57 protein-coding genes, 2 pseudogenes and 1 riboswitch (1 of these 60 running past the window's edge) are annotated in these 57,671 nt (G+C 36.1%); of the genes and pseudogenes, 16 read left to right on the top strand and 43 right to left on the bottom strand.

The features are described from left to right. The 4 genes and pseudogenes from AC2YHV_RS22470 to AC2YHV_RS22455 form a co-directional block, all read right to left on the bottom strand. Positions 1–714, bottom strand: the beginning of a protein-coding gene (locus AC2YHV_RS22470; protein WP_057277232.1) for a sugar ABC transporter ATP-binding protein. It extends 852 nt beyond the left edge of the window; only the first 714 of its 1,566 coding nucleotides appear in the window; the start codon lies at positions 712–714; the stop codon falls past the left edge of the window. A gap of 80 nt (positions 715–794) precedes the next feature. Continuing rightward, positions 795–1,775 (bottom strand): substrate-binding domain-containing protein, encoded by a 981-nt coding sequence (locus tag AC2YHV_RS22465; protein ID WP_230134628.1) that lies wholly within the window; start codon positions 1,773–1,775, stop codon positions 795–797. Between the two features lie 549 nt (positions 1,776–2,324). Then, a complete protein-coding gene (locus tag AC2YHV_RS22460; RefSeq protein WP_487374206.1) occupies positions 2,325–3,077 on the bottom strand; it encodes a DeoR/GlpR family DNA-binding transcription regulator in 753 nt (250 codons plus the stop codon). Between the two features lie 499 nt (positions 3,078–3,576). After that, positions 3,577–3,811, bottom strand: a pseudogene (locus tag AC2YHV_RS22455) (VOC family protein); the annotation flags it as partial. Between the two features lie 355 nt (positions 3,812–4,166). Here AC2YHV_RS22455 and AC2YHV_RS22450 point away from each other — a divergent pair. Beyond that, the gene (locus AC2YHV_RS22450; protein ID WP_487374205.1) at positions 4,167–4,583 is read left to right on the top strand and encodes a helix-turn-helix domain-containing protein; all 417 of its coding nucleotides are present in this window, start codon (positions 4,167–4,169) and stop codon (positions 4,581–4,583) included. Beyond that, positions 4,580–4,732 carry a hypothetical protein gene (locus AC2YHV_RS22445; protein WP_487374204.1) on the top strand — a complete coding sequence of 51 codons (153 nt, stop codon included), beginning with the start codon at positions 4,580–4,582 and terminating at the stop codon, positions 4,730–4,732. The genes AC2YHV_RS22450 and AC2YHV_RS22445 overlap by 4 nt, the downstream gene beginning before the upstream one ends. A gap of 245 nt (positions 4,733–4,977) precedes the next feature. Here the strand turns inward: AC2YHV_RS22445 and AC2YHV_RS22440 are convergent, their stop codons facing one another. Continuing rightward, the gene (locus tag AC2YHV_RS22440) at positions 4,978–6,513 is read right to left on the bottom strand and encodes an APC family permease (RefSeq protein ID WP_187050093.1); all 1,536 of its coding nucleotides are present in this window, start codon (positions 6,511–6,513) and stop codon (positions 4,978–4,980) included. An 883-nt stretch (positions 6,514–7,396) separates the two neighbouring features. On the opposite strand from AC2YHV_RS22440, the gene AC2YHV_RS22435 reads away from it, so the two are divergent. Then, positions 7,397–7,888 (top strand): hypothetical protein, encoded by a 492-nt coding sequence (locus tag AC2YHV_RS22435; protein ID WP_057277227.1) that lies wholly within the window; start codon positions 7,397–7,399, stop codon positions 7,886–7,888. Between the two features lie 223 nt (positions 7,889–8,111). Here AC2YHV_RS22435 and AC2YHV_RS22430 read toward each other — a convergent pair whose 3' ends face one another. From AC2YHV_RS22430 to AC2YHV_RS22420, 3 genes are all read right to left on the bottom strand, one after another. Then, a complete protein-coding gene (locus tag AC2YHV_RS22430) occupies positions 8,112–8,786 on the bottom strand; it encodes a hypothetical protein (RefSeq protein WP_487374203.1) in 675 nt (224 codons plus the stop codon). A gap of 187 nt (positions 8,787–8,973) precedes the next feature. Further along, positions 8,974–9,516, bottom strand: a complete 543-nt coding sequence (locus AC2YHV_RS22425) for a GNAT family N-acetyltransferase (protein ID WP_487374202.1) — start codon at positions 9,514–9,516, stop codon at positions 8,974–8,976. Between the two features lie 286 nt (positions 9,517–9,802). Then, positions 9,803–10,336 carry a DinB family protein gene (locus tag AC2YHV_RS22420; RefSeq protein WP_258249371.1) on the bottom strand — a complete coding sequence of 178 codons (534 nt, stop codon included), beginning with the start codon at positions 10,334–10,336 and terminating at the stop codon, positions 9,803–9,805. Between the two features lie 279 nt (positions 10,337–10,615). Here AC2YHV_RS22420 and AC2YHV_RS22415 point away from each other — a divergent pair, with 279 nt between their 5' ends. Together AC2YHV_RS22415 and AC2YHV_RS22410 are read left to right on the top strand one after the other, a co-directional pair. Next, positions 10,616–11,029, top strand: a complete 414-nt coding sequence (locus AC2YHV_RS22415; protein WP_487374201.1) for a thiol-disulfide oxidoreductase DCC family protein — start codon at positions 10,616–10,618, stop codon at positions 11,027–11,029. 28 nt (positions 11,030–11,057) lie between these two features. Then, positions 11,058–11,546 (top strand): hypothetical protein, encoded by a 489-nt coding sequence (locus tag AC2YHV_RS22410; protein ID WP_487374200.1) that lies wholly within the window; start codon positions 11,058–11,060, stop codon positions 11,544–11,546. Between the two features lie 192 nt (positions 11,547–11,738). Here AC2YHV_RS22410 and AC2YHV_RS22405 read toward each other — a convergent pair whose 3' ends face one another. Beyond that, positions 11,739–12,530: a phosphotransferase gene (locus tag AC2YHV_RS22405; protein ID WP_487374199.1), complete on the bottom strand. Its 792-nt coding sequence runs from the start codon at positions 12,528–12,530 to the stop codon at positions 11,739–11,741. Between the two features lie 200 nt (positions 12,531–12,730). Here AC2YHV_RS22405 and AC2YHV_RS22400 point away from each other — a divergent pair, with 200 nt between their 5' ends. Then, on the top strand, positions 12,731–13,132 hold the full coding sequence (locus AC2YHV_RS22400) for a hypothetical protein (protein WP_487374198.1): 402 nt from the start codon (positions 12,731–12,733) through the stop codon (positions 13,130–13,132). 617 nt (positions 13,133–13,749) lie between these two features. Here the strand turns inward: AC2YHV_RS22400 and AC2YHV_RS22395 are convergent. The 3 genes from AC2YHV_RS22395 to AC2YHV_RS22385 are packed head-to-tail and all read right to left on the bottom strand — an operon-like array spanning position 13,750 to position 17,414. After that, complete coding sequence (locus tag AC2YHV_RS22395; protein WP_239859411.1) at positions 13,750–14,838, bottom strand: Ger(x)C family spore germination protein; 1,089 nt, start codon at positions 14,836–14,838, stop codon at positions 13,750–13,752. Further along, positions 14,835–15,920 (bottom strand): GerAB/ArcD/ProY family transporter, encoded by a 1,086-nt coding sequence (locus tag AC2YHV_RS22390; RefSeq protein ID WP_487374197.1) that lies wholly within the window; start codon positions 15,918–15,920, stop codon positions 14,835–14,837. Before AC2YHV_RS22390 ends, AC2YHV_RS22395 begins: the two co-directional genes overlap by 4 nt. A 21-nt stretch (positions 15,921–15,941) precedes the next feature. After that, positions 15,942–17,414 (bottom strand): spore germination protein, encoded by a 1,473-nt coding sequence (locus AC2YHV_RS22385; RefSeq protein ID WP_487374196.1) that lies wholly within the window; start codon positions 17,412–17,414, stop codon positions 15,942–15,944. A gap of 369 nt (positions 17,415–17,783) precedes the next feature. Beyond that, positions 17,784–17,962: riboswitch (Lysine riboswitch) on the top strand. A gap of 133 nt (positions 17,963–18,095) precedes the next feature. Between AC2YHV_RS22385 and dapA the strand changes: the two genes are divergently transcribed. Together dapA and AC2YHV_RS22375 are read left to right on the top strand one after the other, a co-directional pair. After that, positions 18,096–18,992: a 4-hydroxy-tetrahydrodipicolinate synthase gene (gene dapA, locus AC2YHV_RS22380; RefSeq protein WP_487374195.1), complete on the top strand. Its 897-nt coding sequence runs from the start codon at positions 18,096–18,098 to the stop codon at positions 18,990–18,992. A 128-nt stretch (positions 18,993–19,120) separates the two neighbouring features. Continuing rightward, on the top strand, positions 19,121–20,083 hold the full coding sequence (locus tag AC2YHV_RS22375; protein ID WP_487374194.1) for a D-2-hydroxyacid dehydrogenase: 963 nt from the start codon (positions 19,121–19,123) through the stop codon (positions 20,081–20,083). A 293-nt stretch (positions 20,084–20,376) separates the two neighbouring features. Here the strand turns inward: AC2YHV_RS22375 and AC2YHV_RS22370 are convergent, their stop codons facing one another. From AC2YHV_RS22370 to uraD, 8 genes are all read right to left on the bottom strand, one after another. Next, positions 20,377–21,135, bottom strand: coding sequence for a carbon-nitrogen hydrolase family protein (locus tag AC2YHV_RS22370; protein WP_487374193.1), 759 nt, complete (start codon positions 21,133–21,135; stop codon positions 20,377–20,379). Positions 21,136–21,359: 224 nt separating this feature from the next. Further along, on the bottom strand, positions 21,360–22,271 hold the full coding sequence (locus AC2YHV_RS22365) for a VanW family protein (RefSeq protein ID WP_487374192.1): 912 nt from the start codon (positions 22,269–22,271) through the stop codon (positions 21,360–21,362). A gap of 43 nt (positions 22,272–22,314) precedes the next feature. Next, the gene (locus tag AC2YHV_RS22360; protein WP_330501704.1) at positions 22,315–23,169 is read right to left on the bottom strand and encodes a hypothetical protein; all 855 of its coding nucleotides are present in this window, start codon (positions 23,167–23,169) and stop codon (positions 22,315–22,317) included. Between the two features lie 277 nt (positions 23,170–23,446). Beyond that, complete coding sequence (locus AC2YHV_RS22355) at positions 23,447–23,854, bottom strand: DUF1259 domain-containing protein (protein ID WP_487374191.1); 408 nt, start codon at positions 23,852–23,854, stop codon at positions 23,447–23,449. Between the two features lie 618 nt (positions 23,855–24,472). Next, positions 24,473–25,012: a thiol peroxidase gene (tpx, locus tag AC2YHV_RS22350; RefSeq protein ID WP_063575047.1), complete on the bottom strand. Its 540-nt coding sequence runs from the start codon at positions 25,010–25,012 to the stop codon at positions 24,473–24,475. Positions 25,013–25,042: 30 nt separating this feature from the next. After that, positions 25,043–25,402, bottom strand: coding sequence for a hydroxyisourate hydrolase (gene uraH / locus AC2YHV_RS22345; protein ID WP_057277121.1), 360 nt, complete (start codon positions 25,400–25,402; stop codon positions 25,043–25,045). After that, positions 25,402–26,385 carry a factor-independent urate hydroxylase gene (pucL, locus tag AC2YHV_RS22340; RefSeq protein ID WP_053536436.1) on the bottom strand — a complete coding sequence of 328 codons (984 nt, stop codon included), beginning with the start codon at positions 26,383–26,385 and terminating at the stop codon, positions 25,402–25,404. Before pucL ends, uraH begins: the two co-directional genes overlap by 1 nt. 13 nt (positions 26,386–26,398) lie before the next feature. Continuing rightward, on the bottom strand, positions 26,399–26,896 hold the full coding sequence (uraD, locus tag AC2YHV_RS22335; protein ID WP_487374190.1) for a 2-oxo-4-hydroxy-4-carboxy-5-ureidoimidazoline decarboxylase: 498 nt from the start codon (positions 26,894–26,896) through the stop codon (positions 26,399–26,401). Between the two features lie 241 nt (positions 26,897–27,137). Between uraD and AC2YHV_RS22330 the strand changes: the two genes are divergently transcribed. Then, positions 27,138–28,328, top strand: a complete 1,191-nt coding sequence (locus AC2YHV_RS22330) for a PucR family transcriptional regulator (protein ID WP_487374189.1) — start codon at positions 27,138–27,140, stop codon at positions 28,326–28,328. Between the two features lie 96 nt (positions 28,329–28,424). On the opposite strand, the gene AC2YHV_RS22325 is transcribed toward AC2YHV_RS22330, so the two are convergent. Further along, complete coding sequence (locus AC2YHV_RS22325) at positions 28,425–29,612, bottom strand: PucR family transcriptional regulator (protein ID WP_411739067.1); 1,188 nt, start codon at positions 29,610–29,612, stop codon at positions 28,425–28,427. A gap of 247 nt (positions 29,613–29,859) precedes the next feature. Here AC2YHV_RS22325 and AC2YHV_RS22320 point away from each other — a divergent pair, with 247 nt between their 5' ends. Both AC2YHV_RS22320 and AC2YHV_RS22315 read left to right on the top strand, forming a co-directional pair. Beyond that, complete coding sequence (locus tag AC2YHV_RS22320) at positions 29,860–31,200, top strand: nucleobase:cation symporter-2 family protein (RefSeq protein WP_487374188.1); 1,341 nt, start codon at positions 29,860–29,862, stop codon at positions 31,198–31,200. A gap of 412 nt (positions 31,201–31,612) precedes the next feature. Further along, a pseudogene (locus AC2YHV_RS22315) lies at positions 31,613–31,978 on the top strand (CatB-related O-acetyltransferase); the annotation flags it as partial. Between the two features lie 757 nt (positions 31,979–32,735). Here AC2YHV_RS22315 and AC2YHV_RS22310 read toward each other — a convergent pair. Then, positions 32,736–33,119: a YkvA family protein gene (locus tag AC2YHV_RS22310; protein ID WP_063575042.1), complete on the bottom strand. Its 384-nt coding sequence runs from the start codon at positions 33,117–33,119 to the stop codon at positions 32,736–32,738. A gap of 174 nt (positions 33,120–33,293) precedes the next feature. Further along, positions 33,294–34,112, bottom strand: coding sequence for an alpha/beta fold hydrolase (locus AC2YHV_RS22305; RefSeq protein WP_487374187.1), 819 nt, complete (start codon positions 34,110–34,112; stop codon positions 33,294–33,296). Positions 34,113–34,387: 275 nt separating this feature from the next. Between AC2YHV_RS22305 and AC2YHV_RS22300 the strand changes: the two genes are divergently transcribed. Together AC2YHV_RS22300 and AC2YHV_RS22295 are read left to right on the top strand one after the other, a co-directional pair. Beyond that, positions 34,388–34,897 (top strand): DoxX family protein, encoded by a 510-nt coding sequence (locus AC2YHV_RS22300; protein WP_487374186.1) that lies wholly within the window; start codon positions 34,388–34,390, stop codon positions 34,895–34,897. Between the two features lie 765 nt (positions 34,898–35,662). Further along, complete coding sequence (locus tag AC2YHV_RS22295) at positions 35,663–36,670, top strand: SMI1/KNR4 family protein (protein WP_487374185.1); 1,008 nt, start codon at positions 35,663–35,665, stop codon at positions 36,668–36,670. Between the two features lie 324 nt (positions 36,671–36,994). On the opposite strand, the gene AC2YHV_RS22290 is transcribed toward AC2YHV_RS22295, so the two are convergent. The 6 genes from AC2YHV_RS22290 to AC2YHV_RS22265 all read right to left on the bottom strand — a co-directional run bounded on the left by AC2YHV_RS22290 (position 36,995) and on the right by AC2YHV_RS22265 (position 41,665). Further along, on the bottom strand, positions 36,995–37,903 hold the full coding sequence (locus AC2YHV_RS22290; protein WP_487374184.1) for an anti sigma factor C-terminal domain-containing protein: 909 nt from the start codon (positions 37,901–37,903) through the stop codon (positions 36,995–36,997). Between the two features lies 1 nt (position 37,904). Further along, on the bottom strand, positions 37,905–38,402 hold the full coding sequence (locus AC2YHV_RS22285) for an RNA polymerase sigma factor (protein ID WP_098177314.1): 498 nt from the start codon (positions 38,400–38,402) through the stop codon (positions 37,905–37,907). A 322-nt stretch (positions 38,403–38,724) separates the two neighbouring features. Beyond that, on the bottom strand, positions 38,725–39,408 hold the full coding sequence (locus AC2YHV_RS22280) for a hypothetical protein (RefSeq protein WP_264896878.1): 684 nt from the start codon (positions 39,406–39,408) through the stop codon (positions 38,725–38,727). 134 nt (positions 39,409–39,542) lie between these two features. Continuing rightward, positions 39,543–40,097, bottom strand: coding sequence for a GNAT family N-acetyltransferase (locus tag AC2YHV_RS22275; protein WP_283906174.1), 555 nt, complete (start codon positions 40,095–40,097; stop codon positions 39,543–39,545). Between the two features lie 1,013 nt (positions 40,098–41,110). Then, positions 41,111–41,407 (bottom strand): DUF4181 domain-containing protein, encoded by a 297-nt coding sequence (locus tag AC2YHV_RS22270; protein ID WP_487374232.1) that lies wholly within the window; start codon positions 41,405–41,407, stop codon positions 41,111–41,113. A 75-nt stretch (positions 41,408–41,482) separates the two neighbouring features. Further along, positions 41,483–41,665, bottom strand: coding sequence for a hypothetical protein (locus AC2YHV_RS22265; protein WP_487374183.1), 183 nt, complete (start codon positions 41,663–41,665; stop codon positions 41,483–41,485). A 180-nt stretch (positions 41,666–41,845) separates the two neighbouring features. On the opposite strand from AC2YHV_RS22265, the gene AC2YHV_RS22260 reads away from it, so the two are divergent. Beyond that, positions 41,846–42,049: an alpha/beta-type small acid-soluble spore protein gene (locus tag AC2YHV_RS22260; protein WP_034315006.1), complete on the top strand. Its 204-nt coding sequence runs from the start codon at positions 41,846–41,848 to the stop codon at positions 42,047–42,049. Positions 42,050–42,314: 265 nt separating this feature from the next. Here the strand turns inward: AC2YHV_RS22260 and AC2YHV_RS22255 are convergent, their stop codons facing one another. The 13 genes from AC2YHV_RS22255 to AC2YHV_RS22195 form a co-directional block, all read right to left on the bottom strand. Further along, positions 42,315–42,794 (bottom strand): VOC family protein, encoded by a 480-nt coding sequence (locus AC2YHV_RS22255; RefSeq protein WP_487374182.1) that lies wholly within the window; start codon positions 42,792–42,794, stop codon positions 42,315–42,317. A gap of 142 nt (positions 42,795–42,936) precedes the next feature. Then, positions 42,937–43,845, bottom strand: a complete 909-nt coding sequence (locus AC2YHV_RS22250) for a PhzF family isomerase (RefSeq protein WP_275729321.1) — start codon at positions 43,843–43,845, stop codon at positions 42,937–42,939. Positions 43,846–44,068: 223 nt separating this feature from the next. Beyond that, entirely contained in the window at positions 44,069–44,482 is a 414-nt protein-coding gene (locus AC2YHV_RS22245; RefSeq protein ID WP_487374181.1) for a hypothetical protein, read from the bottom strand. 156 nt (positions 44,483–44,638) lie between these two features. Beyond that, entirely contained in the window at positions 44,639–45,058 is a 420-nt protein-coding gene (locus tag AC2YHV_RS22240) for a UPF0715 family protein (protein ID WP_487374180.1), read from the bottom strand. A gap of 174 nt (positions 45,059–45,232) precedes the next feature. Further along, the gene (locus AC2YHV_RS22235) at positions 45,233–45,883 is read right to left on the bottom strand and encodes a class I SAM-dependent methyltransferase (RefSeq protein ID WP_487374179.1); all 651 of its coding nucleotides are present in this window, start codon (positions 45,881–45,883) and stop codon (positions 45,233–45,235) included. 348 nt (positions 45,884–46,231) lie between these two features. After that, positions 46,232–46,630 (bottom strand): hypothetical protein, encoded by a 399-nt coding sequence (locus tag AC2YHV_RS22230; RefSeq protein WP_487374178.1) that lies wholly within the window; start codon positions 46,628–46,630, stop codon positions 46,232–46,234. 376 nt (positions 46,631–47,006) lie between these two features. After that, positions 47,007–47,639: a type 1 glutamine amidotransferase family protein gene (locus AC2YHV_RS22225; protein WP_487374177.1), complete on the bottom strand. Its 633-nt coding sequence runs from the start codon at positions 47,637–47,639 to the stop codon at positions 47,007–47,009. Between the two features lie 209 nt (positions 47,640–47,848). After that, complete coding sequence (locus AC2YHV_RS22220; RefSeq protein ID WP_487374176.1) at positions 47,849–48,259, bottom strand: hypothetical protein; 411 nt, start codon at positions 48,257–48,259, stop codon at positions 47,849–47,851. Between the two features lie 233 nt (positions 48,260–48,492). Beyond that, entirely contained in the window at positions 48,493–49,173 is a 681-nt protein-coding gene (locus AC2YHV_RS22215) for a hypothetical protein (RefSeq protein WP_487374175.1), read from the bottom strand. Positions 49,174–49,879: 706 nt separating this feature from the next. After that, on the bottom strand, positions 49,880–50,239 hold the full coding sequence (locus AC2YHV_RS22210; protein ID WP_487374174.1) for a hypothetical protein: 360 nt from the start codon (positions 50,237–50,239) through the stop codon (positions 49,880–49,882). A gap of 847 nt (positions 50,240–51,086) precedes the next feature. Continuing rightward, entirely contained in the window at positions 51,087–51,653 is a 567-nt protein-coding gene (locus AC2YHV_RS22205; protein WP_239859428.1) for a hypothetical protein, read from the bottom strand. A 293-nt stretch (positions 51,654–51,946) separates the two neighbouring features. Beyond that, positions 51,947–53,218, bottom strand: a complete 1,272-nt coding sequence (locus tag AC2YHV_RS22200; RefSeq protein ID WP_057277108.1) for an MFS transporter — start codon at positions 53,216–53,218, stop codon at positions 51,947–51,949. An 85-nt stretch (positions 53,219–53,303) separates the two neighbouring features. Next, on the bottom strand, positions 53,304–54,059 hold the full coding sequence (locus tag AC2YHV_RS22195) for a class I SAM-dependent methyltransferase (protein ID WP_487374173.1): 756 nt from the start codon (positions 54,057–54,059) through the stop codon (positions 53,304–53,306). Positions 54,060–54,930: 871 nt separating this feature from the next. On the opposite strand from AC2YHV_RS22195, the gene proC reads away from it, so the two are divergent. Both proC and AC2YHV_RS22185 read left to right on the top strand, forming a co-directional pair. Next, entirely contained in the window at positions 54,931–55,830 is a 900-nt protein-coding gene (gene proC / locus AC2YHV_RS22190) for a pyrroline-5-carboxylate reductase (protein ID WP_487374172.1), read from the top strand. 73 nt (positions 55,831–55,903) lie between these two features. Further along, positions 55,904–56,962: a YkvI family membrane protein gene (locus tag AC2YHV_RS22185; protein ID WP_487374171.1), complete on the top strand. Its 1,059-nt coding sequence runs from the start codon at positions 55,904–55,906 to the stop codon at positions 56,960–56,962. A 364-nt stretch (positions 56,963–57,326) separates the two neighbouring features. Here AC2YHV_RS22185 and AC2YHV_RS22180 read toward each other — a convergent pair whose 3' ends face one another. Then, on the bottom strand, positions 57,327–57,575 hold the full coding sequence (locus AC2YHV_RS22180; RefSeq protein WP_187050130.1) for a hypothetical protein: 249 nt from the start codon (positions 57,573–57,575) through the stop codon (positions 57,327–57,329). Between the last annotated feature and the right edge of the window lie 96 nt (positions 57,576–57,671).

Raw genomic sequence — 57,671 nt, 5'->3', positions numbered from 1 at the left:
TGCAATCCATTCGCCGTCACGTAATACAGTGAACCTATTAGAAATTTTAAAGATTTCTTCCATTCTGTGAGAGATATATACAATGGCAACTCCCTGCTTTTTCAAATCATCAATAATTTCAAACAGCTTTTTTATTTCTTTATCTGTTAAAGAGGCGGTTGGTTCATCCATTATGAGTACCTCTGCATTAAAGGATAATGCTCGGGCGATCTCGACCATTTGTTGTTGAGCAACACTTAAGGTTGAAACCAATTGGCGTGGATTTAGATTCGACCCCATTGAATCTAACACCTCTTGGGCACGTTCATGGACCTTATCCCATTTCACCATTCCTAAACCATTTCTAGGAAAGGTGGAGCCCATTAAGATATTTTCACTTATTGTTAAATTAGGAGAAAGGTTTAACTCCTGATGAATAACACTAATTCCTTTGTTCCTTGCATCAGTAGGGTCCTTCCATAAAATTGGTTGACCTTTCAAGTAGATTTTCCCACCATTGTCATCAGGTGTATGAATGCCTGCGAGGATTTTCATGAAAGTTGACTTTCCAGCGCCATTCTCTCCCATTAATGCATGTACTTCACCTGGATAAAGTTCAATTCTCACATTGTTCAATACGGTTACACTCGAGAACGTCTTACCAATCCCTTCCATATTCAACACTGGCTTTTTTAGACTTTGTAGGCCTTTAAGGGACATTTCATTCACAGCCATACCTTTATCTCACCCCTTATATTGATTTGAATAGGCTGATTAAAGGAGGAATCCTTATCAGCCTATTTATTGAAAGATTCTTACCAACCTTGGTAAGAATCTAATGTATCTTGAGTTACAATCTCAACTGGAACTTTAATAAGCTCCTCAACTTTTTCATCATTTTTCACTTTCATTCCGATTTCAACAGCTTTTTTGATCATGTTACTAGGTGACTGAGCTGAAGTAGCAGCAATTGTACTTCCTTCCTTTGCCATTGCTTCTGTAGCTTCAGGAGCACCGTCCACTCCGACAATGAAAAATTCATCTTTACGATTCGCTTGCTCTTGAGCAATTTCAACACCAATTGCTTCTGGATCATTAATCGCAAATACAGCGTCAATAGAGCCTGATGAATTAGCTTGTAAAATACTTTCCATCACCGTTAATGCCTTTTCGCGATTCCCTTCTCCATTTTGCTTCGCGATAACTTTAATTTTGGAATCCTTTATTGCATCTTCAAATCCTTGAATACGATCAGATACAGCCGAAACAGGAGGTCCATCAATAATGACTATTTTTCCTTTTCCATCTAATTTTTCAATCACATATTCTCCGGCCAGTTTACCAGCTTGATAGTTGTCTGAAGTAACAGTGGCATCGACACCACCTTCAGCATTGGTATCTACAGCAACTACTGGAATATCAGCCGCTTTGGCCTGTTGAACAGCTGCCGCAATTCCTTTTGTATCAACAGCATTTAAAAGAATGATATCTACTTTTTTCGTAATAAAGTTTTCAATTTGAGCTGCTTGTTTGGCTAAATCATATTCAGCGCTTTCAACTAGAACTTCAGCACCTAATTCTTTTCCTGCTTCTTCAGCACCTTTAGCCATGGAGACGAAGAAAGGGTTTGCTAAACTACCCACCGCTACACCGATCGTTAATTGTTTGTTGCCTTTTTGTCCTTCGTTACCATCTGTTGATCCATTTGATGATTCACTAGCCCCACTACATGCCGTCATCGCGGCAATTACAAACGCCAAAACTAGCATTCCTATTACTTTTAAATATTTCACCATATTAGTCCCCCCTAGTTTTTGAAGATGAAAATAATTAGCTACTGAACGAGAAATTGTTAACGCTCCCAATCTCTTAAACTAGATCACCTCCTTAAATGAATATTTTTGGGTGAAATAATGGAAATATGGTTGATTTTGATAGTTTTTTCACATTGACCATTTATTGATAACGCTTTCATCCTTTGTAAAACAATATAATTACCCTTTACACATTAGAATTATAATTGATTGATTTTGGTTGTTTTTGATTGATTTTGATTATATTAAAGCTGTTTGTAATTGTCAACGGTTCCAATTATTACAAAAAATATATTGATAACATAAAATATTAAACGTTTCAAATGGAATATTTAATACATGGAGCAGGTTTTCCCTCATTGTTAATTGGCTACATTACAATAAATCAAGCATTCTTTATTATATTGATAAAACAAAGGGGAAAATTTTCAATAAAATAATTTCAGAATCTTCAAAAAAAGCTGGTATTCAAAATGTCTGATTCAGACATTTTGAATACCAGCTTTCCTTCAACGATAGCAAATTTAGATTTTAGTCCCTCACAATAATTATCTCCGTTTTCTCCTTATATTTTCCTAACGTTATTGTACCTTCTTCATTCGTAATAACTTTTGTCTGGTTTAAATCTGCAAACTTAGAAAATGATACTTCTCCAAATTTTGTATGATCTGCTAATACAAAGGCCTCACGTGACAAAAGGATGGCTCTTTCTTTTATTTGCGCCTCTTCTGGATCTGGGGTAGTCAATCCAAAATTATAATGAATAGCGTTCGCACCCATGAAACACTTATCAAATCTGTATTTTTTTATACTTTCGTATGCATAACGTCCAACTGTTGCTTTGGTAATCTTTTTAACAAACCCACCAATAAAATATGTACATATTTCATTTTCAAGTAATGCATCTAAATGATCAATTCCGTTTGTAATGACAACGATATCTTTTTGTCTTAAATGTTTGATCATCTGATACGTTGTTGTTCCAGCATCAAGATAAACACAGTCGCCGTCCAAAATTAGTTCTGCCGCATATTTTGCTATCTTAGCTTTTTCCTCAAGGTTCTGCGTTATTTTCTCAAACACACTTGGTTCGTCTCGTTTACTATGTAAAAGTGAAGCTCCACCATGTACACGTTTTAAGTAGTTCTGCTTTTCTAATTGATCTAGATCACGACGCAAAGTAGATTCTGAAGTATTTGTTAATTCTACTAGCTCATGAACCTTAACATTCCCCTTTTCTTTTAATAGCTTTAATATTAATTGATGCCGTTCCGTAATAAGCATGATATGATCCTCCTCGTATTACACTTCTATTTAAAGGTTCCTCGTTAATTTTAGTATATAGAATTTTGCAGTGACATGTGAGAACTATAGGGCATCCCCATAAGAAAAAGGAGCTGTTGTCCAGCTCCTGGTAATGAAGTACGCACCTGTTTGTTGAATAAACAATTTAAAATCCATTACCCTGGAATATTATTCTCATTAATTCAACAGCCATAAGTAAACGAAACCAACAAATATATTAAGACCTAAAGCTAATTTTCTCCAAAGTCCTTTCTCACTGAGAAAAAGATATAATGATTCCACATATCAGCAATACACGAAAAGGTGTTATTCCAGGTTCAATCACTTGTGCCATATTTCCAGAAAAGAAACAAATAACCAAGATGATTAAAGCACCCTTCTCCTCAATTAATTTTACCAAATCTCGTTATATATCCTTATACTTCTCCCAAAGCTCTATACGTCTTCCCTCTGGATCTTCAATCCCCCATTTTTTTTATATGTTTATACTGTCAACCAAATTTTCAACTTGAAAGTTTAACATCACTTGTTGTTCTGTTGGAAAATAGCGGTCATTTTCAGAAAAGAAGGAAAAGATAGTTTCATTGCCTGATTGTGGTGTAATAATGGTACCATTCCAATTTTCAATTTCAATTTTAGGACTTTACTGTACCATTTTTTTATATCCTCTAGATTTTAGTCCTCCAAAGGATCCCTCCAAAACCCTTTATTATCATAAGAATCTCCTTCCTATCCCATTAGTTATTAATTTAAATTCTAGTTTTGAAAGCGAATTCCTTCTTTCACAACCTGCCAGTTAGAACAATTAAAAAAAGGCTGCTTCGGTTATATGTAATTCATATAAATGTTATTTTATAGGGGTTTTATATAGTATTTAATAAGATGTTGAACATTAAAACAAGTAGAAACAAAAGGGATAGAAATCTATCACTTTTTATTTATGCTGACCTCAAAATGACCTCATTTACCACAACAACCCAAAGAATGTAATTGTAAAATTTTCAATTTTAAATTTTGGCTCTGTTAAAGTAAATTTTTGATTTTTGAGCAAAAAAAAGACCACAATTTTTGTGGTCTTTGCTTTTCCTTATTCAATTAACGCACCCGTTACTTTGTGACCGTATCGCTAAGATTGAGGGCGGTAAGAATGAATTTAAACGATTCCAAGCCCCAGTATTAACACTGAATAAGGAAGAGGAGGAGGATATCTTTGATAAGCTTATTCATCTGTTTGACGGGGTTGTTGTGGAGGGTGAAATTCAAGAGGTCAAAGAAGAAGAACCAATTGACCAGCTGAAACGCTGGATCGCAAACACTGGTGAGCTCCGAGTAAATGAGTTAGCAAGATTGATAGGTTTAGGGAATAATAAGGTTCATGCCATGATGGTGGAATTAGTAAATGAAGGGTATTTGAAGAAGGAAGGCAGAAGTTATACCATTAACGTGAATGATGAAGAATTGGATAAATGGAGGGATAAGGAATGATACTTTTTACGACTGCATTGATAATCCCTGTTGTAACCTTCTACGCAATGATCAAAGGAATCGATTATATGTATAGTGAAATGCTGGAAAAGAAAAACCGATTACGTCCATTAACTTTCGCCAATGGAAGGACGGATGGGGATGAATAAAAAATTAGTAAAATGTAAGTCTGCGTTGATAGAAAATTGAACATAAGCAGAAGGGTTCGAGAATCTTTAAAAGATTTCGAACCCTTCTGTTTTAATATGTGAGTGTCCAGTCTAGTTTACGGGATGCGTAAAAAAAAACGAGTGAAAATATAATTTCTGGTAATCAAAGTTTAAGAGATTTTTACGAATAAAAAAAGTGAAGAAGGAAAACCCTTTAGAGTGGCTAATATGAGTTAGCAACAAACCTACATTGACATGTCATTGCGCTTGTTTTTATGAGAGATATATTTTTTTGGTATCGCAACATTATACGGCACATTGCTATGTCCGTAGCTACGATGAATCATCATATACAGTAAACCAATACCTACAACTATGACTCCTGAAACGAGCACGATATAGTTATCATACCAAGGTGCATCTGGCGTTCTTGGCCAACACATGTTGATCATTGCGATGATTCCGTAGACAAGCGCACCAATATTGACAGGCAGTCCCCACTTGCCCAATTGATACTTACCACTTGGCTTCCATCCTTTTAGTCTAGCTCGAAGTGCAGCAAAGACAACCATTTGGAATCCAAGATAAATGCCAAATGCCGCAAAACTGATTACCTTTGTGAGCGCATCTGTAGACACTTTTGATCCAAGCACAATGAGGGCTGGGACAATTGCGGCAAGAAGCAGCGCATAAGGTGGAATGTGACGAGCAGCCGAAAATTTCTTTAATAATCTGCTTCCTACAATCATGTCATCACGGCCATACGAATAGGCAAGTCTGCTTGCTGCCGCTTGTAAACTCATTACACATGAAAGGAAAGAAATCAACACAATACCCAGTACAATCTTCGCGCCAACAGCACCAAATGCATCGTTTAGTAAGGTATCAACAGGCGTTACGTCCTTACCAGCGATAACTGCTGGGATATCAGCAACTGATAGTACTAAAGCAAGGCAAACAAAAGTTGCTGCAGCACCGCCAATGTAAATGGTCCGACGCATTGCCTTTGGGATAAGAACACCTGGATTCGGTACTTCTTCAGCAACATCACCACAAGCTTCGAACCCATAATATTGAAAAATCCCAATTAATCCAGCTGCTGCAAATGCGTACATGTAGCTATGACTACCTTGAGCACCAAAAGAATCAAAGAGCACATCAAGACCGTGCACCCTTTGTGTGATAAGCAACCAAAATCCAACTACAAGCGCACCGATAAGTTCAGCAGCAAAACCAATAACTGCTGCAGCTGCGAGAACCTTTGTGCCAAGAAAATTGATGATAGTCGATAGTGCAAGAAGGACTACTGCACAAAGAATCGCGGAGTCCACCGATACTTCAAAACCCAAAACTTGTGCTAGATAAGGTCCAGCTCCGTACGCGACACTGGCAATCGTCACAAGCAAGGCCATTAAGTAAACCCAGCCAGTCATCCACGCCCACTTGCGCCCCCATAATCTTCGTGCCCAAGGATAAACTCCTCCTGCAACAGGGTATTGCGCAACAATCTCACTGAAGACAAGTGCGACTAGTAATTGTCCGAGTCCAACGATGAAAAAACTCCAAATCATAGGTGGGCCACCTTGCGCAAGTGCGTATGCAAATAGTGAGTACACACCTACTACAGGTGAAAGATAAGTGAACCCTAGCGAAAAGTTTGCCCACGGACTCATGTCGCGGCGAAATTCAGATTCATATCCAAGCGATGCCAGTTGTGCAGCATCACTATCATAATGTTCTGACGCAGAATCTCCAGTTTTTTTATTCAGATTTTCTTGCATATTTGAGCCTCCTTAAAATGGTAGATATATTCTTATATGCAATTGCTGCGCCAATATAAAAAATAATATAAATATTCAGTTAATTTAACTTTGACAGAGGTAAATTTTACAATTAAATTTCACTTTTGATATTTTGTATTCAACTCTGAAATAATTTTAAGATGGGGGATAGGGATTTTATGCCAAATAACTTCCATCTGTTATTACTTTTTAATCATTAATGCATAATTTATTCATAACTTCATAGGAACGTGGAATTGTTGGGCAGAACCCTAGCTTTTTAGTAAGTAGTTCAGATAACGTGGAAAAAAAGCCAAATAACAAAGTAAATAACATACGAATTGGCAAGTTAAATAGCAGATTAAATAACAATATAATTAGCATAAAAAACACTTGAGTTCCCAAGTGTTCAACTAACGGACCCGTTAGTTTACGTACATTACTTCACAATCTTTAGTTTTCGCGTTAAATAATCCTTTTACTTCTTCTCAACATATAATGTTGAGAACCTAACTAAAAGGAGTGAAATCACATGAGATATTTCCCACGCTAGGGGACAATGAGTCCACAATCCCCTCCTCCAACATTCATTCCACCAAAACCTTCTGTGTCCTATATCGTCGACTGTCTATATCAAAACACTTATGTATGGCTTATAAATGGCAGACAATTTTGGTTTTACCCTACTCGTGTGGAATATGGAGAAGTATCTGGATATAGATGGAACGGTGCTTTCTGGCAATTCTACGGTATTGACCCAAGACTTATAGATGCTGTTACCTGTCCTCCTATCCCTACATTATACTAAAATCCTAAAAAAGCCTTATCTCGAATAGTCTCAAAATAAAAGATCGCCCCTATCTTTTAATTTTGGAGGTATTATATGACAACTTTTTATTCATTTCATGGAACTGTCACGGTGATTAGTGATTTTTTTACAGGTCAAAATGGTGAAAGAGAAGGTTGTTATAAATTATTTACAATAGAAAATGAATTGGGTTCAATAGTAAATTTCGTGGTTTCACCCTCAACTTACTTCGTTGACCATGAAATGGTCATAGTAGGAGATCGCGTGACAGGATATTATGATGGAGATTTACCTGCTATTCTTATTTACCCTCCACAATATCAAGCGCTTGTCATGGTAAAAGATAACCCAAATCAGAATGTAAAAGTTGATTATTTTAATAACCAATTGGTGAGTAGTGATGGACAATTACAATTAAAATTATCTCCCTATACCCAAATATTATTAACAAATGGGCAACTCTTTTCAAGATATCCAGCGAACCGAGATTTAATTGTTTTCTATGGACCTGCCACAAGAAGTATCCCTGCTCAAACCACACCCTATCGTATAATCGTTTTATGTTGAGCGCATTATTATTTTCAACCAGCAATAAAAATAGGTATTTAAAACTCGTTCAGTTTTTGGCGAGTTTTTTATTATATTTTGTTCTTTCCATAACCCAATAAAATTAATATTCCTTTTTCAACTAAACTGCCCCTTTAGTTCCATAAGAAAAAGAGCTGCTCATCAGCTCTTGATAATGTAATAAAGCACCCCTTGGTTCAACAAGGGTAGGAACGGGAAAACACTATTCCCATTCATAATCAGTCACCAGCTCAACCTTTTCCGGCATTATTTTTTGAAGAGAGTCTATTGTTGAAAAGTTTTCATCATTTGAGAATGCGGCTATATAATCGCCATCATGCCCTACCCAAAACATAGTGGAACTCTCATTTAACGTTGTTATCAGGGTATTGGCTATCCATTTTAGTTTAATAAGTCTTGTTCGATTATTTTTAGTCCTTTTTACGGGATAAGGTGACTCATGTTCCCTTTCCTCTAGTCTGAAGACATCCTGTTTTAAGGACCATAATGATAAGTTCAACATGCTCCCATTCCCGTGTAAATAAGGATAATATTGTTTAAATTGCTGTGGGCTGCGGATATTTGCCTTTACAAAGAACGAGTCTTTACTACTCCCCTTCATATAATTGAACTCTATATTTTGCTTCTTAAACAGCTCTTCGTACTCTTCTAGTTGAAAATCATAGATTTCCGCAAGTGAATAAATAGGGTAATAATTTGGGCTCTCCATCCATTTGCAAAAGAATTCTTCATGGGCTTCTGCATAATCCCCATCAATATAACAAGAAAACTCTACGATATATTTGAACTCACAGGTTATCTCAAAAGGATAAGTGGCTTCTGGGCCAGGCTTAGTTTTTATTTCTTCTGGAGGGAAGTGGCTTATTTCTACCTTCATGTTATTCGCCTCTCTTAAAAGGTTCGGATAGTTACATTTTTATTATATACCACGTGAAAATGTTGCTCTGCCTTATTAAAGTATCAGTTGTTGAACTAACTTGCCCCTTTTGTTACATAAAGAAAAAGCTGCCTTAATGACAGCTCCGACCTTCAGCTAATGCACCCGTTGGTTCTATAAGGTATTACTACTTATTCCAATCCTTAGCTAACATACCGAAAACAATATGGTCAACATAATGGTCATACAACCATTCTGCTTGTCTTATACAACCTTCATTAACAAAACCCAATCTTTCGGGAATTCTTCTACTTTTCTTATTCTCCTCAGCAACCCTAATTTCAACTTTATCTAGTTTCAATTCATTAAATGCATAATCAGTCAATGCCTTAGCTACTCTTGTCATAATTCCATTTCCTTGATATTCTTCTCCGAGCCAATAACCAATATATGCAGTATTATTTGACCAATTTATTTGGTTATAACCTGCTACACCAACAGTTTGTCCTTTATACATAATAACTGTATTGAAACTCTTGTTTTCAGCGAAACCTTTTAAACAAATATTAATGAACCCTTTTGTATCTTCAAGTTTTGTTGTATTATCCAGCCAAGGAAGCCATTCTCGTAGATATTCTCTGGATTGATCTGTTATTTCGAAAACTCTTTCTCCATCCTTTAATTCTAACAGTTTCAATGATAACTCCTCATCAATCTTATGTAAGAACATACTCATCCCCCTGATTTTTCTATTGGTTTATTTTGTATATTACCATATATGATTAATAGATAAATCACTTGTTTATTATGGAGTTAACCTGCCCCTTTAGTTCCATAAGAAACTCCTATGGCGGCGCTCTAAAGACAGCTCCGATCATCAACTAACGAACTAGGTAACTGACTTAAAAGGGTTACCTTTAGGGCAACCCTTTTTTATTAAATCTTCCTTACTTATGGGGGCCACAACTATTTATGAATGGTAAAAACCCCTTTGGCTGCCAAAGGGGTTATCGTCTCTACTTACTTACTTTTAAAAGAAACTGATCGATACGTTCTTTTTGCCGGAAGTGGTGACGGAAGTGCATTTCGATTAGCTGAAAATATTCCTCTGCATTTAAATATCCCATTCTCCGGTGCTGAACTTTCTGGCTGGCCGGAATGTCAGAGAGCTTTCTCTCGATCTCTTGCATTTTCTCAACGATTTGAAGCAGTCCTTCCTTTACTTCTTCTTTTCCTGCAGGATTTGGCGGTGTGAAATCCGGTGTATCCGGACCTTTTAACCTGATTGGAGGAAACGTCCCTTCTTTGAAAATCGATTCGCCTATTTCTGTTTTTTCACCGCCATCGGAAGTAGTGCCATTAACACATTGCTCAATGGCTTTCAAATGGAGACTAAGGGTACTCTTTATTAAATGATTGTACATTTGTCCTAATGACCATTCATCCTCAGAAGGCTTCCTCGTAAACTCATCCAGCGAATATTTACTTAACTCTTCAATATAGTATGCAGCCACCTGTTCGAATCGCTTCAATACCTCTTTTGTATCCAATAGATCTCCCACTTTCTTTATAACTTTTCTTTCTCCTTAATGTTATTAACTTCGACTCACTTACAAATAATCCCTTCTCTCCTATTCAAGAAAGTAGTGATTTCTGTTTATCAGGTTTATAAACGATTGGACTTTATTTAGGTACTCTTCTTAAAACATATGAAGTTCACCTGACAAAATTGTAAGTATATCTCACAATATTGTTAGGTGAACTTTATTAACTTCCACATTATAATTTTTATAGATAATATTTACAAATACTTAAAGAGAGGAAATGTTATGAGAGCCCAAAAAGACAATCATCCCATAATTATGTTTGATGGTATTTGTAATTTGTGTAATCATTGGATCCAATTTGTGATAAAAAGGGATCCAAATGGCATATTTAAATTTTTGTCTCTTCAATCAGAGTTAGCACGCTCAATTATGGCAAGCCACAATCTAACTAATAAAGAGGTGGATTCTATTATCTTGATTGATAAGGATCAAATATTCACTGAATCTACGGCTATCTTACACATTTTAATTAAACTTAAAGGACCTATAAAATGCCTCATTCCATTATGGATGATACCTAAATTGATTCGGGATAAAGGTTACCGTTTCATTGCAAAAAACCGTTATACCTGGTTTGGTAAAAAAAGTGCTTGTATGATACCGACACAAGATATAAAAAACAGATTTATAGAATAACTAAAATGGAAAGTAGGATAGATAAATAATGAATAAGAAAAGTTCCCTTAAGAAACTTAAAATGAGTACGATTACTGCGTTTAGATGGTATTTAGCTTTAACCTTTTTCATCTATGGGACGGCCAAGATATATCCAGGACAATTTTCCAGTGGGGATTTTATATTTGATTCCACCAAGGACTCTGCTATGCAGTTAGCTTGGCATTTCTTTGGCTACTCCCATACTTATAATTTATTTATAGCATTCGGAGAGTTAACAGCAGCCTTGTTATTATTAATTCCAAGAACGGCAACATTAGGGAATATTATTTACATGCCTATCACAGTAAATATCACTATCCTTAATTACTGTTTTGGCATACCAGCGCTCGGCATTAGTTCTGTACTGACACTTATGAGTATTTCCCTTCTATTATTTGAATATAAAAAGCTTAGAATGATCTTTTTAGCAAATCCAGTTATCGGTAAAGAATCGATACAACCTAAAAAAATTAAGAAACAGGTGAATATAAATTGACTATAGTAAATTTTCTTCTTTTACTTTTAATCTTTTCAATATCTTGTTTTTATTATTTTGTTGTAAAAAAAGATTCTTGATCCATAATATTGTTGGTATAATCACTCTTAAAAAACCATCAAAAATAAAACCCCTTGGCGGCCAAGGGGTTTTATTCGTCTATGCTGTAGGTTTGAAACCAATAACCCACCCTTACATCCAATCCCTTCCATGTTCCCGAATGAAGTTAATATCGCTTTGATAATGTTCAAGATGCCCTTCCTCTATCATCTTTTGAAAAGCAATCTCCCCTTCACTCGCTTTTCTTGTAATTGTTTTACATAACCCTTCTAACCGCAGCAATACCATTTCCAAATAGTCTGCTTCTATTCCCTCACCGTAAGATTCAAGAAACAATCTGATTCTTTGTTTTATACGGGTACCATGCTGTAATGAATGGTAATAAACTTTCTCACCTGCTTCAGAAAGATGAAATCTGCTTAAGGGAACGCAAGTATAAAGTGTGTAAGCTATGTCCCAAAGTCTTGGACCGGGTCCAGCAACATCGAAATCAATAATACCCATTGGTTTTTTACGGTTAAAAATAATGTTGTACATCGCAAAATCATTATGGCATAGCACCTCAGGTTGTTGCGGGGTGTTGTCTATCGGTTGCCAGCTGTCATCAAATGAAAAATCACTGACAGAATCATGATAAAGACGGAGCATTTTCGCTATTTCCATTAAGACATCATCTGACCACATGTATTCCTTTAAAGGATAATTACCAGCTTCTCCTTCAATAAATGATAATATTTCTCTTCTTTTTTCATCAATACCTAAAAACTTTGGTGCATAACTGAAACCTTTATTCTCCAAATGCTTTAATAGCTTATGAATCTTGGGACTATCAGGCTTTAATTCCCGTCGCACAGTATCTCCTGAACGATAAACTTCAGAAACATTCCCTCCTGTTAGCATTTCTTCATTATCAAGGTTTGACATCCATGGATCCCTCCCTAATATGACTTTCTATAACACGTACAACAATTCCTGTTTGTAACTGCCTTATAGACAGTTACGATTCACGAAACATTACGTAGAAATATTCATGGACGGATACGATAAAGGCAGGGATTTTAGTAAATTTGTACAAGCATGTTTTGTTTTATCTCATATATATAGTAGAAAAGGAGTGATATTTTATGAATTTAAGTAATGATTTTTTATGCCGTCATAATCCATTCTGCGGTCATAGTTCATCCTGCCATGGTAAATCTTCCAGCCATGATAAGTCATCCTGCTGTGATAAAGCAAAAGACAAAGGGCATAAACAAAAAAGATTTTCGCCAATCGGACAAGCATGTCAGACCCGACAACAAATAAGTGAGTTTCTAAGGACTTCCATCATAGGTTCAATCATTGGATTCACTACAACCGCTGAACCATTTACACCTATATTTGTAGAGTTACGCAGTTTTGATGCTGTTACCGGACAAGTGATAGTTACTGACAGAGCAATGGGTAATTTCACTATTAGCCTTTCATCTATTTGTTCCGTTAAAACGATTTGTCCCGCTACAACGCAACCGATGTTTAATGCTTAAGGCTTTATAGAGGATTCGGAAAAAATTAAAACTTCCCTAAGGGAGATGGGGGTCAGGAAGTTCTGAATGACTCCTTCATATTCATCCCTATTCCAAGCAGGGTATAAAAAGGCAATTAATTTATTAATTGTCTCAGACTGTAGACAAACCTGATGAAAATCGAGTTTGTCTATTTTTATGGCTTGTACAATTTGGACGTTGATTGGAACGTAGGGCACTCGCTTTCCGCGGGCGGTCGGCCCTCGGCTTTCGCCTGCGGGGTCTCTCCTAGACTCGCTTTTCTAAGCAGGAGTCTCGTACACCCGCTCCAATCAACTTGAAATGATTACTTTAGATAAACTGGTGCCACCGAACCATTTGGTTCGTAAAATGGAGGCTGCCATTGACTTCACTTTTAATACTCTAATTGCGTCTTACTTTATCAGCAAAATCTAGTGGTGGTTCAAGGGATTTTTAGATTAATTAGATACATAGACTGCAGATGGAAATTTATAAAATAATTTTCAGCACAAAAAAAAGCATCCTGTAAATGATGCTGATTTTTTAAAAATCAACTCCCTATTAAGAAGAACTCCTGTCGCTTTATATTCCCTAATAAACCGCAACTCCGTTTACTCCTATTCCACAACGCCCGATTCTAAAATTTCAACTTTAGCATTCACATTTATCGGGATAGAAGTATAAATTTCATCCCATTTTTTCTTATCCCAGCTTCTAGTCCTCGTGCGTACTTGTTCGCCAATCCCCAGGGGATCAACATGTAGTTTTTGAAAATTCCTCAATAATTTTTCCGAGCGTTCCTTCACATCTTTGGACATTTTATCTTCTATAATTTTAATCATTTTAGGAGTTACTTCATCACCGGTATATTCTCGCAATAGTGCCTTTATCTCGAGATCGATCGTTATAGGAGTATCTGTCATCGGCTTTGAAATCTTATAAGACCTTTTTGTTTTTATATTGTTGACGGAAGCAAATTCTCTCCCTTCAATTTTTGTGGAGAACCCTTCCTTGCTTGTTGTATTTTCATATAGCATTTTGAAAATAACATTTTCACGGCTCGTAGTCTGATACACGTATTCCCCTTTACTATTAAACATGGCATTTCCTTTAATATAAACTTTCCCATCCAATGCTTTTACGATAGGTAAGAATGGGTCCATTCCTTCAGAGTAATGAGCATACAAAAAAAGATGGAGGTTAGTTCTAGGCAGCATACCCATTTTTATATTTTGCTCAATTGTATTAGATAAATAAATTCCTTTATCTATGTTGCCAAACTGGTGGCTTAACACATCCTTTGAACTTCCTTCGACAATGCCGAGTTTTAAAGTAGTTCCAATTGAAGGGTCTCTGATTAATGTATCGATTAGATAGAATACCCCTTGTTTCGCAAGCCTTTTTTCGTATAAGACCACCTCTAATTTCCCACTAAAGATGGGTCTTTCAGATTGCTGATTCATCTCATCTCGCACGTCTTTACTAAGTGATGATTTCGAACTATAGGTAATATTTTTAATGGTTTTATCAGGATAATAAAGAGGTGTTACAGCGATAGCTTCGAAATGAGTCTTATCTACATAATCATATCCGATGGCTGTTGCCAAATTTATTTCATCGAGAACTTTGCTATCCACCCCCATGCAGCCTGAGAGAACACTAATTAAAAGAAGTATCAGGGCCAATTTCGCGAATAAAATTCTCATTTTTTATCTTCCTTTTTATTTGACATGACAGTGGATAAACAAACCAGAAATAAAATATAAGGAATTTCCAAAATCAAACCTAAATTTGAAATGTAATCCACATATTGATTAATCATTCCCCTGCCTTTAATTAGATTTGTCATCACAACCAATAAAATTAATAGTAGAGCATAAATTGTTTTCTGCTTCATTTTAAAGTATTGTGAAATCCCCCTTGCCGAAACCCACATATAGAGACATACACTAGGTACTAAAACTAAGACCCATGTAGCGATTCCTATGTACTCAAACCGTTCAACGAAAGGCATTTGTACGATTCCCCAAAAGGACAAAGTTGCCCAAATATATCTACTGATTTGGTCTTCACTGTAATACCCTATTGTCAGGATCGTTAGGCATAAATAAAGGAAAACAGAAGTAAGATTTCCCAGTTGCGCCCACTTTTGTGTACTTTTACGATGCTTAACTAATGGATAATACATCATTAAAGTGGAAACGCCTAAATAGCTATATGACATTTGCTTAGATGCAAGGGCCATGTCTTTAAGAGAATGATCCCAAATGGGCAATAGGTTGCGAAAATGTGTGAATTCCAGCGGGAAATAAAAAGTTAGAATTAAATAAGAAGGGATACTGATCCCTAAAAAGCAAATACCGGCGACCACTCTAAACCCACCTAAAACCACATAATAAATTAATAAAGCAAATATGGAGGTCACCATCCATGTGTTAATTTGGGGGAATACCCATGATTGAATGATTTCAAGATAGGATCTTAAAACAGAAATACCCACCATCAGCCAATACAGTATCCAGATGATATTTAGTAAACCGCCAAGCCACTTTCCAAAAAGTCGTTTCTGTATGCCTATTAAGTCCATATCGTGGCGATTTAATAGCTTGTACATCCCCCAAATACCCAATGAAAAGACTACACCACTTATAATGACCGCCATCCAAGCATCATGGCCAGCAGATTTAATAATTATCCTTTGAAATCCCAGGACCCCTACACCTATCTGAATTTTAACGATTAAAAAATAGACTAGAAATGGTGAGATTTGATCACTTTTATCGTTCATGTAAGAAACCTCCACTCTCACTTAGTCTTTAGAATCTTCCTTGGGTTCTAACCGAACAGTGTCTTCCGTCTGAACCTCAATTGGACGTTTAGCCTGAAGAAAAAATGGTAAACGAATCAAGGCATCCCGCATATCATAAATCCTTGGCGGATATAATGGTTCAAGAAATGGCCTCCCTAAGGAACTTATCCTCAGTAAATGCACAAGCAAAAAACAAAAACTGATAGCTATACCAAACAATCCTAAAAAATAAGCCATGAGCAGGAGAGGAAATCGAATTAAGCGAATGGTATTACCCATTTGATAAACAGGTGTAGTAAAAGAACCAAGAGCCGACAATGCAACAAGAATTAATAATACATTACTCGTTAGCCCTGCCTCAACAGATGCCGTCCCAATTACAATACCACCTACGATACCTATTGTTTGACCTACTTTAGTCGGCAGTCTAGCTCCTGCCTCCCTGAGAAGTTCGATGGCTAATTCCAAGATTAATGCTTCTAAAATCGGTGGAAATGGAATTCCGCTACGAGAAATCACAAGCGTACTGACTAAATCCTTTGGGATCAACTCATAATGATAAGTGAGAACTGCGACATATATGGGGGTCATTAGGATGGAAAACAATACAGCAAAAAAACGAATAAGCCTAAAGAATGAGGCAATCGTCCAGTTGAGAAAATAATCTTCGAATGCCGCAAAGTATTCAAAGAATGTGGAGGGCCCAAGTAAGCCATGTGGAGCTCCATCCACCAAGATCACTACTTTGCCTTCTCCTAGTACCGCAGCCAATCGATCAGGTCGTTCCGTATCGATAAATTGAGGAAAAGGAGAATTTTTATTATCTTCAATCATTTGTGAAATATAGGAGCTATCAATTATTTGGTTAACCCTTAAATCAGATATGCGCTGTATGACGGTTTCTACATTCTCCTTATTTGCAATTCCTTCTATATGAAGCACAGCTACTCTTGTTTTGGATAACTTCCCAACAATAATTTCTTCAACAGCAAGTTCTGCAATTGGAAGCCGTTTTCGGATTAAATATAAATTCGTATCAAGTGATTCGACCAGTGCCTCTTTCGGACCGACAACACTGAACTCTACCTCTGGCAGTGTAACTTGCCTCGAAGTGTTATTTGCTGCTTTAACTAAAACTGCCTGATCAGATTTAGTTAATGTTATGGCTATATAACCCATTAACAGCTGACTTTGTAGTTCAGCAGGATTTTTTGTAAAAACAAGCCCCTCTATCGGCAAGTTATGTACAAGCTCCTCCAGAGTTGAAGAATTTGTATGTAAAAAAGGAAGGAGGTCTCTATGCATTATATCTTTATCAATTAATGTATCGAAAAAAGATACACAGTATATTTCATTTTCAAAATTGAGTGTAAAGCTTGTGAAGTCCTTGGACTTTTGCAGATGTTCGAGTACATCAGTGAAGTCTGTAGATTTATGATTTTCTTGCTTTTTAAAGAATGAATATCTTTTCAATAGACTCCACTCCTTTGATTGTAAGATATGGATATTATTAACGAATGGTAGGATTTTATACGCACGAATACTTAGTTGAAATTACTGATTAAAATTAGCGGCCAACTGTAATTTTCAATAAATTTATTAGTGAGTTTTAATCGGATAAATGAAAAAGAATCATTAAAGGGAGTTGTATTGTCTACTGCTCCCTCGTCCATTGAATATTTGTTCAGCCTATAACGAATAAAAATGAATCCACCCCAATACTCTAGCCATTCCCATAGATTTCTAGCATTCTTAAAAAACTTCATAATTAGGCTTGCAACAGAATGGATTCCCTGTTATATTACAATCAATTAAATATTTTCTTACTTCAAATTTTTTTGAAGTGAGGATAGAGGAGCAAAGACCATTAGTACACATTTTGAGGAGAATGAGATCCTATGACTATTGTGGAAAGGGGAATTTGCCGAAGCGGAAAGAATCTCATGTTCTTGAAGCTGGTTCTGCTATTGAATAAATACAGAACTGTCATATAGGAAACTATATGGAGGGCTATCTTATGCGCGGAAACATTTTTTGGTAAATATTGTTTCTACTGCAGCAGCGAATCCTCGTTGTTGCTTTTTTGCGTTTACTCCTGAATGGCCCTAACCACCTCTGAATATTTTTAAAAATTATACAAAAGGGTGTGAAGTTATGAATTTTGGCCAAGTTTTAACCGCAATGGTTACCCCGTTCAATCATAATGAAGAGGTTGATTTTAATGCTACGAGAACTTTAGTAAACCATTTGATTGCTAATGGTTCTGATGGATTAGTAATAGCTGGTACAACTGGAGAGTCCCCTACCTTAACTCAAGAAGAGAAAATAGATTTATTCAAATTTGTTGTAGATGTTGTTGATGGAAGAGTTCCAGTCATAGCTGGAACCGGCTCAAATAACACGAGAGCTTCCATCAGCTTAACAAAGCAAGCGGAGGCCGCAGGAGTCGACGGAATCATGCTCGTCACCCCCTACTATAACAAGCCGTCTCAAGAAGGATTATTTCAGCACTTTAGCGCTATAGCCCATTCAACATCATTACCGGTAATGCTTTATAATATTCCAGGACGAAGTGTTGTAAACATGTCAGTGGAGACGATTGTCAGCCTCTCAAAAATCAACAATATCGTGGCAGTAAAAGAAGCAAGTGGTGACTTGGATGCCATGGCACAAATCATAAGCAAAACAACTAGTGATTTTACTTTGTACAGCGGCGATGATGGGTTGACATTACCGGTTTTAGCCATCGGTGGAACAGGCGTTGTTTCGGTTTCTTCACACATAATTGGTAATGAAATGCAAGAAATGATCAATAGCTTTAAAAATGGTGATGTCCTTGGCGCTGCCGCTGCACATCGTACACTTCTTCCAATCATGAAAGCATTATTTGCTGCACCAAGCCCGGGACCAGTAAAATCAGCATTAAATATGCGGGGGGTACATGTTGGAGGTGTCCGCTTACCATTGATCCCTTTAAACGATGAAGAAGAAAGAGCACTGCAAATAGTTCTAGAGCCTAGTAACGCAGAAGCCATTTTATTAAATAAATAAAACGAATGATTCTGGAGAAATTTTAAAAAGCAGTGCATACTCGAAAGAAATGCACTGTTTTTTTATCCATGTACGACTCAGGAGAAAGAATTTATACTATATATAAAGAATCAATAAGGAGAGAGCCAATGGCGGGTACACACAAACCAAACATTCTTGTATTTAGTCCCATTCAGTCAGAGGTCGATGCTTATGCTGATCATATCCGAAATAGTGGGTTTATATCGGTAAAGACAGCGAAAACTTTGGAGGAAGCAGAAAAATATTTACCCGGCACTGAAGTTATTTTGGGATGGAATTTCCCGACGCAATTACTATGTAAACCAGTTGCCTCATCTGTTCGCTGGTTTCAATCAATGGGAGCCGGGGTCAATGATTTGATTGCAGACAAATCGATACCTCAAAACATTACAATAACTCGAATTATTGACCAATTTGGTGCTTACATCTCTGAATATGTATTTTCGTTTCTCTTGGACATAGTGAAAGACGGTCCTCGGATGAGACAATCGCAATTGGAGCGGAGATGGGATCCTTTCATTTCTGAAACTCTAAAGGGGAAAACAATCGGGGTGGCTGGACTTGGATCGATTGGCGCTGAACTTGTACGTAAAGCCCGGGCATTTGATATGAATGTGCATGGGTTAAGCTTTAGTGGAAAACAAGCAACACTCGTGGATCTCCACTTTACTCCAGATCAATGGGGTGAATTTGTAAAAGATCTGGATTATTTGGTCCTGACCCTTCCTTTAACGGATTCCACTTATCATATCATTAACCAGGACCTTCTTTTAGCGATGAAGTCCAACGCTTACCTTATCAACGTTGGCCGCGGAGCATTGATAGATGAAGGGGATTTACTATCTGTCATGCGAGCAGGGCATCTACAGGGAGCGGTCCTCGATGTATTTGAGACAGAACCGTTGCCAAAAGAACATGTCTTCTGGTCCATGCCGAATGTGTTTGTCACTTCCCACCTGTCAGGACCAAGTACGATTAACGAAGTGAGCAGCTTTTTCATTGAAAATTTAAAGCGATTTTCAAGTGAACAACCATTAAGTGGAATGGTAGATCGGAACCGAGGGTATTAAACCCGATTAGAATTGTTGTAATTTGCTTGCAATTATTTATTGAAAAGGCCGCATTCTTCAACGGAGGAATGCGACCTACAAACTAAAAGTGAATAATTTGATTTTTTTCAAGGATTATTGAAAGTGGATTTTCATTTGTTTAGCTTTATCTCCCTCTTACCCTCACAAGAGATAGGCTTTTTTCGATGGAGTTACCGTGTGGCGATGTACCACCATCCATTTGTTATCTCCTCATGTATCGTTCCATAAGAAACTGGCGCACCCTTTATCAACAAGAGTTGGAGTAGTTTTCATTATATGTAATCGATGTCGAAATGAGTCGATAGTAAATCCATGCTTTGTAAATCCCATTCAAAGGTAAGTATGGCTGATTGTTTTGATTTATGAGTCAGGAGGGGTACACCATTTTTTATGATCATGCTTTCTGCATCCCAAAAACGGACCGTTTCGTCTTCGCCAGTACGATTACAGACTATTACGGGCAGCCCTGTATCTAGTGACCTTTGTTCCCATTCTCCCTCCGGACCATGTAATCCGGGACCCCAAGAAGACGGTGCAAGTAATATTTCTGCTCCTTTTTCAGATAAGGTGCAAGCAATATCTTTGTTATATGCGTCTGCACAAATCATAATACCAACCTCAACATTGTCTGTTTTTATTGGCTCCAATACTTCCCCTGATGCTGACCAATCATCAATAACACTGATTTTTCTCTGTTTACCTATTAAATGACCTTTTTTATCTATGACAAACACAGAATTATACAACTCTCCGTCACTGCCTTTTTCAGGGCAGCCCAAAAATACAGTGCTTTTCAAATTCTTTAGTTTACTGCCCAAATTATTCATCCAAGCATCAGGTTGCTTGTTAATCCATCCAGTCCCAATCTTATGATTGAATTGAAGTCCGCTTACACATAGTTCGGGTGTTATAATCCATTCGGCATTTTTATTTGCTGCAATATGAATGGCTTGTTCAATCAGTTTTTGGTTATGCTCCACATCACCAGCGATGGGCAATAGGTGCAGTAAAGCTATTTTTATTTTTCCCATAGTGATCTCCCAAACATCAACTTATATTAATGGCTATGCTTGTAATGATTGTAGCATGGACATGGATTGGCTTGTTCAAGTAATCTGTCCCGAAAAAGAAAAAGCTGTTTCCTCCCCATCTCTAAACAAGCCCTTGCTCCAATGAGCAAAGGCCGTTTTTTTACGAGTTTCTTCTATATATACACCAAATTTGCCTAAGGTGCCCCCATTCGTATACGGTACTTTTACGAACGAATAATTTGTTCTTTGGATATCTGCTTTGAAGCATCGGGAATCTTTCGTATTTTATAATTGATCATACCTGAAGAGTAAACCTTGATACTCACCATTCCTCCTTGGATTGTAGCCCGGATCAGGATCGGTTGATTGTACTTGTTTTTAAAACTAAAATCTGGCCCATACCAGCTTACTGTAGCATCGCGGCCAGATGGAACATACGGAACGCTCCTTGTATGGGAATAGCGTTGAACCGTTTGCAACCCTGCATTGTCGATAGCATTAAACAAGGTGGATGAAACCTGGCAAATCCCTCCGCCAATCCCTTCAGTAAACTCTCCTTTAACGATAACCCGAGCGAGCAAATATCCTTTTTCTACTGACCTCTTGCCAACAACTTGGTTAAAAGAAAAGACCTCTCCTGGAAACACGACATAATTATTAATGGCTTCTGTAGCAAGTGAGATATTATTTGAACGATTTTTATTGTTCACATTAAAATAGGTTCTATATTCACCTATCTTTTTTTCACGAATTTCCGCAAGCATTTCACTGTCAACCTTTGGATGAATAGCAAGCAAAGGTACTTCTAGTTTGTATGATCTACTACTGTACAAAAAGGAATGAAATTGCTCTTTAAAAGCTTGATGGTATAGCTTGTAACCTACCCGCCCAGGTAGAATTTTACCTTGCTTGTCCATTGTGGCATTTACAGGTTTTTGGTAAACTTGCCGGTCTATTTTTTCGACAAATTGATTGTATTTATCCACGTCCAACATAGGAACATCCAGGTAGGGCATCGTAATATCAGCATGGTTGACACTGGCAATCGTTTGTCCTTGGTGTGTTACCAATAAGCTTTCTGAAATATTCACTGGTTGAACGAATAGCAAAAGTCCGGCAATCCATGTTAATCTCATTGAATGCACCTCCTGGGTTGGTTTCCTTGAACATTCACAATTTTCACCTCAAGTCTTCATAAATTGCATCTTGATCAATAAACCAACGATCAGGCAAACTCTCCTTGCGGATCATAAAATGCATAACCTTTTTTTCTTTGCCATCTTTCTTCTTATAAATAGCTACTTGAACGGGTACATCCACGAGAAATAGACCATTTAGCTGTTCAGGCGGTTGTCTTAAAGGATCAACCACTCCAAAATATGTAATATCTTTAACAAGTTTATTGACACGGTTAGGGTGACTCGGATTTGATAAGGTCATTGCTAATAATTCCTGATTTCCTTGATTAATGGCAATGGTAAAAATACGTATAAGTTCATAAGGATTTACGGTTTGTATATAATCATCAAGCTTACCAGCGGCTTTCAATATCATTAATTTATGAGAAAGATCTTCGTTTTTCAAACGATGCGTAATACTTCCAGAGAAATGAACACAAAAATGACCTGAAAAACCATTTGGAAGAGCACCAGCACCATGTGGCATTCCGTGCATGGATGCAGCAATCATTTGATTATTGATTAATACAATAATGGCTCTTCTATTCCAACTCCATTTATTATTATAAATTTTCTTCATGATTTGAGTATCTTCTTTGGTTAATGGCTGTACATCGGCATGATGGCTGCCTGCCCTTCGTTGTACCTTAAATGATAAACCAGTTTCAATATCGATTATGGTGAAATTTGTTTTATCAGGAATAATGTTATTTACAATCTCCCAAGGTAACATCTCAATTTTAAAACTTATAGGTCCTTCTTCATCTTCCCATTCCATGGCATAGACCGACTGATCGACCATTAAGACAAATATAAAAATAGCGATAATTACTTGATATAATGTATTGTTTTTCATTTGACCTCTCCTGCATTTTTTCTTATTATTTCAGGACATAATAAATTGAATACCTTTGAAAATTTGGAAATTCTTCAAATTAAGCTAAAAAGGCTCAGACATGCTAGTAATGATGTTCTAATATGTACTTTTGATATCCCTAATCCGGTAACTTAGAAACTGCACAAGATGCCATGCGGCCTGCTCCGAAGAAAAATAAAAGACATGATATACAAAAAAGAAAACATCAGTGGGATTGATAATCTCACTGATGTAAGGCTTGCCTCTTATAGTCTGACTACACTTTTAATACTCTAAATGCATCTCTAACTTTTTTAGCAAAATCTAGTGGTGGTTCAATCGATTCAAAGTGCATATACATTGCACGAGGTTCTTCAAATAACCAGTGATTATGAAGAGAAGTAACTAAAAGGTCCCTTTTTCTAAGTTCAGTTAATAACGGGTTAACTTCTTCTTGTAAAAGAACTGTTTCCCCTAAATTTAACGCATTCCCCCTACTATCAACATTTTCAAACGTAAAAAATTGCGGATTGACTAGTGGAGATTGCGTTCTGCGATCAAGTATTGTGAATTTAATATTACGAAACTTTTGCACCAAGCATACTCCTTCTGGAGTAATCATTCCGTCTCCGCCTAAAATTCTTGCAAATTCCTGACATAATCTTCTTCGTTTTTCCGAACTCATGAAAAACTAAAGATGCTTATATTGATAAATTGATATGGGAACAATGAAAGGCTCTCACCTTCAACAAGAAATAAAAGAAGGCAAGGGCTTTTTAACTTTTATTGAATTAAACCACGGATCTTTCTTAAGTGGGAATGGATATGACCAGAAGAGTAGTTTTAAAAAGGAAATAGTCCCTCGATAGATTTTGCCATTTGCTGATGTAGAAAATATCATTGCAGGGGCTGTTTGTTGTATCATCAAGAAATTGAAGTGGCAGGAGCTGAGATGACGGGTTTCAGGAGTTTACGCGTATACTTATTTCTATTTCAGGTGTTTCTAGCATTGTTATGTTAATAAGTAAGTGAAAACATAAAAAGGGCACTTCCTCGAATAAGGAAGCGCTTCCATATTATATAAAGCTATTGGACTTTCATTATAGCATGAATATCATTCAAATAAAAGGAATTAATGTTTAATTATAGTAATTATATTTTAACTTTTGAAAGAGGCCTGGATAAGTCACTGGAAAACTACTAATTTAATTCAGTATCAACAAAAGACCGTCCAGCTTTTGAAAATCGGACGGCCTTGCGGATAATAGAATGTACTTTTACTATCCTTCGTGAGGGAAAATGTTTATTTAGCTGCACCAGCTTTATTTATCACTTCCTTCGCTACCTGCAATGCGGATTCATAATCTGCGTGATCCGTGACTTCCGGTACATATTCCACATACTTAATGGTTCCTTCTTGATTTATTACAAATACTGCCCTGCATTCCAATCGTTGTTCTTTCATATACGTTCCATATGCAGTACCAAAAGACAAATCAAAGTGATCGGAGAGAATGGTTATAGCTTCGACATTACTTTCTTTGCACCATCTTGCTTGAGCAAAGGGAAGGTCTGCGCTGATAGCCAACACCGCTACATCATCACCCATTTTGCTTGCTTCTTCATTTAAGAGCCTTGTTTGTAAGTCACATACACCAGTATCAAGCGAAGGAACAGTCGTGATGATGCATGTCTTATTTTTATAGTCTGTTAAATGTACTTTACGACGGTCATTTGTTAATAGTGTGAAGTCAGGGGCCATATCCCCTACTCTTAGTTCAGGACCAATCAAGGTCACTGGATTCCCGCCTAAAGTCACTGCACCAGTACGCTCATGTGCCAAATTGAACCCTCCAACTCTCTTACTGATTTATTAGCTTCCTCGGTAGGTGCTATATCCTCCCGGAGCAACAAGCAGAGGAACATGATAATGTTCTTCATTACTTTCTATTCCAAAACGAAGTGGGACCTTATTTAAAAATGGCCTTATATTTGGATCATTCGCACCATCATTGAAATATTCCCCGACATAAAAGACAAGCTCATACTCACCTGGTTTGAGATCATCTCCTTGAAGAAGCGGATCATCCACTCGCCCATCTTTGTTTGTACAGACCTCTTTTATGAAAGAATGGTCTCCCTGTTCTGCTATGGCCCAAAGTTCTATCTTCATCCCTTTTGCCGGCAGACCTTTAGAGAGGTCTAAAACATGTGTGGTCAGCTTACTGTCCATTATCGGGAAGCCCCTACAGTTGAATCAGCTGCCTTTTTTTGTTTAACGTCTTCTTGTGTAACGACAAAGCCTTGGAAGCCAAACGGAGGACGTGGTTCCTGATAAACACTTCCTTCTGAATTCGGAATGGTTTCCACAACGGTTTCCCAGGTACGATTATTGGTTTTAAATTGAACATTCGCCAGCTGAGGGAAACGTTCCAGAATCCTAATGCCAATATGATAAATGAGCTGCTGTATCGAACGGTTATTCAGTTCATGGAACACTGTGTTTGCAATATCACAAATTTGTTCCGCTGCTACATATTTTTCTGGATCCGCTCCAGTGCCATCCTCCCAGCGGCTATATTCCCAATCGAAATCCAAGTAGATAAATAGTGGACGATCCTGAGCTTCTGGCAATGTGGTGTATTCATCTTGAATAAATCCATAAAAAGAGCTTCCTTTAACCTTGATTAAATGGACATCAACTATCCCACTTGAATGCTTAACGATTTTGCTTCCGGTAGGTGTCCTTTTGACTTCGATTGTAGTGGTAGCCCTTTCATTTCTGGAACATCGATAGACAACATCACTATTTTCATGTCCTTCCCCTTTTGGAACGAGTACATGATCGAAGGGAACTTCAGTTGCTGTCAGTTCCACTGCATCTATGTGGCTATACTTATCAAGGAAAACTTCACATATGAACTTTAAAAATCCTTCCGCCGTATTTCCTTGATAATTGGCCGCCTGGCGATGAATGATGTTTTTCATGGAATCCGTTGCAACCACCAAGCTATTATCTCCTTCCGTAAAAGAAGATAAAAAAGCTTCCCCTTTTAGAGAAATCTGGCAATTGAATCCGAAAATAGTATTATCTCTTTCTGTGAAACTTGATTCCGGTATTTTCCTCAAACCTGTAAGAGGCTGCACAAAAGTCCTGTATACAAATACATCCCCTTTACCGTAATACATCGTTCTGTTTTCATTTTGAGCTGTCATATTATTCCTCCTCCTAATTTATAAAATCAGATAACCTGTGGCTGGCGATTAAGTGGATTTGCTTGATGGCTTCCTTAAGTTCATTTGCCTGATCCAAACCAATCCTTCTTTTCATCTCTGCCTTTATCACCGTTTTATCGCTGCCACGGACAGCAAATATGAACGGAAATCCAAACTTTTCTTTATACTGATTATTTAGCGCATGAAATTCTTCATATTCATCCGGAGAAAGCGAATTCAAACCGGCTGCGGATTGTTCTTTAACTGATGCTTCAGCCATATCAATCCGGGCTGCTAAGTCCGGGTGAGACTTGATTAATTGGAGCTGTTCCGGTAATGAGGCATTTTGCACAACTACTTCCATTTTCTGTTTTAGGTCCTCTACGGAAATGAATGGCTTGTACTCCCATGAACGCTCTGCTATCCATGGAGAATGTTCATATACCCAACCTAACTTTTCGATGAATGCCGCCTTGTTCAACTCATTAATGCTATTAAGGTCAGATATCAATACGGGCCCTCCCTTCTTCCAATTATTTTTTTATAATTCAAAACATTCTTAACTTAATTGAATTATATACGTGCGTTCATTTATAGGTCATTAGCTGAAAAAGCTAATATTTTTCCAACCCCTTTGTGCTTACCGCACTCACCTTTTAAAGAACAGGCCATCTTAATAGCTTAGATCCAGTTGCCAATATTCAAAAAATTAGTTAAATTAGAGAAAAAAGGCACAGCGAAGGGGACCTATCATGCATTTAACGATGACTGATGCATTAAAATTACCACAGATCAAACAATGCCAAGTGGCAGCTGGCATGCAGGGACTTAATAGAGAAATAGAATCCATCAATAGCTTTGATGCTCCTGATGTGCTTTCCTGGTTGAAGCCAAATGAATTGATTCTAACAACCGGATACTTATTTCAAGATAATCCGCAACAATTAGACCAATTCGTAATCGAATTGGCAAAAATGAATTGTTCAGGATTGTTCATCAAACTGGAGGAAATTCCGCAAACCACCATCAGCATTGCCAATATGGCCAATTTGCCTATTCTCAAAATCCCCCCTGAGTTTTCGCTATCAGATATCATGTCTCCCCTGCTTCGTGAAATAGTGACGAGACAGAATGAACAAAAAGGGCAAAGTTATAGCATGGAGGATATTTCCGGAGTTGGTGCCGAAAATTTAAGTTACGGGATTTTAGGAATGACGGAGGACAAATCCAGCTTCCAACAAATTACTGGGGGCTTCATATGTACGGTTTTACCTTTAACGCTGCAATGGAATCAAAGGAATGATTCCAATACTTATAAACAGCTTATCAAGACAATTGAAACATTAACCGAGCAATATAAAATCGATAAGCTCATAAGGAATATCAAGGGCAGTCTAGTTATCATTTATCTGGATACCATCCCCCTAGAGAACACCCGCTTTTATTCACAAGTCACCCAGATAAGCCAACAGATTATCTCTACTTTATCTACACACCTGCCAATGGAACTTACACTGGGAGTCGGTAACTATCATACAGGTATTAATAACCTGGCCAATAGCTTACAGGAAGCTTTACAATCTATTGATTTGGGAAAACGATTGAACCCAGGAAAGGAAATTTACGGCTACAAAGAATTAATAACATTTAAAATTTTGCAGTATGCTCCAAAAAATGTGCTCATGGATATTGTTACAGGTAATTTAGCACCACTTAAGGACCATGACGATGAAACCCAGTCTGATCTGATCAAAACCTTGGAGGCATATTTGCAATGCAATCTTCGACCTGCTGAAACGGCCAGAAAAATGGGAGTACACCGAAACACTATCCATTTTCGAATTAAAAGCATAAAAAAACTATTAGGAATGGAATTAAGCAATGATGATCTGTTCACTTTAAAACTTGCCCTATATGCCAAACGCCTGCTGGATAATCGATAAGAAATGGCCCATACAAATGAAAAACTGCCAGGGATCCTTCATTCCCTGGCAGTTTTTCATGGGCAGTAACAGTTGATTCCCGATTGCTTCCTTTACCTAGTCATGTAATAATAACTTCGCAGCCTTTATACTAAACTGCAATTTAAAAGCAATATCCCTCGATTTTAAATCAACGCCTAATAAGTCTTCAATTCTAGACAAACGGAACTTTACAGTATTTCGGTGCACAAACAAAGCCCGTGCCGCATCTTCTATTCTCCCTCTTGAAAATAGATAGGTTTCCAGCGTTTTTAATAACTCCCCCTCATTTTCCCTATCATATACAATAAGCGGCTGAATCATGGATAGCACGTATTGAGTTATGGCATCCTTAGGGATTTGGTTTATTAGATCTTCAACTTCAACGCTTGCGTAATCATTGATATTAGTCGGGTTAAGCCTCGAGCCCAGTTGAATGGCCTTTTTAGCTTCAATAAACCCTTCTTTCATATTGTAGATTTCTTTTTTCACCTTGCTTAACCCCATGGATAGTGAAGTGCCAGGATTATCTTTGGATATAAGACCTTCTAAAAGGATGGCAATTCTTTGAGCCTGCATAAGCAGGTGTTCATCAGTCACCATCCCTTTCCCTTGCAGGATAATCAATTGACCATCGAAGTCGATATTCCAATACTTGAAATCTTCCCTTTCCGTTTCGCTTAATTTCTCCAACATTCTGCCAATTGGAAAGAATGAATCCCCTTCTTCTTTCGTTCCGTTTATTAAGAGCAGAATATATGGCCTATCGGGATTAAAGCCAAATTCCTGTAATTGGGGGATAAAAGATGAACTCCTATTTTCCCCATTCAAAAGAGAATGAAAAACTTCAACACTTCCTTTTCCATTGTTTTTCACTTTCTCCTTATTAACAAGTTCATATGTAAAGCTGAATAATAAGTCGGATAAAGGCATTTCATAAGGAATCTCCAGCAGTGGGAAATTGTACTTGTTCGCTTCTTCCACCATTCCAGGAGGAATCGTAGAAAGAAACCGCTTAATCTTGATAGCTAATCCAGCACTTCCTCTTTTCGACAATTCCCTAACAAGATTGATTTGAGCATTCAGGTCATCCTTAAACACATAACCGGTTGTCAGCAGGAGTTCCCCTCGTTTAATCCATGATATATCCGGATGATCCATTATACTTACTGAATTAATTACCCGAGTTAACCCTTGACTTCCTCCAATAACTTCCACTTGGTTTAGGGCAGGAAGTTTCAAAGCTTTTTCGATCGTTAAATACATATTTCTCCCCCTATTCTTCTTAATTATATACAGAATGAACTAGAATGAATATTCATATTTTTCCAAAAAATAGTCTTGATTTAGCATTATGGCGGTGATAATATAAAAATACACCGATTTTGTAAATAGCGTTTCTTAATAAGCAACAGCAAAACCATCCATAAGGAAGTATTTACAAAATCACAAGGAGGCGATTTCGTTACATTCATATAATTGGAAAGTCGTGACTAATTAAAAGGGGGCAAACATGGAAAAATTGAGCAAACTAAACACGTTATTGTTAGGTTTACAGCATGTTTGTGTAATGTATGGAGGAGCGGTAGCTGTTCCACTAATCGTCGGTCCTGCAATCGGGTTGACACAAGAACAGATCATATACCTGATCTCGTTTGATTTACTCGCCTGCGGGATAGTCACCTTGCTTCAAGTTATTGGCGGTAAAGGAATTGGTATAAGATTACCTGCTTTAATGGCTGTTTCTTTTATCGTGGTCGAGCCAGTAATAGCCATAGGATCGGTCCATAGTATAACCGGGGTTTTAGGGGCAGTTATGGTATCCGGAATAATTGTTGCCCTTTTATCAGGAGTAATCGGTAAATTAATACCCTATTTCCCACCAATTGTTGCAGGGTCCGTCATATTAATCATAGGCGTGTCATTAATGCCAGTTGCCATGAAAAATGCAGCGGGCGGAGTAGGTTCCCCCACCTTTGGAGATCCTATGAATCTAATGCTAGCCTGTTTTACACTAGTGAGTTTCCTTTTATTGAATACACTTACCAAAGGTTTCTTGAAAGCGGTTTCAGTTCTTTTCGCCATGATTCTCGGCACTATATTGGCTGGTTTTTTAGGTATGGTCGATACCTCTGGCTTTACAGAGGCCAGCTGGTTTACAATGGTGACTCCTTTTTATTTTGGGGTACCTACCTTCGACCTTTCATCTATTATCACTATGACAATCATTTCTTTAATCATAGCTGTGGAAAGTATAGGCGTCTTTTTGACACTCGGGGAAGTATGCGGGAAGGAAATAACCGAAAAAGATGTGGAAAAGGGCCTTCGTGCAGAAGGAATAGGGAGCTTCATAAGCGGTATCTTCAACTCTTTCAACCATTCTACCTTCTCACAAAATGTTGGCTTGGTCTTGCTGACAAAGGTAACTCAGCGCTCGGTAGTAGTCACGGCAGGTTGTATCCTAATCTTTCTAGCTTTTGTGCCTAAGGTTGCCGGTCTTACGACGATGATCCCTTTACCCGTTCTGGGCGGGGCCATGATACCAATGTTCGGCATGCTTCTATCTGCAGCTTTGGGGATGATAGCCAAAGCTGATTTAAGCAAACCTTCCAATCAATTGACGATTGCACTTGGGATAGGAGTCGGTCTGGCAGTCAAGGGGGTCCCGGAAGCATTCGATAAATTCCCGGAAACAGTCCAATTAATATGTGGAAACGGAGTCGTGATGGGTACAATAACACTGGTTGTGTTAAATGCCATCCTGAATGGAAAAACAAATCCATCCATTACACACCATCATTCCATACCCGAAATTCAACCAAGCATGAGCCAGAATATTAATATCCACCCTTAGAAAGTAGCGGACAAGGCAATTCTCTAAGGGTGTCTAGTTGGCTAGGTTCTCCAACACTTTTAATTATAACCTTATTCAGGGAATTTTCAAACAAATAATACAAGCACCTTGAACAGCCTATTTAATAGGTAAGCAAGGTGCTTTTTTTACTCAATTATGGCTCTTCAACTTGTTTCATTTGAAAAGAGAGCGATATAACCCTCCAAAATTAGGAGGGAATCCCGAAATTCCCGACCTTTTTCGAATCTACATTCAAGGGGTCCCTTAATTTTTTTTTTTTGCAAAGTCTGATTCCGTGGGGTGTCATTGACAAATTTTTCGCATAATAAAATTGAAATTCGGGGTGGTTCTGGAGAGCTTTAAGCTTAACCTTCTTAGCTTATTAGGGGGTAATGGAGGTAGGCCCTGCAACTTCAACATTTTTGGACACGAATGGGAAAAGTATACGCCAACGTTAGACCAGTTGCCGTTTAAAGGCAATACCATTATTGGAAATGATGTTTGGATAGGAATGGATACTGTCATCATGCCTGGAATAAAAATCGGGGATGGTGCAATTGTAGCCGCCAAATCGGTTATTACCAAAGATGTGGAACCTTACACCATCGTTGGAGGGAATCCCGAAAAGAAACTTAAAACCCGCTTCTCAAAAGAAGTCATTAACGAACTGCTGGAAATTAAATGGTGGGATGTAGATATTGATATCATCTCTGCTCATATTGATGTGATAGTAAATGGGGATATGGAAAGTCTAAGATCCTTAAAAAATAAAAGATGACAATGCATCAACTTCAGAGAATCCGATTCTTGTACCACAAATTAATGGAGGGAAAATCACTTTTTATAATAGAATGATTCCATTGACTATATTAAGATCGCTTTTTAACCATGGCTTTGTTAAAGATTAATGTTGATTTTTGAACAAATAAAAGAGACCACCTATAAGTGGTCTCAGACTGTAGACAAACTCGATGAAAATCGAGTTTGTCTATTTTTATGGCTTGTACAATTTGGACGTTGATTGGAACGTAGGGCACTCGCTTTCCGCGGGCGGTCGGCCCTCAGCTTTCGCCTGCGGGGTCTCCCCTAGACGCGCTTTTCTAAGCAGGAGTCTCGAACACCCGCTCCAATCAACTATGTCTTACCTTTTAGATAGAACACTTTTGCCTGGAGTCATTTTTGTTTTAAAATTGAAGTATTAAAACTTGAGGTGATGAGGATGCTTACTAAACGAGATTCTATTCAGCGAGATCAACTTGAAATGATTACTTTAGATCAACAGGTGCCACCGAACCATTTGTTTCGTAAAATGTAGGCTGTCATTAATTTAAAGAAGATGGCCAATTGGACATGGTAAGGTCCAAAAATGGCCTAACATATTGGGTTCGTAGAGCCCCACTCTCTTAACTTTAGGCGAAAATTCAAAGGGAATTTCAAAAAGGGTTCAGAATTTTTTAATTCCGAACCCCTTTTGTCTACAAACTGAGACCACCTATAAAGGTCTTCTTGTGCATCCTAGTGAAGTAAAGCAACCGTTAGTTCATTAAACGATAAATATATATAATAGCCCATATTATAATGAAGACCCAAATCATTACTATTAGTGAGCCGACTATCCAATTCTTCGGCTTACCCTTTTTCATCATTTCTTCTGCCTTAACTTCACAGTCGGTTAATACACTCTTTGGTATCATCTTTAATGCAATCATTATCCCTATTGGAACGAGAATTACATCGTCTAAGTAGCCAAGAATGGGTATAAAATCGGGTATTAAGTCTATCGGACTGAATGCATAAGCCACAACACAAGCCGTAAATACCTTTGCATGCCAAGGCACCCGTTCATCTTTACAAGCAAAGTAAAGGATAAAAATTTGTCGTTTTAGACTCCTCGCCCAAATCTTAATTTTATCAAACATTTTTATCTCCTAAAATTAAGCTTTTATTTCCATTATAACAATATAAGATTTACAAAGGATTGTTATTTCACTAACCTCCCCGTTCCATAAGAAATAGCCGCCTTCAATCCTATGCTAAAGCTACCGTTAGTTTAAGCACTATTCTTTCACAAACTTCAATTACTTCGTTAAGTATTAGTTTTGGAACTCTTCAATTCTATCCAACCATTCATTTAATAGAGTGCTAAAAAGTTGTGGTTGTTCAATTTGTAAATTGTGACCTGCCATATCCAATACAGCAAATGTTCCTCGCGGATACTTGTTTGCTATGTCAAGAGCATCTTTATATCCAACCGAAGAGTCTTGTCTTCCTAACAGGAATACACTGGGTTTAATAAAATCAGACTGGTCAATCTTAAAAGAAAACCCATATTTATTCTTAACCTTATTTAGGAACTTTTCATCTCCAATTTTACAACCACTTAGAATTTCTTTGTTGTACCTTAACCATGTGTACTCATCAAGTATAATGTTGTTATTTTTAAAATCTTCTAATTCACCCGTTGATAAATTTCCAATAAACTTCTCATCCGCTCTCATTATTTTATGTATCTCAACTGTTCTATTTTCTGGAAGAGGAATAATAAGAGGACATATAAATGCTGCACCAAGTATTTGTTCTTGATGCTTTTCAATAATGCCCCTAGCTATATAGCCACCGTAAGATTCCCCAGCAATTACGTACTCTTGGTTAGGAATTACAGCTTGAATAAACTCTAAAACAGCATCCAGCATTTCATCAGAACTACTTATTTCGTTATATTCTTTTGTTAATCCCATCCCAGGCAGGTCGATATAAATACGTCGCCACCCCTCCCTATTAGTAAATATTGGTTCCATACAACCACTCATTAATCGATGGTCCGGAGAATAACCGTGTATCATTAAAATTGGTTTCCCTTCCCCTAAATCTTCATAATAAATTTCAGCTTGGCGAACTTTGCAATATGCCATATTAATCCTTCTTTCTATAGAAATCATTTTAACTAACAGTACCTATTCTCTTTTTGTTTCTTCAATTCCTTCTTCAACTATCCTCCCTCTATAAACATTGGAGTATCAACGGTTTGCACCACTCGGTATATTAGGGAATTTATTTTTTTAATCATATTCCATAGTTGTTTGGGCCTTTTTTTACATATTCTTCACATAAATGATAATGAAAATCATTTTCAGTTATGTTATTATATTTCTTAGCACTTTTTATTTTGAACTATTGGGGGAAAAACATGATGATTGATGCTCTAAGACAAAACAAAAACATTTCTATACTCTTAGCTGTATTACGTGTATATATCGGATATACGTGGATTATGGCTGGTTGGGGGAAAATAGCAAGTGGACAGTTTGATGCTTCTGGCTTTTTACAGGGTGCGTTGGCCAACGCAACAGGAGAACATCCGGCAGTTCAAGAATGGTGGGTGGTATTTCTAAAAAATATAGCGATTCCTAATATAGAGGTATTTAACCTCTTAGTTCCTTGGGGAGAACTATTTGTAGGTCTAGGTCTATTAATCGGTTGTTTTACAAAAACAGCAGTGTTTTTTGGAATGGCGATGAACTTTTCTTATATGTTTAGTGGTACTACAAGTACAAACCCACAACTTGTTTTATTGTTAATGTTTATCCTAGTTTCTGCTATGAATGCAGGAAGATATGGGGTAGATGGTATGATTATGCCAACTCTTAAAGAAAAACTATTTGCTAACAAAACAAGAGAGATAAAAGATGCTGCTTAGTTTTTTAATACGTAGATTCGAAAGATCGCCAGTATAGGCGGTCTTTTTTGCAATCTTCTTGTTGAACAATCCTGCCCCGTTAGTGCCATAAGAAAAAGGCTGCCATATAGACAGCTACGATTCAGCTAACGCACCCGTTTAAGCAAAAAAGGCTTAGAATAGAATCATAAATAGAAAAATAGAACAAGAACTATAATCCAAAAACTCCAAACTTCAAATACTCCAGAGGTTTCCCACATAACAGTTAAAGGATTATTTAAAGTAAGTAGAGTTAATATAAATGCTCCTAGAATAATTACTATTTTTTTAGACATAATAAATCGTCCTTTTCTGTAATTTATAACGATCACTACGAATGAAACAAAACTTCAGTGAAAAACACTAATATTTTCAATACGTTATTTGTGTCTTGGTCGGTAATGATATAGAGAAAGGTGACCGAAGAGTGAGAATGATACAGGATCCGTTGCAACCTTTAAAATTATACCATAAAAATCCAATTCGTTATGGAACTAACCTGCCCCGATAGTTCCATTAGGAAAGGGGTTGCTGCAACTCCTGTAATGAAGTAGAGAGCCTTTTAGCTAAAAAAGGGTCATTGGGAAGATTAATTGAAGGCTGTTTTCGAAAAAACTGTTGAAGAAAAAAATAGGCTATTTATTTTTGTAGTATGATGTAAGAACGGTTTTTCAACAACCGAGGAAAGTTTGTACAAGAAAGAGCCGGTAGATCAAATAATAATTAAACATTTATGAGGTGAACTTTTTGGTAAAAAGTATATGGGAAGAAAGTAATGACGAGTATATGTTACAACCATTAACAGACGAAATTATAAAAAAGGCAGAAGAGTTATTTAATGTAACGTTACCAGACTCCTACATTGCTATTCTTAAGCAACAAAATGGTGGACAACCAATCTGTAATGCTCATCCGTCTCCTGTTCCTACCGTCTGGGGTGAATCTTTTGTTATAGTGGAACACATTAAAGGGATTGGTTCCGGAAACGGAATTCTTGAAAATGATTATTACATAAAAGAGTGGGAACTGCCGGAAGGACTTATTTTATTCAATGGAGACGGTCATACTTGGCTCGCATTTGATTACCGCGATGCCACGTCTGCTCCCCCCATTGTTTATGTAGACGTTGATTTGGAACAAACCATACAAATCGCAGATAGCTTTGATGAATTTCTAAAAAACCTATACCTTGAAAATGAGGAATTTAATTTTGAGGGAATGGAGGTAAAGGTATACAGTAAACAGGACTTTGAAACGTTTATACAAGAAGATAATGTAGAAGAATTAATTTATGCTATACCGGACTTAGCACAAAGCGATGTGGATTTGAAGTGGTTTGGAAATCAACTTTTAACTTTAAGTAATTATCACGACGAAAGTGTGAGAAGTTGGGTTGCTACAAGTGTTTGGAATTCTCTTACACATAGATTAGATGAGGAAATTCTCCATTCATTGTTAGAAAATTTTAAGAAGGATGTCGATAGTGATGTTCGAATGATGGCAGAACTTATTTTTGAAAAAATAAACTATTCCTTCGAACAATTTAAAGAGGATGTCCATAATGGGGAAAGGGTTAGTCTTGCTTTTCAAGATAAACTTTATCACGTTATTGAAGAGTCCAACCAATGGCACCTAGCTGACTACGAAACAGATACGCAACAGTCGTTTGATTCAGCAGATCAATTATTAGAACAATCCAGGATAGACGGGAAGTCGTTACAAGAAGTATGGAGCCTTATTAAAAAGGCTTATTAAGCTATTCGTTATCTGTGGCTAAGTCTCTCTATCGAATTAGTCTTAAGTCACTATGGTAAATGTTGATACTTGATCAAACAAAAAAGCTGTCCGGTTCCGGAGAGCTTTTTCTTATGGTTTATAATAAGTACATAATCATTAATAGAGCTTAAGAAATTGACCGAGATAAACAATTATTTTTGTAAGTCTTAATGAATTAAAGCACCCGTTAGTTCATTAAGATGTTGATGTGGTGAAATCCATTTATTGCTACTAGCATATTTTTATTTAGAAAGCTTTATTTAGTTGACCATTAATTATTTCATGAGAATCATATTCCTATCCCTAATAAGGAATTATAACTCCAACGCTCACATAGTTTACTGAATCTTGTTCAATTAGTGGTAATAAATCTTTTACCTTCCCTGTTAAAATGATACCACTCACCTGAACAGTTCCTTTCTGTTTGATTGATTTTATTAATGGCTCTACATTCGTATCTTTCTCGTTTTTTTGAGATAAATTTGATAATACCTTCTCGAAGTTTTTTACGTCTTCTGCTATATTGTCAGTCCCTTTTTCTGGAGATGTAATTGTAAAACCATATGCATAGTCTCCGATTACATACCCAGGCCTAACTGATACTTCGACATCAGGGTTTTGCACCCATGCCCACTGAGCAGTTGGAAATTGTTTCAGCACTTGATTTGTATTCATTTCTTTCTTAAATGAAATGCCTATTTCTACCAAACTAGTTGGAGCTAAGGATTGAAGTAACTTACGATCATCTTCTACTTTTTTTCCACCAGGAACATAAAAATTAACCACTCTTTGTCCATTTCGATAAAATTGCCAACTATCTGTTGATGTTATTGAATTATCATAAATAGTTGTAGGTGAATCATAAATTTTAAACCAAGTTTGTTCGTTGTACCAAGTGTATGGAATCCCTGCAATTTCTTTTACATATTGGTCCTGATTAATAGAGGAATCTATACTAAAACTAGTTGTAGATTTATCAAAATGGATATTCGCACCATAAACTTCGCTTTGTGCCCTCTTCACTGATAAATACTCTTCCATTGAATGTTGCATTTGATTATACGCAATGATGAAAGTGATTCCTAAAACCATAAAGATACTTACCGTCACAATGGTTGATACCATAATTATCTTTTTTAATGATTTCTTTTTCGCTTTTTTTATCAATGGTTGGAACCCATCCTTGGCATTGAAAATTGAATCTTTATCCAAATCATTTTACCTCCTCAATCATCTTTCTCATTTTTTTCTTTGCTCTTGCTAACTGTGTTTTAATTGATTTATCCGTTGTACCATAAATAATAGCAATATCCTTTAAGGATAAATCTCCACTATATTTGAGTAACAGTATTTCTGCATATTTTTGTGGTATTTTACGTAAACACTCTGATAGCATTATATGTAATTCATTCTCTATAATAATTTGCTCTGGTGTTGTCCAATCCAGTAACTCTTCGAGATTAAATGTATTTACATAATTATTTTTATACTTAAGTTTTCTTAAGCTATCGTAATATTTATTAATTGCTACTCTGTAAAGCCACGCATCAACATACTCTTCCTGAAGAGTATCTAGATATTGCACAAATTGAAAAGCCGTTTCTTGAACAATGTCTTCCGCATCCTCTTTGATCGCTCCCATTTTTAGCAAAAAGAAATACACAGCCTTCAATTTTTTATTTAGGTACAAGCTTAATTGTTGTTCATCCATGACCACCCTCCTACACTATTAACGATTGAGTATTCGATAAGTAAACAATAATTATCAAATTTTTTCATAAAAAAAGATAGCCTTCTGAAGAAGACTACCCAACAAAGCTAAATATAAATTATTAAATAATATCTGAACTTGCTATGTTACTTGAATAACTCCCTTTAAACCTAATTCGACGTCCTTCTAAATATTCCCCTTATTGCACTAACCTGCCCCGGATAGTTCCATAAGAAAAAGCTGCCTTAAAGACAGCTTAGATCTTCAGCTAACGCACCCGTTAGTTCATTAAGAAAACAACTTGCAGATTGGATTCTTCTATCTAAAGTTTATATTTTTTAAAAGTTTTATTTGGAGGAAGACCTACCGATTCATCAGGTACATAACATTCTCTATCATGATAAGGCATTTCTAACTCTTCCCATTCAAAATCATCTTCAACACATTTAATGAATAAATCATATCCCTCGTCATCAGAAGGCATTAGACCCAATCTTGTTTCTTCATGCTTTAAGGCAACATCAATCGCCTCTTTTAATTCCAATAAAGCTGTTCGATTTGCAATAAGGTAAGCGTCACTATGCCACATTTGCTGACCAAAAATATGGCACATAGGCATAGGTTCATCCTCATCATAAAATCTATTGTTAACTACATGGTTTAAATGTTCGAATACCTCTTCAGGACTATCTACATCTAAATAAACGTCCATACCACTTTCCCAATACCTTTGTCCTCCGCCCCAAAACTGCGAAACAAAGTCATCATATAAATCATTATTTTCCACAAACAAATATCTTTCCAAGCCATCTTCTAAATCCTCGAAATAATAACTGTGAATTTGTTTTTCTTCCCTTTTATAAATAAAATGATAAAGATTACTTACCATTTTTTTACTTACTGACAATTCAAAGTTATATTTCTTTGCCTTTTTAGGCTTTAATTCTCCATTGACAAAAGGTGTCTCTGGAATATAAATAGCTGTAAATAACTTTTCATTAGCCATTTTTTAATCACCTCTTAACATCTTATTATACCTTCATATCCTGAAGTAATTTGCCCCTTTAGTTCATTAAGCAAAAAGGCCACCGAATGGTAGCCCCTGATCTCACCTACCGAACCTTGTAGTTGTAGAATTTTCTATTTGGAATTTATGTAATAAACCAGATTATCAGTCCATTCACCAAATTCAAAAATAAATCCTTTTCTTATGCATTCAAACTCCATTCCTACATTCTCTGCTAACTTATAAGAAGGTGTGTTATCAACGTTTATATGAGCCTCAATTCGGTGGAAATTCAAGTCTTTAAAGGCGATATTAAGGGCCTCTTTTACTGCCTCTTTACAATAACCATTTCTCCAATATTGATTATGGATATTGTAACCTATCCTACCCCATTGAAAGTCACTTCTCTCTAAGGTGGAAAAATCTATCGTTCCAAGATGTGTACCGTCTTCTTTCCTAAAGACACCAAAAACATATGCTATATCATCCACTGCTAATTCTTGATGTTTTCCCACTAAGTTGGTAAACCATTCCTCTGAACATTCACTCATATCAATCTTCCCTTGATCATACCTGTGTTGAGATGGAAGTCTATTTTTAAATTCGCTAAGCCAATTTTTAAAATCATTTTCCTTTAATGGTCTTATTACTAATCTTTCTGTTTCTGAAACGCTGTCAAATTTGTTCAAATAAAACAACCTTTCTATTTAGGTCTTTTCTTAACTCTTAAAATCTCTCCATTTCAAAATAAATCCAATTATTAACTATTCGCCTTAACAGTATTAATCCCTTTTTGCAACGTATTAAATCTTCAACTAACCTGCCCCGTTAGTTCCATAAAGAAAAAGCTGCCTTAAAGACAGCTCCGATCTTGCTGATATTTCAACATGGTCTAAATAGTGTTTTATCCATTAAGTAAAACAGACAATTAATGAAAAGATTATGGCTAATATTGCATCTTGTCTCGTAGTTGTTCTTATCAGTGGCATCCAGCTAATCTTACCCATTTGGCTAACAAGCCTTGCAATAATAAAAAAGATAACAAAAAAACTAAAAAACGTTCCAACCATAATATCACCTTGCTTCATTTTTCTTTTATTGTAACATTCATATTCAACTAACCTGCCCCGATAGTTCCATAAGAAAAAGCTGCCTTATAGACAGCTCCGAACTTCAGCTCATTAGGGATAAAATCTCATTCTCCTGTTAAAATCTCTATAAAAATAATGGTAATAACAAAAGCTAACAAAGAAAGTAAAACTCTATTAAATAAATGAATAGGCGTTAGACGTTCTTTTAGCTTAAAGTATCCATTTAACACGACGATTAGTATAGCAAAATGAATAATTATTGCTATTAAATCAGTGTAAGTAAATGGCTTGCTTATGTAACTATCTGAGTAAAACCCTGTTAGGATTATTACAGTAAAAAGAATAAATTGGATTCCAAAATATTTAATAAGATTCAAACTGCAAAAGCTCCTTCTCAATTTCTCATTGTGTTTCACCATTATTGTAGCTGTAAGAAACAACTTTGGGAAACAGTACATATCGAGAAAACTTCTTCAACTAACCGCCCATTAGTTGTTTAAAGAAAAAGCTGCCTTTTAAGACAGCTCCGATCCTAAGCTAAAGCACCCGTTAGTTCATTAAGAACACAGTAAAAAAAGTCCCTTATTGGGGCTGTTTTTATTTAGATAATATTAAATTAAATAAAAGCCTATGACCAAAACAAAAAGGTAAATAAACATAGAGTATAGAGTTAAGATGTAATCCTTTTTTTCTCTTTTATATTTCCATTCCATGAAAGCACGAAAACTTAATGAAATAAGGAAGTAGCCAATAAGATAGGGGATAGTATTATCAACAAACCATATTAAGATAAGAAATGCTATTAGCATAGACATTTCAATCCACTTCTGATATTTATTAACACTTTTGTAAAAACGCCCCTCACTTTTACCGATCTTTAATTTCTTCTTCAACCAACGTTCAAACACTATTGCAATAATAAGAATAGCTATAATAAAAATGATGTAATTTAACAAAAAACTCACCTGCCATGACTAACAATTTTAAAGATGTGAATTATTTACCTTGTTTCTTTTTCCGAGCGAAAACCCAGCAGCTAATAAAGATACTGTCGCTAAACCAACTCCAATAATCATAGAATAGTCGAAATAATTTTTAAGTGCCATACCACTAGAAATAGCTACAATAAACAAAAGTAAAAAGAAAACCGTATAATTCTTTTTCATAATTCCTCACCACCCTTTATCGATATTACCAAAAAAAATCAAATGAATTGTGGACCTAACCTGCCCCGATAGTTCCATAAGAAAAAGCTGTCTTAATTTATTTTAAATTCTATGTATATAACTCTTAACAATATCAAAACCTATGACCAGCAACACATTATATTCATAGGAGCTGACAACATGGCTAGAAATAACAACAATAATCAATTAGTAGTTAATGGTGCAGAGCAAGCTCTAGAACAAATGAAATACGAAATCGCTAGTGAATTCGGTGTTACACTTGGCGCTGATACAACATCTCGTGCAAACGGATCTGTTGGTGGAGAAATTACAAAACGTCTAGTGCAAATGGCTGAACAACAATTAGGCGGAAGAACTCGTTAATCGAAATCATATGTATTTTTAGGGATAGTGATTAGACTATCCCTATTTATAATTCTACAAATTTAAAAAAGAAACAGAAACAACAGTAGCTGTTATTTTGCTATGTCGCAGTACGAGGAAGCTGTACTACACATATCCATACAGTCATATTGTGAAAGCAAACGTCATTCACTGTGCGTTTTCACTGTTACATAAAAAAGGGCTGCTGCAGCAACCTCCCTTATTGAAGTAAAGCACTCGTTAGTTCATTAAGAAAAATAAATAATTATGCCTTCTCTTTATTTAATTTACTTTTAGCTAATTCCTCCCAATCTTCAAAGGACAGCTTATCAGTAATATGTTTTAAAGCATTAGGAACTTCAACATAACACATCATTTCTAAACTGTTACCATCAGGGTCTTCAAAGTAAACGGAAGCATTTTCTGAATATGGTCGAATAAATGGCTCAATAGATTTTCTACCCCCAAATAGCACGACTTTAACTTGAATAAAATCTAACCATTTTAAAGATTCTTTTAAGTTTTCATATGAAACTCGAAAAGCAATATGTCGTAAGGAAGGATGATATGGCGTTTGATACTCATTTCCCTCCCATAAACCTAACCAACTTTTCCCCTTTTCAATCCAAAAAAAAGCAGTGTCTTCATCACGCCATGCAAGTTCCAAACCCAGCTTTTTATAAAACTCCAATGAAACATCTAAATTTTTTACAGGCAAATGTGCTTCATATATTCCTTCTATCAAGTTCTCAACCCCTCTATAATTATGAATATATTACCAATTATAGATAAACACATGTTTTATACAACTAATCTGCCCCGTTAGTGCCATAAGAAAAAGGCTGCCTTGAGACAGCTTCGATCTTAAGCTAACGCACGTTGAATGGCTATTCAAGTAATAACTCGGACTTAAATACGATTACAGCATTTCCCGCAATCCTTACTTCCTCTGGTTCCTGATTACAAATTTTCACTTGGACATCAATGATACCCGACCGTTTTATAGCTTCTCCCTGCACTGCTTTAAAACTGAATAAAGAATTATCATGTTTGACAAGTCCATGGTGTATTAAGTATGCGCCTAAAGGACCGTTCGCATTACCCGTAACAGGGTCTTCGTTAATACCAATTGCAGGAGCAAACATTCTTCCATGAATTAAAATTTCCGAGTCGGGAGCATTCATCGTAAAAACATAGAAACCATTGCAATTAATTAATCCACTGACTTTTGTAAGTAGATCCATATCAGGGTTTAATTTGTGAAGAAGTTCCGAACTCTTAATTCCAATCATCACCTTGGAATGCCCGGTAGAAACGATTTGTACTGGACAATCTTCTAATAAATCTTTTTCACTAATATTGAGAGCCGTTAATATGTTTTCCAAAGCTACACCATCAATCACCGTTTCAAAACTAATACTACCCTGCGTCATTATAATTTTGTAATCATTATCTTCATTAATCACATCGACTGGTAAAATACCGGCACCGGTTTTATGATAAACTTTAACTGTATTTAAACTATTTTCAACTGCACGAGCATAGTGGGCCGCAATCGTCGCATGTCCACAAATGGGAACCTCATGTGTAGGCGTAAAAAAACGAATATGTACATCAGATTCACTATTGGCTGATTTAAAGATAAATGCCGTTTCCGAATTGTTTAGCTCTCTTGCAATCCTCTGCATCTCACCCGAAGATAAACCATCTGCATTTGTAATTACACCAGCAGGATTACCCGATAATTTTTCTTTCGTAAATGAATCAATTTGATATAATCGGTACTTTCTTGGCATGTCATTTCCCACCCTTTAATATAGTGAATTTCCGGTCCTTTATGCTTTCTATAATTCTTATTATATTAAATTACCCCATTAGCTCCACAAGAAAAAGAGTGATTGTCACAGCTCTTTAAAGAACTAACGCACCCGTTAGTTCATTAAGGATTATTGTCTTTATGGAGTAGTATTCTCCTTCTGCGTTGGGTTTCTCATTTGAGGGGTTAGTATAGACCTTTAATTAGTACCAACTTTCTCCGTTTCCTTCAGATATTGGCTCTTTTGTCTCAGCATCTATAATTAAAAATTTATGAAACATTTTTTCTTTTGTCTCTTTAATGGAACAAAAAAGATAAATTTGCCTTTTAGGATCTATATTTGGGTGTGGATTATTGTAAATATTAACTAGAGAATATTTTTCCGAATGTTTATTTACTGTTGATTTTAAATCTTTATACAGAAGTTTTTCTCTAATATTCAGGGTTGCAGTTTTGAATTCACTATAATCTCCTAAGTTGTTTCTTTTATAAAATTCATTTGCACTGATTAGTTGTTTCTTGCTATTATCCGTATACTTTTCGGAAGTTTGTGCATTTACATTAACAGTTATTAACATAAGCATAGTTAAGATTAAAATAGACAATTTAGTTTTCATTGGGCCTCTCTCCTTTAACAATATTAAAGGTATTATCCCCAATTTTTGATTTTCTTATAGAACTAACTGCCCCTTTAGTTCTATAAGAAAAAGCTGCCTTAAAAACAGCTCTGAGCTTCAGCTAACGCACCCTGTTAGCTGAAGAACTAGGATATTTCAGTTTTTCTTTTGTAAGAAGACAGAATCCCAAAACCAATAAATAGCTGCTGCTGCAAAACTAAAACCGTAATATATTTGGGTTTTAACTAAATATGTAGGTTCAACTCTAAATATCATTACATTAAATAAAAATACTGCTACAAAAGAAAGTACCGTGTAAATTAAAAGATAAAACACATTAAATTTTCTCGGGCGTTTATTAAATATAATTTGCAATGGTACTGCAAAAAGTAAATAAGGTATAACAACATAAAAAGAATAAATAATAACAGGCATTAACTGCAACCAAGAGGGTTCTCCACTAACTACAATTATAAAAACAGAAAAAGAGATACAAGACAAGAATAGACTAACAAAATAATTAGGTATTACATCGCTAATTTTCGATACTTTTTCACTTAATTTCCAAATCTCCAATTTTTCTCAACCTTTCCAAATGTCATGTTACTTTTTTCCATAATAATATCATTTCTTCAACTATTCTGCCCCGATAGTTAATTAAGGGTTCTTTTTTTACAATCAGAAGGCCACCAAATGGTGGCCTTTATCAGGAACTAACACAGTTATTAGTGAGTAAGAACGATAACTTTTTTAAGACTTTTGTGACATTATTTCTAATGTGCTATGGAAATGAGGTTTACTGTGCGAAATGTCTAAAGAGTAAGATTGAGATAAGCTTATCGTTTTATAATCCGCAAAAAAGCCTTCTAATTCACTTCTTGTAAAATAATGAAGAAACATATTTGAACTTTCATTATAAAACGTATGCTCTGCTAACTGTTCATACTTCTCTGGAGCTTTCTTTCTACCTGGTTCTTTATCATCAAAGGCATTAATATATACCAACCCATTTTTATGCAACCCATTTTTCACCTTTTCGATAATAATTTTAATATCATTATCAGGAAAAAAATTAAGTACATTAGAAAGTATGATTAAAGAATATTTATTTGGTTCAATCTCAAATGAAGTAATATCTTGAACTTTAGCTTTAACATTTAAATTGTGCTCTTTTGAAAGTTCCAAACATCGTTCTACTGCTGTTTCCGAAATATCAATACCCTCAACAACAAATCCCTGTTTAGCAAAAAAAAAGGCATTTCTTCCTTCTCCAATACCTATATCTAAAACCTCTCCGTTTTCAGGAAGCATTTCAACATATTGAGATAAGATACTATTAGGATTGAATCCCCATAAACTATCAACATTTTTATATTCTTTCTCCCATATATTTTGTTTCATTTTTGTCACCCTGCATTTAACCTCCCCTAGTAAATCCAAAAATATCGTTACCTTAATTTTACCATACATTCCATAATACCCTAATCAACTAAGTGCCCCGTTGTTGCATAAAAAAAGCCACCTTAAAGGCAGCTCCGATCTTCAGCTAACGCACCCGTTAGTTCACTAAGATTAAGTTTTATTAAAATATGTATTTTAATGATACAAATGGTTGGTATTATGTAATAAGTCCTGGAGCTGATATTTATAACTGATTTAAAAAAAGAGCTGCGCGTATAGTCAGTTTTATTGACTATTACGCTCAGCTCTTTTAAATTTCATTATTTTGTTGACCTTAATTTCCAATCATTAAGGATTTAAGTTAGGTTTTTGAAATCTGTAATTAATATCATATTGAATAGCACGGTTTAAATTACTTTTTATATGTTCATGGGTTTCCTTATTGATTTTGTCTTCATTGAGCTGTTTATCTAATTGAGCAGTCATCTCGTTTGATAAAAAATTAATTAAAGATTGTTTTGAAATGCCTTGATTTTCAGCAATTTCTGCCATAGTCTTTCCTGCCTTAATTGAATTTGTATATTCCTGCTCAGTTATATTCAAAAAGCTATATAGACGATTGTAATTAGGCGTATATTCAAAAACAATCTTTTGATTTTGATTAGATAACGATTGAGCTCGTACATTATCTGCAGTTGAAATGGTTAAGGAAAACAATAAAATAAAAACAGCTATTTTATAAAACACCGGATCATCACTCCTCTTTACTATATTTTTATCCTGAAATTTTTTTTTATGTAAGGTTTATAAAAGGGCTTTAAATCAGGAAAGGGTTGTTATCTGAATTAGATAAATGAGTTTGAAAATTCAGCTTGACATGTTAGTCGAATAACATAAAATTGCTTATGCAACTAACCTGCCCCGATAGTTGCATAAAGAAAAAGCTGCCTTAAAGACAGCTCCGATCTTCAGCTAACGCACCCGTTAGTTTAAGTACAATCATTCACAATCTCTATTAACTTCTCTAAAATTTTTAAGTTATGTACTAAAACTATACTTTGGCATCGCATAAAGTATAGAGGTTATTTCAAGTAAAATAAAACTGCCAAGTTGATTTTTAAAATCACTTATTTATTGAGTTCATTAGTTGGAAGAAGTATTCAGGTTTGTGAGTCTTATTTAGGTTATACCACGAGTGTAATGTATCTGGTGCAAATACATCTAATTTTTTCAGTACTTCCATCGCAAATTCCAAAGCAGCTACTCCCGATGCAGTAACCAAATTTTCACCCGTTACTACAGGTTCCATCTCATAAAAATTTTCTCCTTTATAATTAGGACAGACCATTTTAATATACTCTAAGCTATTGCTTGTATGCTTTCTAGAATCTAGATATCCCATATTCGCTAGTCCCTCAGTAGCACCACAAATAGCAGCAACAATAGTGCCAAGCTTTAAAACCTCGCCAATTTTTTTCAAGATAGGTTGATGAATAGCTTCTCCCCAAGTATTCCCTCCAGGTAGAATTACAAGATCTTTACTATCAAAGTTACATTCATCAAGAGAAATATCTGGTTTTATACTCAGTCCCCCCATCGTTGTAATAATTTCTTTATTCGCTCCTACTGTAATTACTTTTAAAGGTGCTAAATCTTTTTTGAAATATCTTCCTGAATTTAGTTCAGCAATTAAATATCCATATTCCCAGTCTGACATTGTATTAAATACATATAGATAAACTTTTTTTATTTTCATCTACTAACACTCCAATCATAATTTTCATAGTTTATTTTTTCCACATCAAAAGCTACTCCACCAAAAAAGAACGTACGTTCCTTTTAATGCAATTATATTCCACAATTAACCAATAGTCAATTTCTTATGGAACTATCCTGCCCCTTTAGTTTCATAAGAAAAAGCTGCCTTAAAGACAGCTCCGATCTTCAGCTAAAGCACAGAAGCCTTTATTTTTCAAATCTCACTAACGTTTTTTCTGGTATTTCAATCCGGTCAATATCAAAGTTATTGATTTGGAGAGTTATCTCACCCTCTCGCTTATCAGTTTCATCTCCAATCCAACAGCTATACAGTTCAAAATAATCCCCTTTTTCAAGATAGCTGTCCATTCTTTTGCAAAGTTCTAACAGTTTTACTTTTGATTCAGCACAGGTTTCTTGATTCATATATTCCGAAATCTCAATTCCCCAATGACTTGATACCTCGTAAACATAAGGGTTAGTAAACTGATGTTTTTTTAAATTTTGCAGTTCGCTATCTCCTGCAAAACATCTTCCAATGTAAAAAGAATCATCTGAATATTCATCATCGTTAATAGGTAATTCTATATTACAGCCAATGTAGGAAGCTAAACTCATTCTTACCGACTCCTTTGATAATCCTTTTTAAACTATTCTGCCCCTATAGTTGCATAAGAAAAGGAGCTGCTGATCAGTTCCTGGTAATGAAGTAATGCACCCGTAAGTTGAACAAGAATAGTATATTAATCTATTGCAGGTTTACTATGTAACCAATGTACTAACAAAAAAGACCTTCAATTGAAGTTACTCATATGAGGAACAATGTGGATAAAGGCCCCTCCGTTAATGTATCAATAAGACCATTTCTCATCATCTGTAACCCACTGATTTTTCTTTAAATCAAAGGATTCATAATCATCGTGAAGAGAAAAGTAGGCTGGCAATGTGATTGCTTGTCCATCTGCTTTTTTCCAGCAATCTGCGACCCAAGTAGCAAACGCTTGTTTTTCTGCAAGGTTAAGTTCCTCTTCATTTTTTTCGTAGAAATCCCAAAAGTCATTCGTTTGATTACCTAAAAGGTGGGTGTATCTTACATTTTCAATCATACCCAGACTACCTGCAAAGATAGAAGAATCCTTACTCTCGTTAAAGACTTCATTAGCTTGTCTATCCATTGAGAACATAGTAATGGATAAGTTAAACTCGGAAGGATCTTCTACAAATGCTACAAAATCCAATAATTCCACTTTAGAGTAAATGGTGTATTTATGTAACTCCTTTATATTACTGATTAATGTTTCCGATTTTGCATCAAGGTTTTCTTCGACTGACTTTATATAACTGTCCACCGTATAAAGAGATTTAGTTTCGTTTACTTCTTCTGAAGAGAGCTCTTCAACATCTGTCGGTTCCTCAGCATGTGCACTTTCTTCGACTGGAGCCTTTTTATCTACTGCTTTTTCTTCTTGCATACATGCACCAAGCAATCCAATTGAGATAACACTTGCTGCTAAAATAAAATAATTTCTCATAACAATTTTTCCCCATTTTTTCTCATATAGTAAATATTAACTAATCCATCTTATTCTAATTGAACTAGAAAAGCACTAGGATTATTTTGAGTACCTAAACAAAAAACTTTAATAAATAAATAGAAAGGGCATGTTTTGAAAAAAGATTATCAAAACATGCCCTTATACTACTATTCTTTTATAAAAACGCTGATCTTTTTTGTCTTCTATAATCAACTAACGCACCCATTAGTTGAAAAAGGTACTTACAGTATAACTTTAATTATCATAGTTAGAAACATAATAAACAATAAAACTAAATGCATCCATACAATACATTTTACGATTAATTCTGCCCAGACTTTCTTTCGTAAACCATAGTAAAGGACAATAGAAAAAACTAAGAGACTGATTATTCCACGAAGGATACTACCATCTACAAAGAATAAAACTACATTTATCAATACGGATATAATAAATAATATGACATATGCCTTATATATCTTTTCTTTTCTTTTTACCTCGTGTTGGTATTGATACATCACTTTTGACCTCGTGTTCCTCATATTCTTGTTGAATAATTGATTATACCTTCTTTTACTAACCTGCCCCGATAGTTGCATAAAGAAAGAGCTGCCATAAAGACAGCTCCGATCTTCAGCTAACGCACCCGTTAGTTCATTAAGAAAAGCGATTCTTATCCTTTTGTTGAATACTTACTTCACCGTTACATCTGTGATATACCGATTATGAATAAAGCGAAAACAAAGCTAATAAAAGTAAAACCAGCAAGGGGAACTGCAAAGGCTTTGTTGTTCCTAAACTCAAATATTGTAAATAAGCCACCTAAAGCACAAACAATAAACCATATTGGGATAAAAATTAAGTCTGCAACATTAACAGGAAGCAATGTATAAAAACCTGTAATGTATAATATCCAATTAATAATTAATAGACCGAATATACAATAAGACCACTTATAAGGAGGTGAACCTTTCCCATATTTTCTAACCATTAGTAATGGAAAAACGAAGATAATAACTAATATAGCTCCAAAAAGTCCAATTAAAATCGAAGTTAACCCCAAAAAACATACTCCTTTCGCATTGAATTATTCAATGACTCTGTCTCTTTAACGAAATGGTGCAATCCTTTTTTTAAGATAGGCACCAGTCAATAAAGAAGCACCCACTTTATTTATTATTATTATAAAACAATTATTTATCGTTTACCAATAAATAATTGTTTTATTTTGATGTATTTGTATCGTTTAACTAATATCCTATTCTCTTTTAATGAAATAAAAAAGCATCTCTAATTAGATAGAGATACTTTAAAAAATATAGTGGATCTTAAACAACCCTACCTCGTTTAAGTACAATCCTCCACAATCTGGCCCTTTAATGGAAAAACATGACTGCCGTTTTTAAACAACTTTATTATGTTTTAAACTTAATGTCACTTAACAGTATTCCTTATGAAACTATCCTGCCCCGTTAGTTCATTAAGAAAAAACTGCCTTAAAGACAGCTCCTAAAGCACCTAAAATTAATCATTTGGATTTATTATGGCTAAAACCTGCTTTATGGTCCCGAAAGCTTTGATAAAACGCTGATTACTCTTATACCAAATTGCTTTGCCTTGGTTTCCAAAATCAATGCCACTAAAAATCCAATATCAAAATAAAAAAATCGATATCCTTAAATCTATATTCGGTATCGATCTGCCGATAAAAAAACCAGTATTGCAGCTATAACTAAACAACAGTCAATATCAAAGGTATTGCTTCTTGTTTGTTCAATTTTCTTGTATTTTCCAAAACTTCACCCCTCCCCTCACAATGTCAAAATTCACCTAAATGAAAAAGAACAATTTTTATACTTGGAATAATAAAAATAAAAAGCCCTTCTCACACGAGAGGGGCTTTTTTGTTATTAATATTCACTTACAGAATAGCTTTTGTATGTTAACTTGTTGTTTTCAAAAACCGTATAAAAATCTGTGTCATTAGTGTCACTGTAACGGCTCCAGGTATAATCTTTTTGGGTAATGCCGCCATATGTATATGTTGATTCCAATTTCATATATTCACCTGTGATAGATACCGTTTGATTATAAGTCATTCCTTTTTTTACATTCGTATATTCATTGTAAGTTATACCATTTTTAATAGGAGTAAAGAAATATCCTTTGGCTGTTTTTGTATACTTGACCCACTTTGTTCCTACTTTATCATAATCTACAAATGTTACTGTAGCATATGAAAAGTTTTTATTTGTTGCATATGGAGTTAACGTTACAGCTTTAGTTGTTTTTGCATTAATTGTATTACCTTTATAATCTTGAACCTTATAGGTAGTACCTACTAAGGCGCTCTTATAGAAAGTTGAACCGATCGGCTTAGTTACTGTTGCAGCTTCTCCTTTATTTGCTCCAACTCCTGCCAGTAATCCTAGAGCTAATACTCCTACGGTTAATGCCTTTGCTAGTTTTTTCATCATAATTTCTCCCCCAACCCGTTAGTTCTTATGAATTTATATGTACATTTGTAGCATTCCTATTATTATTATAATCTACAGATTGCTCATCAATCAATGCTACAATAATTATGAGCTGGTAAACTTTGTTCATTTCTCCAATGCTATTGCACAAAACAGAGCACCCCTTCGAGGATGGAGGGGATTTTTTGTATGGCAAAAAAGGGGGAAACGTTTCAAGCGTTCCAAAATGACCTTCAAAAGCCATTTCCTGTACGATAGGAAATGACTTTTTTTACTTATTATATGGCTTCTTTTTATTTTTCACTTCCCCGAGACCAGATGACCACTGGAATCAATAATAAAGATAATAACCCTCCGATAAATGATAATGCTGTATAACTTGAGCCGGCCACAATCATTCCAGATAAGGCTCCACCAGAGGCTCCTGATAATGCAATTAAAACATCCACCGTACCTTGGGTTTTAGCCCGATTCGAAGTGTCAGTTGAATCAACAATAAGAGCCGTCCCACTTATTAAACCGAAATTCCATCCTAATCCAAGTAAAGAAAGGGCAATAACTAGGAGAATCATAGAATCGCCTGGTGCAATCGCCGATATTAAACCGGCCAGAAGCAGCGTAGCTCCAGAGGCAATAGCCATGGCAGTACGGCCAAACTTATCAACAAGGACACCTGTAACCAGTGAAGGAAGATACATGGCCGCTATATGAAATCCTATAACGAGACCTATTTCACCCAAGTCATGTCCATGATGTCTCATATGAACTGGCGTCATGGTCATTATGGCCACCATTACAATTTGAGTAAGAACCATAATTGCCGCACCAACAATAATTCCTCTTTTGTTTACCATTTGTTCAGTATCAGCCGAATATCCTAATCGATTACTTTCTTGTTTGGACGCTTCTATTGTTCTTGCTATAACTAATGGGTCTGGGCGAAGTAAAACGAAAAGGACAAGACCTGCCAAGATAAATGCTGCCGCTGATAAAATGAAAGGACCAGCGAGTGAAGGAACGCCAATAGAAAGAGCAAAATCCCCCATTACATTCACTAAATTCGGACCGGCAACTGCACCAAATGTTGTAAACACCATGGTAATACTGATGGCAGTGGCTCGCTGTTTATTGTTAGCCAAGTCCGTACCAGCGTAGCGAGCCTGTAAATTTGTCGCAGTTCCTGCACCATAGATGAGCAGGGAAGCAAATAAAAGGAAAACGCTATTTATGATGGCTGCCGTTATGACTCCTATCGCTCCAAGCCCACCTATCAAAAAACCAGCTGTTAGACCTGTACGGCGACCGTAACGTTGAGAAAGTCTCCCTACGATTAAAGCAGCCCCGGCAGATCCTAAAGTAAATAAACCCGATGGAACTCCAGCAAATGCATCTGTGCCAAGCATTTGTTGTGCAAGAAGTGCCCCCACCGTAACTCCAGCAGCTAACCCGGCACCGCCAAAAATTTGTGAAATACTTATAATAATTAATGTACGTTTGTATAACATTTTTTGTTTTTCTTGGGAATCAGCATAACTCTGGTTCATTTGATATGTTTTACTGGACATTTGCTAAGACCTCATTCATCATTCTGTAATTTCCCCCCACCGTGTACACCTTCCTCTAGTTGATTTTATAATATTTTTATAACCTTTACTTTTTTAGTTTAAAAACTATAAAATCAGCACATCTGAACTCTTCTTCAAATGAAGGATATTTTTCTAATATCTCTTTTGATGGCTTAGGTTCTATTATGCTTTCTAAAATAAAACCTGTTTTGATTAAAGTGTTTATATAACTTGTTAATGTTCTATGAAAGAATAGCATTTTTTCTTTATCACCTAAACGTTGTTCATATACACCTTCATAAAAATATTTATCTACGTTCCAATGCAGTTTTTTACCGCCCTTTGTTTTTTCCCAACCACTTTCTGGAGTAACAAAACAAGGATGTAAAATCGAAAATATAAAACAGCCTCCATCTACTAATAGACGATACATTTCCTGAAATGCTTTTTCGTAATCCGCAAGATCTTGAATGACCATATTGGATACTATTAAATCGAAACTTTTGTCCTCTAAAGAATTCAAGTCCTCACAATTACCCTGCCTATAATCAATCAACAAATCATTCGGGGTTCTTTCTTTAGCAATTTCTATCATCCGTGATGAATAATCCACAGCCGTTACAGTCGCTTCGGACCTCGCTAACATTCGACTTAAATACCCCTCACCACACCCGGCATCTAACACGTTTTTATTCCTTACCGTTTCCATAAGTGATAATAAAGTTGGATTTAAAAAACCTTCTTTATGAAGATCTCCTTGCTCGGTATGATTTTCAGAATATGTATCCGCGAAACTATCCCACCTTCTACTCGCTTCTTCTGTACCAATATTCTGATTCATGCTGACTCCCCTCCCTGTTCTTTTGCTTTAAATTCATTCCCCTGCCCTGATAGTTGCATTAATAAAAAGCTGCCTTAAAGACAGCTCCGATCTTTTGTTAATGCATGACTACCACATCTGTTCGTCCTTGTTACTTAGCTTATATATAAATGGCATCAAAATAATCACTAAAGCATACGCAGCTATTTCAAAAGCTAAGACATAACCTTTAGGTACACCATATGATATTAACGGTACAATCAATAAAGATATTAATATAAATTAGCTTAATAGCTTTCTTGTTTTCTTGGAAACGTATTGGGATGAATCACAGGATGAACATCTTAACTTCTTTTTAAAGGTAAACATTTTAAAAAAGGCCTCTATCGAACCCCATTTATAGCCACATTGCTGACAGGTTGGCAAGTGCAGCAAACTCCTTTAAATTAAATCAATATTACAAATTATATCATTTATTCCTAAACTATCCTGACTAGTTTGTTGTATAAAGAAAAAGCTGCCTTTAAAGACAGCTCCGATCTTTTGCTAACACACCCGTTAATTTAAGTACAACCCTTCACAAAATAACTTTGGAATAGGAAAAAGAGGTGCCGCAGTTACCTGGATTGTTCAACTCAGCTCCATATAGTTCAATAATTTTATTACGTTTTTCTTCCTAATATATCCGCAAATACCCCGATTACAGCCGATTATCCTTGATTAAATGACCTGACTGGCATGTAAGCCCCAAATGATAACGCTTCCCTTCACTATCTCGGCCTTTTCCTTGTGAATGTCCTCTCTTCCCTTGAATCTAAATCTCAGCATGTTACGATAACAAGGTTAAAAAATACGAACGGAATTACGAACAATGAACTTTTAGGAGGGCATAATGTTGAGAGATAAAACTGTTGCATTTTTAGGAGCCGGTTCGATGGCAGAGTCGATGATTTCAGGAATTGTGCAGATTGGGAGCATACCAGCAGAAAGAATTTATGTGACAAATCGCAGCAATCAATTACGACTCGAGGAAATGAATCACGTGTATGGAGTCCATACGGTCCATCAGGATGCATTACCTTATGAAGAAGTTGATTTCTTCATTTTGGCAATGAAGCCCCAGGGAGCAGCAGATGCTCTTGATGCACTCAAAGATAAAATAAGGGTGGATCAAGTTGTAATTTCTGTTTTAGCGGGCATTTCCACTGAATTCATGGAAAATCATCTACAGCTTGGACAGCAGGTTGTGCGGTTGATGCCAAATACGTCGAGCATGATCCGGGAGTCGGCAACCGCGTTATGTCCGGGAAGATATACAGCGATGGACAACGTGATAGCAGTGAAAGAACTGTTAGGCTGTATGGGAAAAGTGTTCTTAATTGAAGAAGAGCATATGGATATTTTTACAGGAATTGCAGGAAGCGGACCTGCTTACTTCTATTATTTAATGGAGCATATGGAACACGCTGGCGTTAAAAAGGGGATGGATGAAGCAATGGTCCGTGAGATTGTCGCCCAAACGATTTTAGGCGCAGCCAAGATGATTATGGTGAACGACGAGACACCGGCAAGTCTCAGAGAGAAAGTCACTTCACCAAATGGAACGACAGCATCCGGACTTGATGCGTTACGGAAAAATAATGGCGGCAGAGCCATTTCACAGGCGATTCATCATGCAGCGAAACGTTCGAAAGAGCTGAATGAAGAGATGGCAGTAGCGTACGGGAAATCGACTAATCCCCCGAGAGTACTGGGGAACTTCAGTACCATAAAAGGACGGTGTCTAAGTTAATCATCTCCATCAAATAACAATCCTATCAAATAGTTAAGAAAAAAATTTAAACGTAAGAAAAACGGAGGACAACATGAAGAGAATCCTTAAGATCGCTAGCGCTTTTATCGGAATTCTAGTCGGAGCAGGGTTCGCCTCAGGACAAGAAACCATGCTTTATTTTGTAAGCTTCGGGAACTTGGGCACAATTGGAGCTATCATTTCAGTCGCTATTTTTGCATATCTTGGAATGATTCTGATGAAGCTTGGCAGTCGTACACAAACAGATTCGCATCAGGAAGTAATTTATAAGATTTGTGGTCGCTTTCTCGGCTGTATCATTGATTATGTTCTGAACGCCATCCTATTTGGTATAGGAATTGTCATGATTGCGGGGTCAGGCTCGATCTTTGATCAGCAATTCGGATTACCTTCCTTTATAGGAACCATTGTTATGACTGTTCTTGTTATGATAACAGTTATGCTGAAAGTCGACCGTGTGATTAAGGTAATTGCATCCGTCACACCATTTCTGATTCTTGTCGTACTTTTTCTATTCATTTATAGTATGTTTACAATGAATTCATCGTTTACGTCACTTGAACCACATGCGCTGGAACAAAATTCAGCTGCGGGACATTGGCTTATATCTACAATAAACTATATTTCAATAACCATTGCAATGGGGGCTTCCATGACACTTGTTATGGGTGGAAATGAGCCCGATGAAAGGATATCATCCATTGGAGGGCTTACAGGAGGGATCGCTTTAGGTCTACTTCTTATAATTAGTCACCTTACTATTCTCTCAAATATTAATACTGTATCGGGCTTGGATATGCCCATGCTGGGAATCGCCAACAGTATTTCACCTCTCCTAGGTATTTTGTACTCTCTCGTTCTGTTCGCTATGATTTTCAATACGGCCGTCAGCATGTTCTACTCATTTGGAACACGCTTTTCAAATCCGCAGACCACAAAATTTAAAGTAATCGTTATTTCATCACTGTTGATAGGATTTATAGCAAGCTTCTTTGGCTTCACTAAACTTGTTTCCTCTCTCTATCCAATCTTTGGCTATATGGGAATTGTTCTTATTATCGTTCTCATCATTACTCCATTCCGAATGAGTCGATTAACGAAAGAAAATTAAATTAGGATTGTTTAACCAACCTTTCTACTCATGTGTAGAAAGGTTTTTTTGAGGAAATTCTGGTATTACCTTGTTTTATCAATATATAATTCTTCCTTATTCGCGAGGTGTGATAACTTCTGATAAAAACATTTTTTAAATTAAAATTGTTTGTCGCTGTTTGATGGCATCTTGTAACCAAACATCCCAAAAATCCGATTCTTTAAAAAAATCACTTTACCTTCTTGCAAAGGAATTTCTTCTTCATATTTTCCTCCTACCAAATTGATAAACTAACCTGCCCCGATAGTTCCACAAGAAAAAGCTGCCTTAAAGACAGCTCCGATCTTCAGATACGCACCTGTTAGTTGATTAAGGATGGTCTTTACACCATTAGATTATCAAATAAAATTCCTGAAAAAATTAACACCATCCCAATAATGATATGGACTTTTTTTTCATTCACTTTTGAATTTTCTAAAATAGTAAAGATGATTCCAATTAGGCCAATATATACAACACTTCTTATAAAATAAGATGTATTTACAAGAAAAAGGTTAGGAAACTTTTGATAAAGACCAGATGTAACACCCATAACAAACAAAAAAAGAGGAATTCTTAATTTCCAATACATTTCTTCACCCCATTTAATCAAGGAAATTATTCCATTATTTTATCATTAATCAATTCATAAATGAGTTATTAATGAACTAAACTGCCCCTTTAGTTC

Source organism: Peribacillus sp. SRI_006, from assembly GCF_057586375.1.
The sequence above is the reverse complement of the archived record's forward strand: the minus strand, read 5'-3'. Positions and strand labels throughout refer to the sequence as shown.

Excerpts from the sequence above, each read along its gene's own strand:
- AC2YHV_RS22465 (WP_230134628.1), bottom strand. The coding sequence starts at position 1,775 with ATGGTGAAATATTTAAAAGTAATAGGAATGCTAGTTTTGGCGTTTGTA.
- AC2YHV_RS22460 (WP_487374206.1), bottom strand. The coding sequence starts at position 3,077 with ATGCTTATTACGGAACGGCATCAATTAATATTAAAGCTATTAAAAGAA.
- AC2YHV_RS22445 (WP_487374204.1), top strand. The coding sequence starts at position 4,580 with ATGATACTTTTTACGACTGCATTGATAATCCCTGTTGTAACCTTCTAC.
- AC2YHV_RS22440 (WP_187050093.1), bottom strand. The coding sequence starts at position 6,513 with ATGCAAGAAAATCTGAATAAAAAAACTGGAGATTCTGCGTCAGAACAT.
- AC2YHV_RS22435 (WP_057277227.1), top strand. The coding sequence starts at position 7,397 with ATGACAACTTTTTATTCATTTCATGGAACTGTCACGGTGATTAGTGAT.
- AC2YHV_RS22430 (WP_487374203.1), bottom strand. The coding sequence starts at position 8,786 with ATGAAGGTAGAAATAAGCCACTTCCCTCCAGAAGAAATAAAAACTAAG.
- AC2YHV_RS22425 (WP_487374202.1), bottom strand. The coding sequence starts at position 9,516 with ATGTTCTTACATAAGATTGATGAGGAGTTATCATTGAAACTGTTAGAA.
- AC2YHV_RS22415 (WP_487374201.1), top strand. The coding sequence starts at position 10,616 with ATGAGAGCCCAAAAAGACAATCATCCCATAATTATGTTTGATGGTATT.
- AC2YHV_RS22410 (WP_487374200.1), top strand. The coding sequence starts at position 11,058 with ATGAATAAGAAAAGTTCCCTTAAGAAACTTAAAATGAGTACGATTACT.
- AC2YHV_RS22405 (WP_487374199.1), bottom strand. The coding sequence starts at position 12,530 with ATGTCAAACCTTGATAATGAAGAAATGCTAACAGGAGGGAATGTTTCT.
- AC2YHV_RS22400 (WP_487374198.1), top strand. The coding sequence starts at position 12,731 with ATGAATTTAAGTAATGATTTTTTATGCCGTCATAATCCATTCTGCGGT.
- AC2YHV_RS22395 (WP_239859411.1), bottom strand. The coding sequence starts at position 14,838 with ATGAGAATTTTATTCGCGAAATTGGCCCTGATACTTCTTTTAATTAGT.
- AC2YHV_RS22390 (WP_487374197.1), bottom strand. The coding sequence starts at position 15,920 with ATGAACGATAAAAGTGATCAAATCTCACCATTTCTAGTCTATTTTTTA.
- dapA (WP_487374195.1), top strand. The coding sequence starts at position 18,096 with ATGAATTTTGGCCAAGTTTTAACCGCAATGGTTACCCCGTTCAATCAT.
- AC2YHV_RS22375 (WP_487374194.1), top strand. The coding sequence starts at position 19,121 with ATGGCGGGTACACACAAACCAAACATTCTTGTATTTAGTCCCATTCAG.
- AC2YHV_RS22370 (WP_487374193.1), bottom strand. The coding sequence starts at position 21,135 with ATGGGAAAAATAAAAATAGCTTTACTGCACCTATTGCCCATCGCTGGT.
- AC2YHV_RS22365 (WP_487374192.1), bottom strand. The coding sequence starts at position 22,271 with ATGAGATTAACATGGATTGCCGGACTTTTGCTATTCGTTCAACCAGTG.
- AC2YHV_RS22360 (WP_330501704.1), bottom strand. The coding sequence starts at position 23,169 with ATGAAAAACAATACATTATATCAAGTAATTATCGCTATTTTTATATTT.
- AC2YHV_RS22355 (WP_487374191.1), bottom strand. The coding sequence starts at position 23,854 with ATGAGTTCGGAAAAACGAAGAAGATTATGTCAGGAATTTGCAAGAATT.
- uraH (WP_057277121.1), bottom strand. The coding sequence starts at position 25,402 with ATGGACAGTAAGCTGACCACACATGTTTTAGACCTCTCTAAAGGTCTG.
- pucL (WP_053536436.1), bottom strand. The coding sequence starts at position 26,385 with ATGACAGCTCAAAATGAAAACAGAACGATGTATTACGGTAAAGGGGAT.
- AC2YHV_RS22330 (WP_487374189.1), top strand. The coding sequence starts at position 27,138 with ATGCATTTAACGATGACTGATGCATTAAAATTACCACAGATCAAACAA.
- AC2YHV_RS22325 (WP_411739067.1), bottom strand. The coding sequence starts at position 29,612 with ATGTATTTAACGATCGAAAAAGCTTTGAAACTTCCTGCCCTAAACCAA.
- AC2YHV_RS22320 (WP_487374188.1), top strand. The coding sequence starts at position 29,860 with ATGGAAAAATTGAGCAAACTAAACACGTTATTGTTAGGTTTACAGCAT.
- AC2YHV_RS22310 (WP_063575042.1), bottom strand. The coding sequence starts at position 33,119 with ATGTTTGATAAAATTAAGATTTGGGCGAGGAGTCTAAAACGACAAATT.
- AC2YHV_RS22305 (WP_487374187.1), bottom strand. The coding sequence starts at position 34,112 with ATGGCATATTGCAAAGTTCGCCAAGCTGAAATTTATTATGAAGATTTA.
- AC2YHV_RS22300 (WP_487374186.1), top strand. The coding sequence starts at position 34,388 with ATGATGATTGATGCTCTAAGACAAAACAAAAACATTTCTATACTCTTA.
- AC2YHV_RS22285 (WP_098177314.1), bottom strand. The coding sequence starts at position 38,402 with ATGGATGAACAACAATTAAGCTTGTACCTAAATAAAAAATTGAAGGCT.
- AC2YHV_RS22280 (WP_264896878.1), bottom strand. The coding sequence starts at position 39,408 with ATGGCTAATGAAAAGTTATTTACAGCTATTTATATTCCAGAGACACCT.
- AC2YHV_RS22265 (WP_487374183.1), bottom strand. The coding sequence starts at position 41,665 with ATGAAAAAGAATTATACGGTTTTCTTTTTACTTTTGTTTATTGTAGCT.
- AC2YHV_RS22260 (WP_034315006.1), top strand. The coding sequence starts at position 41,846 with ATGGCTAGAAATAACAACAATAATCAATTAGTAGTTAATGGTGCAGAG.
- AC2YHV_RS22250 (WP_275729321.1), bottom strand. The coding sequence starts at position 43,845 with ATGCCAAGAAAGTACCGATTATATCAAATTGATTCATTTACGAAAGAA.
- AC2YHV_RS22245 (WP_487374181.1), bottom strand. The coding sequence starts at position 44,482 with ATGAAAACTAAATTGTCTATTTTAATCTTAACTATGCTTATGTTAATA.
- AC2YHV_RS22235 (WP_487374179.1), bottom strand. The coding sequence starts at position 45,883 with ATGAAACAAAATATATGGGAGAAAGAATATAAAAATGTTGATAGTTTA.
- AC2YHV_RS22225 (WP_487374177.1), bottom strand. The coding sequence starts at position 47,639 with ATGAAAATAAAAAAAGTTTATCTATATGTATTTAATACAATGTCAGAC.
- AC2YHV_RS22220 (WP_487374176.1), bottom strand. The coding sequence starts at position 48,259 with ATGAGTTTAGCTTCCTACATTGGCTGTAATATAGAATTACCTATTAAC.
- AC2YHV_RS22215 (WP_487374175.1), bottom strand. The coding sequence starts at position 49,173 with ATGAGAAATTATTTTATTTTAGCAGCAAGTGTTATCTCAATTGGATTG.
- AC2YHV_RS22205 (WP_239859428.1), bottom strand. The coding sequence starts at position 51,653 with ATGATGAAAAAACTAGCAAAGGCATTAACCGTAGGAGTATTAGCTCTA.
- AC2YHV_RS22200 (WP_057277108.1), bottom strand. The coding sequence starts at position 53,218 with ATGTCCAGTAAAACATATCAAATGAACCAGAGTTATGCTGATTCCCAA.
- AC2YHV_RS22195 (WP_487374173.1), bottom strand. The coding sequence starts at position 54,059 with ATGAATCAGAATATTGGTACAGAAGAAGCGAGTAGAAGGTGGGATAGT.
- proC (WP_487374172.1), top strand. The coding sequence starts at position 54,931 with ATGTTGAGAGATAAAACTGTTGCATTTTTAGGAGCCGGTTCGATGGCA.
- AC2YHV_RS22185 (WP_487374171.1), top strand. The coding sequence starts at position 55,904 with ATGAAGAGAATCCTTAAGATCGCTAGCGCTTTTATCGGAATTCTAGTC.
- AC2YHV_RS22180 (WP_187050130.1), bottom strand. The coding sequence starts at position 57,575 with ATGTATTGGAAATTAAGAATTCCTCTTTTTTTGTTTGTTATGGGTGTT.